Raw genomic sequence first — 57,671 nt, forward strand, 5'->3', positions numbered from 1 at the left:
ATATGTTGTGTTCATATTTATATTATACTATGGTTTATTAGTTAATACAATTACTATTTTGTCCATCTTCAATTACTTGCATAAATTCGATGGACGCGTCTTATATCCCCATAGCTGAAGCAAGGAGTTTTACGACGCATTGGATAAAACACTTTCTCGGATGCACGAATATCACGGATTCTCTCCAACAATTCCTTGAAATATCCACCGCCACCTAGATTTTTCAAACGATCATCATCTAAAGCAAAACCTTTTCTCATGTATTCTTTTAAAATCCCAGTTGCCCAAATTCTGAACTGTGTTCCCTGTTTTGATTTTACACGATAGCCAACAGAAATAATAACATCAAGATTGTAATAGTCTACATTGTAAACTTTTCCATCAGAAGCAGTTGTTGCAAATTTTGCAACAACTGAATCCCGCTGTAATTCACCTTCGATAAATATATTTTTAATATGTCTGGAAATGGTTGATTTATCTCTCTGAAACAATTCTGCCATCTGATCAATGGACAACCAGACGGTATCACCATCAAAAGTAGTTTCAACTTTCGTCAGACCATCCTCTGTCGTATAAATAATCATATCTGCTTTTTCTTTGTACATAAATTAATTTTCCTCCAAAATCAGATACATTATCAATGTGAACAATTTAAAAAATAGAAATTCAACACAGCCACTATGACAAAATCATTATTCTGCATCTTTACCATTTATAATACGGTAGTAATCATCCATATCCACGCTGAGTTTTACCGTGGTATCTGGTTTTCGGTTGCTCAAGAGGCACACGGTCTCAACATGAACGCCCTGGCAGAACTGATCCACTGCACAGGCGTGGGTCATCTCATATCCTGCCTCATAAAATGCCGGGAGGTCTCTCACAAGACTTGTAACTTTGCAGGAAATGTATACGATCTGGTCTACGCCGTAAGCCAGGATCTTTGGAAGGGCTTTGGGGTGAACGCCATCTCTGGGCGGATCAAGGATGATCATATCCGGTTTCTCCGGCACATCATCCAGAACCTTCAGCACATCCCCGGCAATAAAACGGCAGTTATCAATGCCGTTAAGTGCAGCGTTTTCTCTGGCGGCTTTTACCGCGTCTTCCACGATCTCCACGCCGATCACCTCACTGGCAACGGACGCCGCAAGCTGGGCAATGGTGCCGGTTCCACTGTAAAGATCAAACACCACCTTGTCTCTGGTATCTCCTACATATTCCCGCACCTTGGAATACAGGATCTCTGCAGCCAAGGAATTTGGCTGGAAAAAGGAAAAGGTGCTGATCTTAAATTTCAGTCCAAGAAGTTCTTCATAGAAATAATCCTTTCCATAAAGGATCTTCGTCTCGTCGCTCTGTACCACGTCGGATAAAGAATCATTTAAAATGTGCATGATCCCCACGATCTTCCCTTCCAGCGGAAGTGCAAGAAGCTGATCTTTCAGAGGCTCCAGATCATATTCTTCCTGGGTGGTGGTTACCACATGGACCAGGATCTCACCACTTGTGACGCCTCTTCGAAGAAGAAGATGTCGAAGATACCCCACATGTTGCAGCTTTTTATAGAAGCTGGCATTACGCTCCAGGAAAAACTCCCGCACACAGACCAGAATCTTCGTCATATCCGGATGGACCAGCTTACAATCATCCGTATTCAGGATATCGTAAGTGCTTCCCTTCTTGTGAAGTCCAAGGGACAGCGGCCCATCCTTATACTCATCCCCAAAGGAAAACTCCATCTTATTGCGGTACCCGAACTCAATAGGACTGCCATAAATCCCATCCCAGTGATATAAACGATCTGCAGCCTCAGCTTCTTCTGTCCCATCACCATTCTTCCCGATCTTAGCCAGGCTCTCTCTTACTGCCCCATCCAGAAGTTCCCTCACCTGACGCTCCTTCATCTCCTTCTGTGCCTCATAGCTCATGGTCTGGTACATGCAGCCGCCACATGCCGGAAACTCCTGACAGGCAGGTTCTCTTGTTTCCAGGGGAGATTTCTCCAGGACCTCCAGAAGACGTCCTTCCGCCCGGCCGGAACGTTTCTTATTGATCATAAACCGGACTTTCTGTCCCGGGATTCCGTTTTTTACAATTACTTTCTGGTCATCAACCCAAACAAAACCTTTGTTTGGAAATTCCACTTTTTCTATAATACCTTCGTAAATTTCACCTTTTTTCATAAATCCTCTTTCTGTTTTATAACTAGTGCAGCGTTTCACGGTCCGTCTTCAAAAATCAAGCCCCGGTATCGCGCCGGGGCTTCAATTATCCGCTTCTCATATTCATACATAACAGACAGCCATTCTGATCTGCTCAAAACAGCCTCTGCAGTGAAAGTTCTTACTCTTCCTCATCCTCGAAATAATCATCGAAGTCATCATCAAAATCTTCTTCAAAATCTTCCAGATAATCCGGAGCGAAGAAACGGTATACTGCAAACGCAATACCGGCAACAGCTGCAACAGCACCGATGATCGCCAGTACCCAAAGGACTGTGTTCTTATCTTTCTCTTCTTCTTTTTTCTTCAGTGTTGCGAGCAGTTCTTCAAGTTTTGTTGTATTTAAATTCATAACACTGCACCATCCTTTCTTTCTGTTCGGCTGTACTTTCTGTCAGTAAATCTGCAGCGCAGCGTTTTTTGAGGTCGCTGCACCCGAGCCTTTTTTTAATGTTCTTATTATACCACCATATGTCTGGTTTTACCAGAACTTACACAAATTTTCGCAGAAACATTCTGTAAAAAAATCGCCGTATTTCCGGCATTTCCGGAAAGATACGGCGGTTTTCTCTTATTCTTTATGGGTTCCTCGGATCACTTTGATCCCGCGTTCTTCTATCAGACCGCAGATCTGTGTTATCCGCGGACATTCCTTTTTTTCCTCATTCAGACGGCATACCCCGACATGGATGACGCTGATCTTTTCAATGACCAGCCGATCTGCCTTTTCCAAAATCCCCTCATCTTCAGCAGGTTCTTTTGCATTGGTTTCTTTGCATCCGTTGCATGTCATCACAGCTGCCAGAATCGTATCTTCCGGATAGCCGGAAAAAAAATCTCTTCTTTCCCGAAATGCAGACAGACATCCTGCCCTGGTACACACATCATTGGAATTAAGGCATGTCAAAATCCCGATCTTTTTCATCTTTTTCCCTCTATGCATCCCGCCTCACAGCCAGAATCATAAAAACAAAATATGCATCTTTCCGCGGCTGTCGTAAACGATCTCCGCTTCTACTTTATAGATCCTGCGGATCAGCTCCGGGGTCAGGACTTCTTCCGGCGTTCCGTAACCTTCCAGAACTCCGTCCTTCAGTACATAGATCTTATCACAGTATGCTGCTGCAATATTCAGATCGTGAATAGCGGAGATCACGGTTACATTAAGTTTTTTCACCAGCTCCATCAGCATGATCTGGTGGGTAATGTCCAGATGATTGGTAGGCTCATCCAGAATCAGTGCAGAGGTCTGCTGGGCAAGTGCTCTTGCCAGGATCACCCTCTGCTGCTCTCCTCCGGAAAGAGTGGAAAAGGTACGGTCTGCAAACGCCTCCATCTGTACGGTTTTCAGCGCTTCATCCACGATCTGGTAATCTTTTGCATTGTCCCGTTCCAGAGTCTTTTTATGAGGCGCACGCCCCATAAGAACCACCTCGCGAACCGTAAAATCAAAATTATAATAATTGTGCTGTGCCACCACGGCCATTTTTTTCGCAGAGCTTCGAACACTCATGGAATGAAGCTCCTCGCCGTCCAGATACACGGCTCCTGCGTCTGGTTTCAGAATACGGTAAATGCATTTCAGCAAAGTGGATTTTCCGCTTCCGTTTGGTCCGATGATTCCTACCAGTTCCTTATCCTGGGATTCCATGGAGATTCCCTTCAGGATCTGTCTGGCGTGAAAGCCAACCTGAATATTTTCTGTGGTGATCTTCATTACCGGGCACCTCCGAATCCATAGGATTTCCGCACAAGCAGATAAATAAAGCAGGGAGCACCGATAATGGATACCAGCACACCGATGGGCATCTCGGAATTTTTAAGGATCACACGACATGCCACATCGCACCAGATCAGAAACGATGCACCAAGAAGCGCACTTAAGGGGAGCAGTTTTCTGTGATCTGTTCCAAAAAGGATCCGGACCACATGAGGGATCACCAGTCCCACAAATCCGATTACACCGGCACAGTACACGGCAAATCCGATCATAACAGAAGCAACGATCAGATAAAAAGTCCGCAGTCTGTGCAGATCTGTTCCAAGGGTAATGGATACGTCATCTCCCAGAAGCATCAGATTCAGGTTCCGGTACTGCGTCCAGAAAACAGCCACGCACACCAGCGTGACCGGAAGCATTACACCCACTCTGGTCCAGCTTGCTCCGGCAAGACTTCCCATGCTCCACTTCATAACTTCTGTTGCCGCATTTTTGTCATTGGTAATATAAATGACAAAATTGGAAAAAGCAGAACAGACTGCGCTGACCGCCATTCCCGCAAGGATCAGTTTTGCGGAAGTTGCCTTTCCACCCATGTTTGCAATGGCGATCACCGCAAAAGAAGTGATCATCGCGCCAATGAAAGCTGTGATTCCCACAGAGTTTCCGCCAAGAAAGCTTCCGATTCCAAGCATGATGGCCAGTGTGGCACCCAGAGATGCACCAGATGAGATACCCAGCACATACGGGTCTGCCAGCGGGTTCTGCACGATAGCCTGCATCACCACGCCGCACACGGAAAGAGCCATTCCAACTGCCAGAGCCAGAAGGACTCTAGGCAGCCGGATCAGCCACACAACATCATGAACTGCGCCTTCCGCATAGGCGGACAGACTTTTTATATGAAACAATTTATAAGCGATAACGCTGTATACATCCTTCAGTGACAGATCCGCATTTCCAAAAGTGATGGCTGCAAGTATGGAAAAAATAAGGAATCCTGCAAGTCCGATGAGAACTGCCACATACATGGATGTTCTGAGCACCTTATCTTTTTTTCTCTGTGAAGCTGTTTCTTTCACTGCATTTTCTCCGATCAGTCAAGATTTACGTCCGGATATAATCCCTTTGCAAAAGTTTCGATTCCGTCCTGGGTACGTGTTGCACTTGCATACATCTCACTGAGCATGATCGGGTAAACACGTCCGTTCTTTACTGCGTCAAGGCTCTTCAGGGACTCATCATCCTGGATCACTGCAAGCTGGCTGTTCTTAACAGTTTCCGGATCATCTCCTGCATATGGCATGTAAACCACAAAGATCACGTCAGGGTTGGCTGCGATGATATCCTCTTTTCCAACGGTGGAAGCATCCGGGTTTGCAAGAGTTGCGCCTAACTGTGTTACCATATCTCCGCCAAGGCTCTTTACGCCATAGTTTGTGATGTCATCTCCAAGAGGCTCCAATACCATTACGCTTGGTTTGTCTTTTACATCTGCAGTTGCAGTAAGAGTTTTGTCGATCACTGCTTTTGCATCATCAACGATAGCCTGTGCTTTGTCCTGTACATCGAAGATCTTTCCGATATTTAAGATATCTGTGAATTCATTTTCCAGTGTTCTGTCGCCGTCCGGACGAGTATTGGTGTTGTAGTAGGTGTTGCAGCCTTTGTCGATCCAGTCTGTTACATTTCCCAGATTCTTATCAGAGAAAAGAGAGCTCCAGGATAAGATCATGTCCGGCTCCAGCATTGTTACAGTTTCAAGGGATGGGGTAAATTCGTCAAGATAATTTGTTTTTGAGAATGCTTCTTTGAGATCTTCCGGAACTTCATTATCAAGACCTGCGGTAGCTACCAGGTGGTCTTCCAGACCAAGTGCGAGCATAGTCTCAATGCTTCCCTGATATACAGCAAGGACTTTTTCCGGTGCTTTTTCATAAGTGGTTTCGATTTCGTTTCCATCGTAATCATAGGTTGTGATGGTCAGAGGATATTCTGTCTTGGTTGCCTCTGCGGAAGAATCTTCGGTGTCTGCAGACTCTGTACTGTCTTCTGCTGCCGGCTGGTTGTCTTCCTTGATGGTCTCGGAGTCTGCTCTCTCTGCGGCATAAACAGCCGGAGCTGCTGATACGGTCATTGCCGCTGCCATTACCATTGCCATGATTCTTGTGGATACATACTTGTTTTTCATTTCATTTCCTCTCTTTTCGCCTGTTTTATCTCCTGTTGCCTATGGGTAACCGAAAAGATGGGGCTTCATAAAATCTGCACGGAACACTTTGTACGGAAGCTCCCACTTACATACTGTCAAGCAGGTTTCCTGACTTACAGACTCAGAAAAAACTCTGCAAAATAAAAACTGATACACCATTCATCTTTTAGCCGATCATGAATGATGTATCAGAATTTTCTCCAGAATCTCTCTGACATCGGGATTTCGCCTTCTCACATGAGTTTCTGCAATGGCATGTGAAATCCCTTCTTCTGTATACAGTGGCCGCAACCGCTCAGGCTTTTTACCCGATTCCCTCTCACAGTATCCGGCAGCATATGTGCCGGTGATACTGTCCACTTCACAGCAATTCAATTACGCTGATACTGATTCTAACATACCGGTTTTCCAATTACAACCTTGAGGCCGGATTTTTACAGTTTTTTGCAGAAATAGTCTGCCCGGAGAGATCCCTCTCAGATCTTTTTCAGCTTGGCAAAACCGGCGAACATTTTTTTCACGCCGACTTTGTCAAAGTCTACCGTCACTTCGTAGTCTCTGCCGCCGTCTGCGATATTTTTTACGATACCGACTCCGAATTTCACATGACGGACCGTGTCTCCCTCACCATAGTCCAGGCTGTCCGCCTTCTTCACTGTGAAATCTTTTTTCTGCAGGGTGCTCTTTGCCTGGAAATTCATTTTCATCTGGGCATAGGCGCTTTTCGGAGATACGATATCATCTACCCTGGGCTTTTTCTCCTGAATGGTATGTCCAAGATCTACCAGTTCCCGTGGAACCTCCCTTACAAAACGTGACACACGGTTATACTGAGTCTCCCCACGGATCATCCGCTGTTTTGCACAGGTTAAAGTCAGTTCCTTCATGGCACGGGTGATCCCCACATAACAGAGCCTTCGCTCCTCCTCGATATCCGACGGATCACCGGACCAGATGGAAGCATACCCCGGAAAAACACCGTCCTCCATTCCCACGATAAATACATTTGGGAATTCCAGTCCCTTGGCACTGTGAAGAGTCATCAGCAGCACATAATCCTGATCCGGATCAACAGAATCGATATCTGCCACCAGTGCGATCTCCTCCAGAAATGCAGAAAGTGTTGCCGGCTGTCCGGCCTCCTCCATGGCTTCCTGGAAGGATTCTGTCTTGGAGATCAGCTCATCGATATTTTCGATCCTCGCCTGGGCCTCCTCCGTTTTCTCTGCCTCCAGTTCCTTCACATAACCGGTAAGCTCAATGACCTCTTCCAGGGTTTCACGGACTGTATAGGCCTCTGCCTTACTTTTCAGTCCCTGGATAAAGGATACAAAATCATTGATCTTTCCTGCTGCCCTGCCAATGGACGGTACTTCCTCCACCACGCGGAGCGCATCGTAAAAGCTCAGGTTCATCATATCCGCATAGTCCTGGACACGGCCGATGCTGGTGAGCCCGATCCCTCTTTTTGGCACATTTAAGATTCTGCGCACAGCCAGATCATCACTGGCATTGTCAATGGTCTTCAGATAGCTTAACAGATCCTTGATCTCTTTGCGGGCATAAAAATTCACACCGCCGACAATCTTATAAGGAACATTTGCCAGGAGAAATTTCTCCTCAAAGAGACGGGACTGGGCATTGGTCCGATAAAGTACTGCACAGTCCTTGTACTGGAATTTCCCGTTGCGGCGCCCCTGGATGATCTCTCCTGCAACATACTCCGCTTCCTCAAATCCGTTGTTGAACTGACGGAAATGTACTTTATCGCCCTCTTCGTTCTCTGTCCAGAGGCGTTTTTCCTTACGCTCTGTGTTGTTGACGATCACCTCATTGGCTGCATTGAGGATATTCTGGGTAGAACGGTAATTCTGTTCCAGGCGCACCACCTTAGCCTCAGGAAAAACCTTCTCAAAGCCTAAGATATTCCCGATATTTGCTCCACGAAAACGATAGATGGACTGATCATCATCACCAACCACACAGAGATTCTTGTATTTCTCAGCAAGAAGACTTACAAATTTAAACTGGGCAGTATTGGTATCCTGATACTCATCCACCATAATATATTTAAAACGTTCCTGATAATAGTCCAGGATATCCGGATTATGCTGAAAAAGCTCCACAGTCTTCACGATCAGGTCATCAAAATCCAGTGCATTGTTTCCCCGGAGGATAGACTGATATTCCTTATACATACCGGCAATCTTCCGTGCATCCGGATCACCGCCCGCATTCAGCTCCATCTCTTCCGGTGTGATCATTTCATCCTTGGCATGGGAAATCTCAGCAAGAACGCCTCGTTCCTTGTAAATCTTGGTATTGATATCAAATTTCCGGAAGATTTCCTTCATGACTGTTTTCTGGTCGTCGGCATCATAAATGGTAAAATTACTGCCAAAGCCCAGCACCTCAATATGTCTGCGCAGGATCCTCACGCAGGCGGAATGGAAGGTGGAGACCCATACGCTCTCCGCACCCATTCCCGCAATTTTATTCACACGTTCCCGCATCTCACTGGCGGCCTTGTTGGTAAAGGTGATCGCCAGGATATTCCATGGGTTTACACCCTTTTCTTCCATTAAATAGGCGATCCTGTGGGTCAGCACTCTTGTTTTTCCGGAACCGGCTCCTGCGAGGATCAGAAGTGGTCCCTCTGTATGTACGGCAGCTTCCCGCTGCATAGGATTCAATGTGTCCAAAGCATCATGTATACTCATTTTGATCTCCATTTCTTTTTCCATATGAACAGTATCTTTATATACTATCATGACTTTACTTTCCGGTAAACCCACCTCTCTGAAAAAAAGTTTCTTTACAAGTAGTATTTAAAACTATATAATAGGGAGCAGAGGTGATAATGCGATGACAGAAAACGAAAAAGAAATGATGAACAGCATTTTTGCAAAAATTGCTGAGCTTGATTATATAAAACCCGATGAAATTCCCAATATTGCTCTTTACATGGATCAGGTCACAACCTTTATGGAAGATAATCTCGCTTCCACCAAGCGTCATAATGATGACAAGATCCTGACCAAGACCATGATCAACAATTACGCAAAGAACAAGCTCCTTCCCCCGCCGGAAAAAAAGCGGTATTCCCGGGAGCATCTGCTGATGCTGATCTTTATCTACTATTTTAAGAATATCCTCTCTATCAGTGATATCCAGACCCTTCTGGGACCGATCACCGAGAAATACTTCAAGTCCGTTACAGAAAAGGACATGACTTACATCTACCAGGAGGTTTTCAGTATGGAGCAGTCACAGATCCGTTACCTGGAAAAGGATCTTATGCGCCGTTTCAAAAGTGCCGGAGAAATTTTTGAGGACGCCGACCCGGAGGATAAGGAATTCCTTCACCAGTTTTCCTTTATCTGTCTTCTTAGCTTCGACGTATACATGAAAAAAATGATCATCGAAAACATGATCGACCACATGAATTCCTCAAAAGATACGGATTCCTCAAAAAAAGACAAATAATATCCGGATCTCACATCCGGTCATAAACGTGCGTCGCCGGGCGCACCGAAAAAAAAGAGACAGACGCACGATCGCCTGTCTCTTTTTCGTTACAGCATTATCCGTTATCATCACGGTATGGACGTAAGCCTTATTCTGCTTCGCCGCCCTGCTCCCCGTTATCCTTCTTCATACGTGCAAATACCATCTCATAACCATCATTTCCATAGTTCAGGGAACGGTTCACACGGCTGATCGTAGCTGTGGAAGCTCCTGTTTTCTCGGAAATATCAAGGTATGTACGCTTATCAGTAAGCATCTTGGCTACCTCGAAGCGCTGAGATAAAGAAAGCAGCTCATTGATGGTGCACACATCCTCAAAAAATGTATAACACTCTTCCTTGTCCTTCAGGCACAGGATCGCTTCAAAAAGATGATCCACAGCCTCCGTCCTGATTTTTTTGCTCATTGTTACGCTCCTTTAAAATACATGAATTTCGTCTAATACAATACTGATATTTTAACACTCTAAATCGTGATAAGCAAGCCTTTTAGGAAAATTTAATAAACTATTTCTCTTTTTTGTCTTTCTATGGCGGACACATGATTTTCCCATTTCCACTGCCCCGGAAAACATTTGGGATTTGCTTTTTCTGCTGTGATTGGGTATACTTAAAGTAATATCCAAAAGAAAAGGAGACTTATCAAATGAATCGTTTTTTCAACATGGACAACAAATTCTTCGTGTTCATGGGACGCGTAGCAGACCTGCTTCTTCTGAATTTTCTGTGCATCCTCTGCTGCATTCCGGTTGTCACCGCAGGCGCCTCCATAACAGCTCTCTACTATGTCACACTAAAGATGGCAAGAGACGAGGAATCCTATATTGCCCGCAGCTTTTTCCACTCCTTCAAACAGAACTTCAAACAGGCGACCATCATCAATATCATCATGCTCCTCACCGCTGCTGTTCTGTTTATCGATCTTCGGATCGCCAGAGTCGGAAGCGGAGCTATGTACAAAGGACTTTTCAGTCTGTTCATTGCATTTGCACTGATCTATGCGATGATCCTTCTGTACATTTATCCGATCCTTTCCAAATTTTTTAATTCCGTCAAGAATACCTTTGTAAATGCATTCCTGATGTCCGTCCGCCATCTTCCGCTGACACTTTTGATGCTTGTGATCTCTGCGTCCCCACTCCTACTGATGTGGCTTTTTGCTTATGTGAGCTACGCACGGTTTACATCCATCCTGATCATGCTTTTTATTCTGATGGGATTTTCCACGCTGGCGTACTGGAAATCAAAGATCTTTGTAAAGATCTTCGATAACTATATACCGAAAGATGAAAACGAAGAAAACGGCGAAGAGAAAAACGAACCGAAAGAGGCATAATGAAGCGCTGGAACGACAAGCCTTATCACTCTCTGGACTATATGCTCCGGGAACGGTACGGCGAAAAGGTCTACCGGGTTGCATTAAACGGCGGCATGTCCTGTCCCAACCGTGACGGCACCCTGGGCAAAAAAGGCTGCATCTTCTGCAGCCAGGGCGGAAGCGGAGATTTTGCAGCAAACGCCGCTCTTTCCATTACAGAGCAGATCAACACACAGATCAAAAGTCTCTCTTCCAAACGCCCAATCCATAAATATATCGCCTATTTTCAGGCATATACAAACACATACGCTCCTGTGGAACACCTGCGTAAGATCTTCACAGAAGCCATCTCCCATCCGGATATCGTGGCACTGTCCATTGGTACCAGACCGGACTGTCTGGGAGATGATGTACTGGATCTTCTTTATTCCCTGAATCAGATCAAACCGGTGTGGGTGGAGCTGGGACTCCAGACTATCCATGAAGATACCGCCAGATATATACGGCGCGGCTATCCACTGTCCTGTTTTGATACTGCAGTGAAAAATCTCCGCGCAGGCGGCATCGAAGTAATCGTCCACACCATCCTGGGGCTTCCCGGCGAAAGCCGGAAGGATATCCTGGAAACAATGGCTTATCTGAACGCCATGGATATCCAGGGGATCAAGCTGCAGCTTCTTCATGTACTGCGTGGTACAGATCTTGCCGCTGATCATGAAGCCGGTCTTTTCCGCACTTATGAACGGGACGAGTATCTGAACCTTGTCATTGACTGTCTGGAACATCTCAGACCGGATATCGTGATCCACCGGGTCACCGGCGACGGACCGAAGGATCTGCTGATCGCACCTTTATGGGCCAGCCGCAAACGAGAAGTTTTAAACCTTCTTCATCACCGGATGAAAGAAAGAGCAAGTTTTCAGGGAAAAGCTCTCGAAGCCCTTTCCCGCAGCCAGTAAAAAGGAGGATTCTTATGGCATCACCTTTTACAACCTATAAGCTTATTATTTTATATATGCTGCAGAATTCCGATGGGGATCTCACAAATTCCCAGATCACCGATTTTATCCTGGACCGGAAATACACCAATTATTTTCAGCTCCAGCAGGCAGTTTCCGAACTTGTGGAGGCAGATCTGGTGGAAATGTCTTCACAGTCCAACCGCAGTTACTATCGACTGACCTCCGAGGGAAAAAACACTCTGAAATATTTTTCCAAAGAACTTTCCTCTGACATCAAGAAAGAAGTGGAAGAATATCTCAATTCCCTCCACTGCAAGATTGAAGAACATCTCCTGACTCCTGCAGATTACTATCCCACCAAAGAGGGCAGCTACTCGGTACGTCTGCGGATCATCGAAAGCGGCGTCAGCATCGTTGATCTCAGCATCAATGTGCCAAATCTTGCTGCTGCACAGTCTGTATGTGAAAGCTGGCCTTATAAATACCAGAATGTTTATGACAAAATAATGGAGGAGCTTCTCTGAGAGGCTCCTCCGTTTTACTTATATTCATTTATTTCGCTTCTTCGTGGATCTTCTTCATATGCTCTTTCAGTTTCTTTTCATATCCCATATCACTGAGCTCGTAAAAATGTTCTCCTTCGATTTCTGATGGCAGATACTGCTGTTTTACATAGTGGTTCGGATAATCATGGGCATATTTATATCCGATACCATGACCCAGACTTTCGTGGCCACCATAATGGGCATCCTGCAGATGCACCGGAACGGTTGTCTTCTTCGCCTTCACGCAGCGCATGGCTTCCTGTATGGCATTTACTGCAGAATTGCTCTTGGGTGCACAGGCCATATAGGTAACTGCCTGGGAAAGAATGATCTGGGACTCCGGCATTCCCACACGTTCCACTGCCTGTGCTGCTGCCGTTGCCACGCAGAGGGCCTGGGGATCTGCGTTTCCGATATCTTCGGAAGCAAGGATCATGATCCTTCTTGCGATAAATTTCACATCTTCTCCTGCATAGAGCATTTTTGCCAGATAATAGACTGCCGCATCCGGGTCGGAGCCTCGCATGCTCTTGATAAAGGCAGAAATGATATCATAATGATTGTCCCCGTTCTTATCGTAGCGCACCACCCGCTTCTGGATACACTCAGAAGCCACCTCAAGGGTCAGATGGATCTTACCGTCTGTATCACGGGGTGTGGTGAGGATTCCCAGTTCTATGGCGTTTAAGGCGCTTCTGGCGTCTCCTCCTGCCATATCTGCCAGAAACTCCAGAGCATCCTCCTCGATCACCGCCCCATAGTTTCCCATTCCACGTTCCGGATCGTTAACCGCACGCAAGATCAGTTCCTTTATCTCCGGTATCTCCAGGGACTTCAATTCAAAGATGATCGATCTTGAAAGAAGCGCTCCGTTTACCTCAAAATATGGATTCTCTGTTGTGGCCCCGATAAGAATGATGGTTCCGTCCTCCACAAAGGGAAGAAGGTAATCCTGCTGGCCTTTGTTGAAACGATGGATCTCATCGATGAACAGAATGGTCTTTTTCCCATACATGCCGAGATCGTCCTGTGCCTGCTTTACAACTGCTTCCATATCTTTCTTCCCTGCTACGGTTGCATTGATCTGGGTAAAGCTGGCGCTTGTGGTATTGGCGATGACTTTTGCCAGGGTGGTCTTTCCGGTTCCCGGAGGGCCGTAAAAGATAACAGATGTCAGCTTATCCGCCTTTATGGCACGATACAGCAATTTATCTTTTCCTACGATGTGCTGCTGTCCCACCACCTCATCCAGCGTTCGCGGACGCAGCCTGGATGCAAGAGGTGACTCCTGATCCAGCGTTTTTGACTTTGCGTATTCAAATAAATCCATGGCTTTCACTCCTGTATTTTCTGTAAAAAGCGGATATTCACGATCCGTATTCTTTTCATAGATTTGTATCCGGCAACGATCGTTTCATTTGTTTCCGGCATACGGACAGATTCCTTATTTTTATAATTTTACCTGTTTGCACATAAAAAAGCAATCGTTTCTGCCTTTTCGGCAAATCACAGTTACATCACCAGCAGCTGATCTGCAGTTACCAGGTCATATCCTTCTTCCGTAAGCATATCCGCGATCTCCAGGGCCGCTTCCACGGAGGTAGAAAAGCTGTCATGCATCAGGATAATGGAGCCATCCTTCACTTGTCTTTTTACGATATTTTCCACAGAACGGACATTTTTTGATTTCCAGTCCAGGGTATCCACATCCCAGAATACCGGCAGCATGGTCACACAGAGCTCCAGATCCTTCGGCCAGGCACCGTAGGGCGGGCGAAGATACATGGGATATTCTCCAGTGATCTCGTAGATCTCATTATTCGTCTTTATGATCTGCTGACATGCCTGATCACCGGGAAGCTTATCAAGCTGCACGTGATCATACGTGTGATTACCGATGAGATGACCGTCTCTCTGCATCTGCGTTACGATCTCCTCATTTCCTCGGATATTTTTTCCCATAAGAAAAAATGTGGCATGGATCCCACGCTTCCGCAGGCCATCCAAAAGCAGAGGTGTATATGTTGCATGCGGTCCATCATCAAAGGTAAGAGCCACACGTGGACGATCCTCTTTTTCGCTTCTGTCAGAGGCTGTCTCAGCCACCGGTTCTGCTGCTTTTTGTCCGTACTGCGCCGCCACCAGCCGGAACATCCCCTCACCGGCGATCATTCTGGTCACCCGCATCCGAAATGCACTGTCTGAGATTTTTCCATATCCGCTGAGCAGGATCAATACCATTGCCACTACACAGAAATATTTTTTTCGCTTATCCATATTTCCCGCCGGATCAAATATACTTTTCCACAATATATGAAAAAATCCCCGGGAAAAGACTTTTGGCTTTTCTTTCCCGGGGAATATTCTCTGATATATGTCTTATTTTTTCAGGATCTCAAGTGCACTCTCGATCTCCTCCACGCATTTCTCATAACCAAGGGTACCGTTATCCAGGCACAGATTATATTTCGTCATGTCTGCCCAGTCAACACCCATGAAACGTTTGCAGAAATCTTCTTTGCGTTTGTCATCTTTATGCATGAATTTCTCAATGTCCTTTGTGGTTCCGCTGAGCTTCTTGCTTGCCTCACGGATACGGAAATCCCAGTCTCCGTAAACAAACACACGAAGAACATTGGAATAATCCTTCAGGATCATATTTGCACAACGTCCGATGATCACACAGGACTCTGTTTCTGCCAGCTGCCGGATCACCTTTGCCTGATAATTAAACAGGTTCTCATCGGATGTAAAATCCTTGCTCTGAGGCGGGATCAGCTCACCCTTGTAGATTCCGGACTTTGCAAAAAATCTCTGCTTTGTGCTGACATTTTCATCTGCCCTTCCAAAAAGCTGCTCATGAATGCCGCTCTCCTCAGATGCCATGCGGATGATATCCTTGTCATAGTAAGAAATCCCTAATTTCTTTGCAAGCTCCTCTCCGATGGTACGTCCACCGCTTCCATACTGTCTTGCAATGGTAATTACGAAATTATCCATGTCTTTCCCCCTACTCTCCAAGATATGCCTTCTGAACGGCCTCGTCATTCAGAAGATCCTCTGCCTTTCCATCCATAGTAATGCTTCCTGTTTCCAGAACGTACGCTCTGTCCGCAATGGAAAGAGCCTTCTTCGCATTCTGCTCAACCAGAAGCACTGTAGTTCCGCTCTCACTTACCTCGCGGATAATGTCAAAAATCTCATTTACAAAAATCGGCGACAGACCCATGGACGGCTCATCCATCAAAATGATCCTTGGTCTGCTCATCAGTGCACGTCCCATGGCAAGCATCTGCTGCTCACCACCGGAAAGTGTTCCGGCACGCTGTCCTTTACGTTCTTCCAGACGCGGAAATCTCTTGTATACACTTGCAAGACTCTCTGCGATCTCTGCCTTGTCCTTTCTTGTATAGGCTCCAAGGAGCAGATTCTCATAAACGGACATATCCGCAAATACACGTCTTCCCTCCGGAACATGCGCCATACCCATCTCTACGATCTTATGCGCCGGTGTTCTTGTGAGGTCTTTTCCCTCAAACACAATGCTTCCGGACTTCGGAGAAAGAATTCCGGTAAGTGTCTGAAGTGTGGTTGTCTTTCCGGCGCCATTGGCACCGATCAGCGCAATAACCTCTCCCTGATTTACATGAAAAGAAATTCCCTTCAGAGCCTGGATCACACCATAATAGACCTGGAGGTCCTTTACTTCCAACATTGCCATTGTCTCGTTCCTCCTTATTCTCCCAGATATGCAGTGATAACCGTCGGGTCTTTCAGCACTGCAGATGTCTCACCCTGGATCAGTACCTGACCGAAGTTCAGAACTGTAAGTTCCTCACAGATACCGCCCACCAGTTTCATGTCGTGCTCGATCAGAAGAACAGTCATATCAAAATGCTCCCGCACAAAACGGATAGTATCCATCAGCTCCTGTGTCTCATTCGGGTTCATACCAGCCGCCGGCTCATCCAGGAGAAGAAGCTTCGGCTCTGTGGCAAGAGCTCTGGCGATCTCCAGCTTACGCTGTTTACCATAAGGCAGGTTACCTGCCAGAGTGTCTGCTTCCTTATCCAGATCAAACACCCTCAGTATCTCCATGGCACGTTCGTTCATCTCTTTTTCTACCTTGTAATACTTCGGCAGCCTTAAGATTCCGGTCAGTGTGGAGTATGGATGGTGATTGTGAAGTCCTACTTTTACATTGTCAAGAACCGGCATATCCTTGAAAAGACGGATATTCTGAAAGGTTCTTGCGATTCCGGCCTTGTTGATCTCAATGGTGCTTTTTCCTGTGATATCCTGGCCATCCAGTTTAATGATTCCCTCTGTAGGCTTGTACACGCCTGTGAGAAGATTGAATACTGTTGTCTTACCGGCACCGTTAGGTCCGATCAGTCCATAGAGCTGTCCCTTCTCAATGGTCATATTAAAGCCGTCAACAGCACGAAGACCGCCGAACTGGATAGACAGATTATTTACTTCCAGCATTGCCATGATCAGGCCACCTCCTTTTTCTCTTTTTTGCCTTTGAATTTCTCTACCATACGTGCTCTCCAGTCTCTTGCTGCAGGTGCCCAGTTAAAGAGCATCATGATGATCAGTACGATAGCATAGATCAGCATACGGTAGTTTGCGAATCCACGGAGAAGCTCAGGCAGTGCATAGAGGATAATTGTTGCAATGATAGATCCTCTGATATTTCCGATTCCTCCAAGTACTACATACACAAGTACCAGAATGGACATATTGTAATCGAATACAGAAACCTTAAGAAGAGAAAGGTTATGTGCATACAGCACACCTGCAACTCCTGCAAGGGCTGCAGAAATGGTAAATGCCAGCAGCTTATATCTGGTGATATTGATTCCTACAGACTCCGCTGCAATACGGTTGTCCCTGGTTGACATAATAGCACGTCCGCTTCTGGAGTTTACAAGGTTCTGTACAATAAACAATGTGAGAAGAAGCAGGATCACGCCGATCAGGAAAAAGTAATTCTTGATATCTTTATAAAGAGTTGCTGTTCCCGAAATACCAAGGGCACCTTTGAGAATCTGCTTTCCGCCGGCTTCCAGATGAAGACCGGCTGCACTTGTTGCAACGTGAAGTCCTTTGTCATCCACGCCAATGTAAAGTACATTGATCAGGTTCTTGATGATCTCACCAAAAGCCAGTGTAACAATAGCCAGGTAGTCACCGCGGAGACGAAGTACCGGAATACCGATGATCACACCGAACAGTGCTGCAACTGCCGCACCTACAAGGATTGCAAGGATAAAGCGAGGAACCTGCGGAATGGAGTCTGCAACAACCTGTGAAAACAGGGCACTGGAAAAAGCTCCCACGCACATGAAGCCCGCATGTCCAAGGCTCAGCTCACCGGAAAAACCGACTACCAGGTTCAGGGAAACTGATGCAATGGTATAAACACAAAGGGGAACAAGAAGTCCCATAAGAAGTCTGGAAAGATTTCCAGTTGAGGAAAGTGCCTGTACAATCACAAAAAGCACAATGACAATTCCATAGTTGATCATGTTATTTTTTGTTGTTTTGTTTTTCATATTCTTCATATCGGCCACCTTACACTTTCTCCTGGATGTTCTTGCCGAACAGTCCGGTAGGTTTTACAAGAAGCACGACGATCAGGACTGCAAATACGATCGCATCTGCAACCTGGGAAGAAATATAAGCTTTTCCGAAGATCTCGATGATTCCCAGAAGGATGCCGCCGACCATAGCTCCCGGAATCGAACCGATTCCACCGAATACAGCAGCTACGAAAGCTTTGATACCAGGCATGGCTCCTGTGTACGGAGTCAGTGTCGGATAAGTCTGACAGAGCAGAAGGCCTGCGATCGCTGCAAGTCCGGAACCAATGGCAAATGTGAGGGAAATTGTCGCATTGACGTTAACTCCCATCAGCTGTGCCGCATCTCTGTCCTCGGAAACCGCCTGCATGGCACGGCCAGGTTTTGTCTTTTTTACAAAGAGGGAAAGTCCCACCATGATAATGATACATGCAAGGATGGTTACGATGGTGATTCCCTTGATGGTAAGCTCACCGTCAAACAGTGTGATGGACGGAACTTTGATAACAGCTACGAAACTCTTGGCATCTGCGCCGAAGATCAGAAGTGCCAGGTTCTGAAGCAGATAACTGACACCGATAGCCGTGATAAGAACGGCCAGGTTTGAGGAAGCTTTTCTAAGTGGACTGTAAGCTACCTTCTCAATGACAACACCAAGCAGTGTACAGATCACAACGGAAAGGATCACAGCAAGGATCGGTGACATGCCGCCTCTTGTGATACAGGTAAGGATGATATAAGCTCCCACCATGATAACATCTCCGTGTGCGAAGTTCAGCATCTTGGCAATACCATAAACCATGGTATATCCAAGTGCGATGATCGCATAGATACTGCCAAGACTGATGCCGTCTTTTAAATAAGATATAAAACTCATAACGCACCTCTTTTAATTGTTTATTGATAAGGGAAAAAGGGGACGGTTCCCACTAAAGGTGACCGTCCCCTGACCCCTAACGTTAACAGAAATTCCTTATTTCATCTCTACATAAGCACCGTCTTTGATCTCGAATGCTTTCGGCTCTTTATCACACTCGCCATCCTCGGTCCATTTTGCTTTTCCGGTAAGTCCGTCAAGCTCGATGTTTGCCATGGATGCGCTCATTGCTGCACTGATGTCTGCATTTTCCATATCTGGTGTGATCTTTGCATCGTCAGCTGCAAGCTGCATTGCGTAAAGTACATCATATGTATCTGCCGCAAACTGGTTCGGGATCTCACCGTTGTGAGCATCGCCGTATGCTTTTACGAAGTTCTGGCTCTTCTCATCTGTAGCTGTTGCGGAGAATGGTGTCAGAAGCATAACACCCTCTGCAAGGGATTTATCGAAGTTCTCTACATTGAGGATACCATCCATGCCATCTACACCAAAGAATTTAATGTCAAGGCCTGCCTCAGATGCCTGCTGAAGGATCAGCGCATTGTCGGAATAGTAGTTCGGAAGGAAAAGAAGCTCAGCGCCGCTCTTCTTGATCTTTGCAAGCTGTACAGAATAGTCTGTGTTGCTGTCTGTTGTGTAAGCCTCATCTGCAACTACTTCAAGTCCGTCATCAGCAGCTGCTGCAACGAATGCGTCATGTACACCGGAGTTGTAGTCAGCAGCGGAATCATAAAGTACTGCTACTTTCGTTGCAAGTTTGTGCTCGGAAATGTACTGAGCAGATTTGGTTCCCTGTGCCGGGTCTGTGAAGCACATACGGAACTCGTTTGTTCCTGCTGTGATACAGTCAAGTGCTGTTGCAGATGGTGTGAAGAGGAATGTATCCTCAGCTGCCTCAGCTCCTACTGCGATACAGGAACCGGATGTTACAGTTCCACAGAGCATCTGCATTCCTTTATCGATCAGGTCATTGTATGCGTTAACAGCCTTCTCCGGATCTCCCTGGTCATCACCTGCGTCAAGAATCTCTACTTTATATCCGTTGAATCCACCGTTCTCGTTGATCTCATCAGCTGCGATCTTGGCTGCGTTGTATACGTTGGTACCGTACTGTGCGTAATCACCTGTCATCGGTCCGATCACACCGATCTTAAATGTCTCATCCTCTGCCGCAAAAACGGATGCAGGCATCATCATAGCTGCTGTCATCGCTGCTGCTGATGCAACGCCGATTACTTTCTTCCAATTCTTCATAATAATCTCTCCTCCTGCGCTTTGTCGCGTTACTAATGTTTAATGGTAAAATTATAGCATCGCATATTTTTTATTTCAAGGGCAAATTTAGTTATCTGCTGTTTTTCGTCTGATTGCACAACGCGGACACTTGTCCGCTGTACAGCTTGTGTCGTTTTTCGGCAAATTGTCTGAATTTTTTTACAAAAAAATCCAGGGAAAAATTCCCTGGACTCCTTCGTCTCTTAATACTTTACTTATGCGATTGCTTTCTTAGCGATCTCAGCAAGAGCTGTGAAGCCTGCTGCATCGTTAACAGCCATCTCTGCAAGCATCTTTCTGTTGATGTCGATGTTTGCAACCTTAAGGCCGTGCATCATTTTGCTGTAGGAAAGTCCGTTCATTCTTGCTGCTGCGTTGATACGAGCGATCCAGAGCTGTCTGAACTGACGTTTCTTCTGTTTTCTTCCTGCATAGGAGCTTGTAAGAGCTCTCATTACAGACTGTTTTGCTACTCTATACTGTTTGGAACGGGCTCCTCTGTAGCCTTTTGCCAGTTTTAATGTACGGTTATGTCTTTTCTTTGCGTTTAATCCGCCTTTAATTCTTGCCATTTCTTAATTCTCCTCCTGTTCGTCTTCTCTATCTTATAAATATGGTAATACTTTCTTCATGCTCTTTACATTAGTAGAATCAACAACAGTAGATTTTCTCAGATTTCTCTTTCTCTTCTGAGATTTCTTTGTAAGGATATGGCTCTTGTAGGCTTTATTTCTTACTAATTTTCCTGTACCTGTTTTTTTAAAGCGCTTTGCTGCTGCTCTGCAAGTTTTAATTTTTGGCATTATGAATTCCTCCTTGATTTGGTACTTCTAAATTTTATATAGCATCCCGTTCTGCCCGGCTGTTGCCGTGAAGACTGAGATATCTACCGTTTCTCAGTCAGAAACATAGTCATGCTTCTGCCTTCTACCTTCGGAGCCTTCTCTACAGTCGCTATATCGGACAGAAGATCTGCGAAGTCATCAAGCACATGCTTACTGCTGGACATATGTGCCATCTCTCTTCCGCGGAAACGAAGTGTAACCTTAACTCTGTCGCCCTTGCTAAGGAACTTTCTTGCTGCATTTACCTTCGTCTTCAAATCATTCGTATCAATGTTCGGGGAAAGACGCACTTCTTTGACATCGATGGTTTTCTGCTTTTTTCTGGCCTCTTTTTCTTTTCTTGCAAGCTCGTAACGGTATTTACCGTAATCGATGATCTTGCATACCGGCGGTTTCGCCTGTGGGGCAATCTTTACAAGGTCAAGTCCTGCCTCCTGCGCTTTCGCCATCGCTTCTCTGGCGGACACGATTCCAAGCTGAGCTCCGTCCGGACCAATCAAGCGTACCTCTCTGTCTCTGATCTGTTCGTTAATCATTAAACCGCTAATTGTTGTACACCTCCATGAACATGATAGAATTATTTTTTTCTTTCTCATTAATGTAGCTTAAGCCGCACAAAAAAAGCGCAGACAGATGTCCACACTTCAAATAATTACACCTGCGCACTGATGGTTGGTCCGTTCGCAGTACTGTGCAATATTGACCTGAGCCGCTTATCTTCAGCGCTGAGGTGAGAGTGAACTCTGCTTTCTTTTCGCTACGTACTTTAAGAGGATACCATGGTGTCTGCTATTTGTCAACTGTTTTTTATATTATTATGTATTTATTTTTTGAGTATAAATTTTTCTTCTTCCGGACATACTATGCAACATCGGAATCTGTCAAGCCTTACCGCAGTGCTGACGATCAGACAGGATGCGCATTCCGGCAGGCTGACGGTTTCCGGTAAAATCATAATTATCAGGAGGACACTTTTATGACAAGTCTTAAATGCTCCGCACACAACTGCTGCTATAACAAAAATTCTCTCTGCTCCAGGGGAGCCATCAATGTCGAAGGTGCAGATGCACGTTATGCAGATGATACCGCCTGTGAAAGCTTCCGTGACCAGGAAGAGTGTGCTGTAAAAAATTCCGCAGATTCCTGCTGTGGGTGTGAGACCGTTAACATCGACTGCAAAGCACACAACTGCACCTACAATGAGCACTGCAAATGCACCGCAGCTTCCATCAATGTATCCGGTGACAATGCACATCGCTGCTGTGATACAAAATGTGATACTTTCAGCTGCGAATGCTGATATCCTGAACAGAAATCCTGTTTCCATACAGAGCAGTCATTCCTGTTTCTTTTGATCAGAAAGTCAAAAAGATCCGGCAGCGTTCCAGATGGAGTCTCTGCCGGATCTTATCCTGTTCATTTATTATCTGTTCTTAAGAAAATCCGGGATCTGGATGTCCTTTTTCTGAACAGTGCTTGTAGGAGCCTTTGTTCCAAACTGTGTGGAATTCATAGTCGGCAGGCTGAAACTTGGCATGTTAAGGTTCATACCGCCTGGCTGTGACTGGCTTGTTTTTTTGGTGTTTCCGAATACAGAATTGGAAGCTCTGTTTCCAAATGGTGTGTTCTGAAGGTTATTGTCTGTAAGACCTGTAGCAATAACTGTAATTCTCGCATAATCTGCAACAGAATCATCATACATAGCACCAAAGATGATGTTTGCATCCTCACCTGTAAGCTCCTGTACATAACTTGCAGCATCGTTGGCATCCATAAGAGAAATATCTCCGGAAATGTTGATGATCACATGAGTAGCGCCCTTGATGGTTGTCTCAAGAAGCGGAGAAGATACCGCCTGCTGTACAGCCTCCATAGCCTTGTCATCACCTCTTGCCTCACCGATACCGATATGAGCGATTCCCTTGTCTGTCATGACTGTCTGCACATCTGCAAAGTCAAGGTTGATCAGAGCCGGCAGATTGATCAGGTCTGTAATACCCTGTACTGCCTGCTGAAGAACCTCATCAGCCTTACGCAGTGCTTCCGGCATGGTTGTTCTTCTGTCAACGATCTCAAGTAATTTGTCATTGGGGATGACAATCAAAGTGTCAACTGCTTTCTTCAGATTTTCGATTCCCGCAAGTGCATTGTTCATACGGGTCTTTGCTTCAAAACGGAAAGGCTTGGTAACAACACCGACAGTCAGGATACCCATCTCTTTTGCCGCACCGGCGATCACAGGAGCAGCTCCGGTTCCGGTTCCGCCTCCCATACCACAGGTAACGAAAACCATGTCCGCTCCCTCGATGATCTTCTTAACTTCCTCAATGCTCTCCTCAGCTGCCTTCTGTCCAACCTCCGGCTGTGCACCGGCGCCGAGACCTTTCGTAATTTTCTCACCAATCTGAAGTACAGTCGGAGCTTTACACAGTGTCAGAGCCTGTTTATCGGTATTAACACCTACAAACTCAACTCCGCCAATGGCCTCTTCCACCATTCTGTTTACCGCATTATTACCTGCGCCGCCTACTCCAATTACAATAATTTTCGCAGAAGACTCAGCCTCATTCGTCATTATCTCTAACAATGTACTTCCTCCTTTATTTCTACCTGATATCCGATTCAGTGTAATAATCTATTCCAAGCTACATATACACATAGTTATATCATATATTTTTTTCGGTAATTAATCAACCATTAATTTTGTTTTTTTATACTTTTTTCACTAAATTTCGGCACTGTTTCTATTAACCGAAACATTTACAAAACAATCTCTGGCAAAATGTCCAAATACTGGCACTATATATTAAGAAAGCTTTTTTATCTTTACTCATAATCGGACTCATCACTGTAATCGCTGTACGAATTTTCATCATAATCCTCAGCTCCTTCTTCCTGATCACTGCTGTAATCAGCCTCTTCCTCGGTGCTGTCCGTACTGCTGTCTGAAGAGTCTTCTTCATTTTCTGTATCTTCGGTATCCGTACTCTGAGCATCTGGATCTTCGGAGTCTGTTCCGTCTCCGGAGCTTTCTGCCGAAGCCTGATAATCCTCCAGAGTGCCTACATAATTGCCATCACGGTCATATTCACTGACTCCGTCATAGCCTCCGTCTTCCCGGTAACCGCCCTTCCAGTTTCCTTTTTCTGCCATGGTTTCTTCTGTGGGGGCTTCGCCTACATAGGTCATGTTGGCATCGTACTCACCACTGCCTGTGTAATCTCCCTCTTCATCATAGCCACCTACCCAGTTTTCCTGCGCATACTCCAGATCCGTCTGCGGTTTCGGTCCTACATAGTTGCCATTTTCGTCGTATTCGCCTTCTCCGGTGTAATTTCCTTCCTCATCATAGCCTCCGGTCCAGTTTTCTGCGGAAGTCTGGCTCTCATCCTGTTCCTGCTCCAGGGTAATGTTCTTGGAATTATCATTTACATTTTCTGCATGGAGAATTCCTTTTTTTTCGGAAATCATCGGAAGGATAGCCAGAACTCTGGTCATTTTGTCTTCCAGATATTCATCCTTTCCAAGTTTAACTGTGATATCCCCGTAAACAAGACTGATCTGTCCGTCGTCTTCAAATTCAATGTGATCCGGAACCTTATCATTTTTTGCAAAAATAGTAGAAAGAGCAACTGCCGTGTTCATCACCGTTTCATCCTTGATGGGGAGTTTCTCGTTCTGGATCACTTTTTTGACTTTGATCCCGTCAAAAAACGGGATTTTTTCGTTACGTTCCGTGGATCCTTCCACAAAAATACCGTTTCTGTCAAAATAAATATAACTGTCCAGATAAGGGATACAGCCAACGATATCCTTCTCCTTCACACTGACACAGATGGTGTGCCGGTTCAGCCTTGTTACGGTATAGCCTTCTATAAAGGGAACATCCTTTGTGTTCTGCTTAGTATAAAGAAGCGGTGCAAGAACAGAATTGGATGCCAGCGGCCCCCTAAGCACCATCTTCCTGATCTGTTTTTCAGAATAATGGTTGCTGCCCATCACCTGCACTTCATCTACCTGATAATACGTAAAAAAGAAAATAATTCCTGCCAGCAGCAGGACAAGAAGTCCGCCAACTGCTTTCAGTGGCTTTTTTTTTGATGTTTTCATAAAGTTCCTCTGTCCTTTATCAGCAGACCGCCCAGTGCGGTCAGATCCTCACAGATATGTTCATAGCCTCTTTCTATGAAACAACAGCCCCGGATCCTGGTAATCCCCTGCGCGGCAAGTGCTGCGATCACAAGTGCCGCACCACCGCGAAGTTCCTCTGCTTCCACAGTACAACCGGTCAGGGGCTGCCCTCCGTATATCACAGCAACTCCATCCCGGATCTGGATCTGTGCTCCCATTTTACATAGCCATGAAGCTGTTTTATATCTGTCTTCAAAAATCTTCTCGCGGATCCTGCTCACTCCCGGGATCGTGGCCAGTACCGCCATCGCAGGAGACTGCAGGTCTGTAGGAAATCCCGGATAAACTTCTGTTTCCAGAAGCTCCAGGGGAAAACCTGTATTTTTTCCGTTGACTATTAGTTTACCACCTACCCTGCGGCATTGTCCACCCATTTTCCGATATACATCCAGGATTCCATCCATTTCCTCCAGAGGCGGATTTTCCAGGATGATCTCTCCTCTGGTTGCCGCCGCTGCCATGAGATAGGTTCCGGCGACAATACGGTCTGGTGGAATGCAGCCATCGCCAGCTTCAAGCTTCTCCACCCCTTCAATACAGATACAGCCATTTTCACGAATCCGGATCTTTGCCCCCATTCCGGTAAGATAATGGCAAAGCCAATAAATTTCCGGTTCACAGGCGCAGCCGTTAAGGACTGTTTTCCCCTCTGCAAGGACCGCTGCCAGAATGCCCTGTTCTGTAGCGCCTACACTTCTTTTTTGAAAAAACATCTCTGCACCTCGGAGTTTTCCACAGGATGCCCGGATCATCCCGCCGTTTTCCACCACAGCTGCCCCAAGGCGGCGCAAAACCTGGATATGAAGATCCACCGGCCGTTTCCCGATCACACAGCCGCCGGGATATCCTGTCTGTGCCTTTTTGCTCCGCCCCAGCATTGCTCCCATTAAGATCACGGAAGAACGCATTTTTCCGGAATAACACTCCGGTATCATGGTGCCGTCCGCATGGCTGCAGTCCAGATAAAGATCTTGACCTTCCCACCAGGTTTCTGCCCCCAGATATTTCAGGATCTTTTCCATCAAATACACATCACTGATTCTCGGGCATCCCCGCAGTACACTGGTCCCGGTGCTTAAGAGTGCTGCTGCCATAACCGGAAGTGCCGCATTTTTTGACCCCTGGATCCGGACGCTTCCATGCAGCGGTCTGCCTCCGGTCACGATGATCTCATCGATCTCATTCAAGTATTCCACTCCTAAAAGGGCCTCTTACTTGTTATTCTATGTGATCCTTCCATGTCTGTGACTGCTGACACTTAAGGCCAGCCCCATTTCCCCCAGAAGAAAAACAACAGAAGTTCCGCCATAGCTTACAAAGGGCAGAGTGATCCCGGTGTTGGGAATCGTATTCGTTACTACTGCAACATTCAGGACTACCTGGATCGCCATATGTGCCATGATCCCGGCGCACAGCAGCGTTCCCTGCAGATCCCGGCAGTTTAATGCCAGAATACAAAGCCTCCAGATCAGAATACCAAACAGAAAAAGTGTCAGAAAGGCTCCCAGTATCCCCGTTTCCTCACACACAATAGAAAATATCATATCATTCTGGGCTTCCGGGACAAATCCCAGCTTCTGCAGACTGTTCCCGAACCCCTTGCCGAAGATTCCTCCGCTTCCGATTGCATACAGGCCCTGTATGGTCTGAAATCCTTTTTCATATTTTTCCGGATCCCGCCAGATTGCCAAGCGTTCCAGACGATAACTCTCCGCGGCAAGAAAAACCGCAATAAATCCTATCCCCGCACCTCCAAGTGCGAGAAACTGCAGATACCTGGGATTGGCCACAAAGATCAGCAGCACACCGATCCCCAGAATGATCACCGCTGTGCTTAAGTTATTGGAGCCCACCAGACCTGCTACCGGAAGCAAAGTCATCATAGTCCTGCAGATAAACCAGAATCCGGTTGTTTTGCTTTTTGTATTGCTGATCTGCCACACCAGAAACAATATCACTGCTACCTTGGAAAACTCCGACGGCTGAAAGGAAAGCGGCCCCAGGTTCAGCCACCTCTTCGATCCATTGATCTCCTGTCCGAAAAGCAGGACTGCAGCAGACAGAAAAAGCGAAAAAATATAGGCAGCCGGCGCCAGCTTTACAGACAGCCGGTAATCTACCCGTGATGCCAGATACATAACAAGCAGCCCCAGTGCCGTGGCAAAGAGCTGCTTCTTAAAATAATAGGCAGAGTCGTGGAAACGTACTCTGCCATTATATTCACTTGCCGAAAAAAGCGCCCCGAGTCCCAATACCACCAGAATCAGAACCAGTACCCAGAGAACGGTATCTGTCTTTCCGGTCTGTTTCTGTCCTGCCTTCATGCATGGCCTCCACAGTGGTCTTTATTTCAGCTTATGTATGTATTTTTCGGATTATTACAGTGCTTTCACGTATTCCTTGAACATGTCACCGCGCTGCTCATAATTATCAAACTGTCCCCAACTCGCACATGCCGGTGAAAGCAGAACTGCATCTCCGGGATTGGCTTTTTCCGCACAGACCTGGACAGCTTCCTTCAGATCCTCGCAGAGGATGATATCTGTAAATCCAAGACGTTCTGCTGCTGCTTTGATCTTCTCTTTCGTCTGACCGATGAGAACAAGATAACGGACTTTTCCGTCGAAGGATTCTATCCACTCATCATAGCTGGATTCCTTGTCATAGCCACCGCCGATCAGAAGAGTCGGACGGTTCATTGCCTGAATCCCCTTGATGGCCGCATCCGGATTGGTTCCCTTGGAATCGTTGTAATATGCAACACCGTTTTTCTCTGTCACATACTCGATCCTGTGTGGAACTGCCACAAACTCACAGACACTCTTGCGGATACTCTCCACAGAAACACCCGCATAATATGCCATGGCGGCTGCTGCCATTACATTCTCGTGATTATGACGTCCCAGGATCTTAAGCTCTTCGGTTTTTACGATCGGGATCTCTTCTTTTTCTGTTTTGAGCATGATCTGATCTCCGTCCAGATAGATTCCCTGATCCAGTTTGCGAAGACTTGAGAAATATACCACCTTCGGAACGATATTTTCACCGAATTTACGAAGGACTTCATCCTCGTAATTCAGAACACATACATCTTCCGGTCCCTGATTTTTGGTGATCAGCTCTTTTACACGGATGTATTCCTCCATGGTATGATGACGGTTCAGATGGTCCTCTGTGATGTTGAGGATCGCACTTACCTTCGGGCGGAACTGGTCAATAGTCTCCAGCTGAAAGCTGCTGATCTCCGCAACAGTTACGGAATCCTCCCTCATCTCCAATGATTTGGATGTATATGCAGTTCCGATATTTCCTACAACAAATACAGATTCACGGGCATCTCCCATGATCTTTCCGAGAAGTGCTGTTGTTGTTGTCTTACCGTTGGTTCCTGTGATCGCAAGAACCTCTCCCTTGCCTGTACGATAGGCAAGCTCCACCTCGCTCCATACCGGAAGGCCCTTTTCATAGAAGCTCTTTACCAGCGGCAGGTCTGTGGGAACTCCCGGACTTAGCACTACAAGATCAAGACTGTCCAGCGCTCTCTCCGGAAAATCTCCGGCCCAAATCTCCGGGGTGTATTTTCCGTTTGTTTTATGTAAAACTGCCTCTTTATCAAGATCTGCGTTTCCGTCATAGATCACCGGCTGTGCTCCTGCACTTCCAAGCAGATCAGCTGCTCCAATGCCGCTTTTTCCGGCTCCGAAAACGAGAACTTTTTTTTCTTTTAAATCCATTTTTCTGTTCCTCCTTATAATGCCAGGAGAGCGATCAGGCACATAATAGCAGTTACAACAGAGAACACTGCAACAACTCGTGTCTCAGACCACCCACAAAGCTCAAAATGATGGTGGATAGGCGCCATCTTGAAAATTCTTTTTCCGTGTGTTGCCTTGAAATAGGATACCTGGAGCATAACAGACAATACCTCCACAAGGTAGATCAGTCCGACCAGGATGATAAACAGCGGCATCTGCATGGCATAAGCCACACCAGCCACAAAGCCACCCAATGCCAGAGAACCGGTGTCTCCCATAAATACCTTGGCAGGATATACATTAAACAGAAGGAATCCCATCAGACTGCCCACAACTGCACAGGTGATCGGCTCCACACCACTGTTCATTCCAAGGGAAACCACCGTAAAGAATACTGCCACGATCAGGGTAACACTGGAAGCCAATCCATCAAGTCCATCCGTAAAATTGACTCCGTTTACTGTACCGATCACCGCAAAGAACAGTACCGGAACCGCAAACCATCCCAGGTTCAGATAATGTCCGCTCCAGAACGGGATCTTCATAGTCAGGGATACGTTGGAATAATTTACAAGATAAAAAGCAAATACAGCTGTCACAACGATCTGCAGTGCCATTTTCTGCCATGGCAGAAGTCCGTCAGAACGCTTCAGAACTACCTTCAGATAATCATCCAGAAATCCGATCAGTCCAAATCCCAGTGTCAGGAAAAGTACCGGGATGATCATCGGATAATCTCTGATATAAAACAGTGATGTTACAGTTGTTGCAATGAGAAAGATCACTCCACCCATAGTAGGGGTACCGTTCTTTTTCAGGTGGGACTGTACACCCAGCTCTCTCTCTGTCTGTCCCATTTTAAGTCTTCTTAAAAAAGGGATAACAATCGGTCCTAATACAAGGCTGATCGCAAATGAGATCAGCACAGGGATCACAACATGAAACTCCATCCTCACACCTCTAATTCTTTCGTTTTTTTATACTTCTTCAACAGTATAAGGCTTTTATCCTCATTAATCAACCCCATCTGCCCGGTTTTCCCCGAATGGAGTTTCCGTAACTGTCCTCTTGATCCCAAGATAGGGAAGTACATTTTCAAAAATACTGCGTACCACCGGTGCGGCAATGATCCCACCATAATACATACCCTGGGGTGCATAGATGATACAAAGAGCCAGGACCTTCGGGTCCTCTGCCGGGGCAAACCCCAGGAATGAAGAAATATATCTGCCGGAGCCTCTGGGCAGTGTCTGAGAGGTAGCTGTTTTTCCCCCAATGGAAACCCCCTGGATCCCGGCATTTTTTCCGGAGCCTTCTGAAACTACAGTTTCCAGGATCGTACGTACTGTCCGGGAAGTCTCACCGGACACAATCCCGCTTTCCACCGGATATTCCAGTGTCCGCACCTTTGTTCCGTCCGCACTTTCCACGCTGATCCCAAAATGAGGTGTGATCCGGTTTCCGCCATTGATGATCCCACTGACGGTTGTTGCAAGCTGGATCGGTGTGATCTGAAACGACTGGCCAAAGGATACCGTGGCAAGCTCCACCTCTCCCATATTTTTGGGGTTATGCATGATCGTTCCGGCCTCTCCCGGAAGATCTATTCCTGTTTTTTTCAAAAGTCCGAACTGTTTAAAATATTTGTAATAACGGTCTGCTCCAAGCCGCAGGCCCACCTCAATAAATACCGGGTTACAGGAGTTCTGGGCACCTTCTACAAAACTCTGCGCACCATGTCCTGTTCTCTTTGCACAGTGGATCCGCCGGTCCTCCACCACCTTATAGCCCGGACAGAAAAAGCGATCCTCTGTTGACACCACTCCTTCCTCCAGCCCTGCTGCCATAGTGATGATCTTAAAAGTCGAGCCAGGTTCATAGGTATCATTCAGGCAGGGGTTTCTCCACATCCGGTTCAGAAGATCCTGCTTCTTTTCTCCCTCTGCTGCTGTTTCTTCTGTATTCAGAGTAAACGGATCGTTCAGATCAAATTCAGGCACATTGACACAGGCATAGATTTCTCCGTTCTGAGGGTTCATAAGCAGTATGGAAACTCTCTCCGCCTGTTTTTCTTCCATGACTTTACCGGCTGCCTGCTGCACATATTCCTGGATATTAACATCCAGACTGGTACGCAGAGTATTTCCTGACACCGGTTCCTTCCTCCGTTCTCCGGTTCCGTCGATCTCCACACCACGTGCATCCGTAACTGTGAGGATCTTTCCGGGCTCTCCTTTCAGGATCTCATCGTATTTCACTTCAAGACCAATGATCCCCTGATTATCACCTCCGGTAAATCCCAGTACTTTTGAAGCGAGAGATCCATAAGGATAATATCTCCGATAATCCTCATCTACCTTCACTCCCTCAAGGTCATATTCCCGGATCCTGTCTCCAATGCTTTTTTCCACGTTTGTCTGTATTCTTTCAATAGAAGAAACTTTTTCAACTTTTTTCCGGATTTCCTCTTCTTTCACAGACAATGCTCCGGACAGTACACGGATCACTTTTTCAGGATCTTTGATCTGGCTGTGTATCACCGATACTGTGCAGACTGTCCGGTTATCTGCCAGAATATTTCCCCTGATGTCCAGGATCTTTCCCCTGGCTGCTTTTATGTCACGTTCCCTCTCATGAAGATCCTCCGCCTTTTTTGAATAATATTCTGCCCGGACGTTCATAAGATACCAGAGTCTTCCCACAAGTCCCAGAAGAAGCATTATGCAGATCAGAAAAACCACCCATATTTTTTTCCTGTGATAAACCATGGTCCGGATCATAAAAAAATCCCTCTCAGAGGTCGTCACTGTAATATATGACGTTCCCCTGAGAGGGTATTCTTTTTATCTATTCCAGACCGGCCTCCTCGTTGGTAAGACCTTCGCTCTGCATATCGTTATTATCTTCGGTATCACTGTCCTCCGACTCATCTTCCGGCGGACTTGGTACATTCTCATCGGAAATTGCCTCCTTCTGCCCGTCCGCGCCGGTTCCTGTTGCAGAATCGCTGATTCCCTTAAAAAGTTCCCACAGCTCTGTAGTCGGAACTTCTCCATCCTCTGCCTCATCCGGCTGTACATTCAGATACGGAAGTGCTTCGGAAAGGATTCCCTGTGCAATGTACTGTGCGTACGTACTGCTTGCCTGATCATCTACCTTCGGCTCATCCACAACTACATAGATCACAAGTGCCGGATCATCTACCGGTGCAAATCCGATAAAAGATACCAGATACTTGCCATTGCCTCGCGGAAACTTCTCGGCAGTACCGGTTTTACCACCGGAGCTGTAGCCCTGCACCTTGGAGGTACGGCTGGTACCATGGTCTACACTGGCTGCCATGTAGGAACGGATGTCTGCAGATATCTTCTCGGAAATCGTCTGCTTCATCAGTGTCGGAGAGATTGTTTTTACGATTCCGCCACTGCTGTCCTTGATCTTCGTCACCAGATGAGGCTGATAGTAGTATCCTCCATTGATCACAGAACACATTGCATTGATCTCCTGGATCATGGTCAGTGTATATCCCTGTCCGAAAGCAGAGCATGCAAGCTCCGTTTCTCCCATGGTATCGCTGGTATGGATCATACCGCTTCCCTCATTGGGAAGATCGATACCGGTTCTTGTTCCGAAATTGAAAACGCTTTGTGTCTTAAGGAAATTATCTTTTCCCATCTTTGCTGCGATCTGCATCATACCATCGTTGCAGGAATTGGCAATGACATCGGAAAGAGCTTCTGTCCCGTGAGCATCCGGCCATACCGCACATTTGATGAAAGTAGACGCACCTTCCGCTCCAAAAGACTGTCCGCCGTCACAGACAAAATTATCGCTCTCGGAAATCGCTCCCATTTCAAGTGCGGAGCCCATAACGATAGGCTTTACAACCGATCCAGGCTCGTAGGCAGCTGTCACGCAGAAATTACTCCACATTCCGTTCAGCGCTTCCACGGTTTCCTTATCGTTCATGGCAGCGATCTCACTCTGGGAATACACATTTGAAAGATCTCTCGGGTTATTCAGGTCATAACGGTCACCACCGTCCATTGCCAAGATCTCTCCTGTTTTCGGATCCTCGATGATCACGCCTACATTTTTGGCTCCCATCTTTTCTTCAAAGGTATTTACATATTTTTCCACGATCTGCTGAAGTCCCAGATCCAGCGAGGTCTCAATGCTTTTGCCATCCGTCGGTTCGATGATCGTCTGTTCTACGTCGGAATTGTTGTTGATGTATCCGTACTGTCTTCCATCCACGCCGGTAAGTGTCGCATTGTAATATCCTTCCAGTCCGGCATCCGCCACATCTCTGGAAAGTGTAAATCCAACGGTATCACAGGCAGTCTCATTAAACGGATAAGATCTGAGATAATCTTCTTCAAACCATACACCTGTGATCCTGGAACGTTCTTTCAGCTGCGTGGCAGTCAGTTCACTGTCGTCTCCCGGATCTTCGTATTTTTCGAAGGCTTTTTTGTCGTCCATGGAAATCTGTTTCTTTACGATCTGATACTGACTTTTTTTTGTACTGCTGTCGGTGAGAAGCTTCCGCATCTCATCTTCATCCAATCCCAGGACTTCCACAAGAGCCTTTATGGTAGGCTCCACGGAATCCTGATCCTTATTGACCTCCAGACAGTCAAGAACCACATTATAGACCTTGTTGCTGGTTGCCAGGATATTCCCGTTCCGGTCATAGATATCGCCTCTTTTTGCCGGAAGTGTCTGATTTTCATATTTCTGCTGAGCCTGACTCAGCACCTGCTTTCGATATTTGCTTCCGCTGGTGGCATTGATATAGGTAATTCTTGCCACCAAACCGACTAAAGCCAGCAACACTAAGGAAAATAGTACTGCCAGCTTTTTCTTCATACTGTAATTTATTTTTTTTACCGGCCTGCGCCTTCTTGTACTCAATCGATCACCTGCTTAAAAACTGTACTTCTGTTACTTGTGTGTGTCCACATCCTGATACTGTCTCACATAACTGTTTCCTTCCGTGGTATAGGTCTGTATCTGATCCTCCGAAGGATATTTCATTCCAAGCTCGCCGATAGCTTTTTTCTTGATCTCGCTGATATCCACTGCAGAAGTGACCTGACTGTAATATGCATCGTTATCTTCTTTCAGCTGTGCAAGCTCAGATTCCAGATTTGCAACATTTTTCATACTCGCCGTGATTTCGGATTTTACCTGAAGATAATTGATACAGGTAAAAAGTACCGCGATGGAAACTGCCGTAAGAAACAGAACGAACCCCTTGTTCATGGCCATTGCCTTTTCTCGGTTCCGCTGTGCCTGTCTGCTTACCACCTGCTTTGCCGGTGTCACAGGTACTGCGGATTTCTGTTTTCTTTTCTGAGCCAGCCGTCGCCTTTCCTGTATCTCGGGCAGATCAGTCCTCTGAGGAACTTCCTGCAGCCGTTTTACCGCATTTCCCTGAACATACATTTCTCTGCTGTTCCTGACGGTATTTCGATTTCTTCTGGCTGTAGTCCCTCTTCCTGTCTTCGCCATTTGCCTACCTTCCATCTCTCAACTACATTTTCCGTTCAAAAATACGAAGCTTCGCACTTTTGGATCTCGGATTCTCTTCCATTTCCTCTTTTCCCGGTAAGATCGGTTTCCTTGTGATCACCTTACCCTTGGATTTCTTTCCGCATACGCAGACCGGAAAATCCGGCGGGCAGGTACAGGGATTTTCATTTTTTCGGAAAATGGTCTTAACGATCCTGTCTTCCAGAGAATGGAATGTAATGATACAGATCCTTCCTCCGTCATCCAGGAGATCGATCATGCCGTCCAGGGAATCCCGAAGCACGTCAAGCTCCCGGTTGAGCTCAATACGTATTGCCTGGAAAGTCCTCTTGGCCGGATGTCCTCCTGTAGCTTGTATTTTCATGGGGATCGCACCCCGTATGATTTCTGTCAGTTCTCCGGTTGTCCGGATCGGTGCCTGCTCTCTGGCAGCCACAATGTGTTTCGCTATATTTTTGGCAAATTTATCTTCGCCGTAATCGCGGATAATCCGATACAGCTCCCGTTCCTCATAACCGTTGACTATATCACCGGCTGTACGGCTCTGTCTTCTGTCCATTCGCATGTCCAGAGGAGAATCGTACCGATAGGAAAAACCTCTCTCTTCATTATCCAGCTGATAAGATGACACTCCCAAATCCAGCAGGATCCCGTCCACCTTCTCAATGCCACGGGATCTCAGCTCATCTGCCATGTAACAATAATTGCTGCGAATGATTGTCACCTGATTAAAGGCTGACAGCCGTTCACTCGCAGCAATTATCGCATCCTGGTCTTGATCTATGCCAATAAATCTCCCCTTGGCAGAAAGTTTCTTACACACCTCTGTGGCGTGTCCCGCTCCTCCTAAAGTGCCATCCACATAGATTCCATCCGGCTTTACCCTTAAGCCGTCAATGGTCTCATTGAGTAATACAGATTTATGCTTAAATTCCATATCCGTCTCCTGTGGGATTTCTACCTGCGTTATGCTCAAATGACGATTCCTATGTTCTGCATGCTTTCCGCAATGCTGTCCATATCATCATAATTGCAGTTCTCGCTCCACTTCTCTTTGCTCCAAACCTCGATCCGGTTCAGATTACCCGTAAGCACCACATCCTTATCCAGACCAGCGAACTGGCGCAGCGTCTGCGGCACCAGGATTCTTCCCTGCTTATCCAGCTGACATGTTGTAGCTCCGGCTACAAAGAAACGTGAAAAGGTTCTTGCGTCTTTATTTGTAAGTGGTAATGCTCGGAGTTTCTCTTCAAAAGCAACCCATTCATCCATCGGATAAATAGAAAGGCAACCATCCAACCCTCTTGTCAGTACGAACTCTTCCCCTAAGAGTTCCCTGAACCTGGAAGGGATGATCAGACGCCCCTTCGCGTCGATCGTATGATTATACTCGCCCATGAACATGAAACCCACCTACTCTCGTGAAACACGATTCTCCCCTTCGTGCTTCCAGGGTGCAAATGGTGTATTCTGCCACTCATCCCCATTCGCTACCACTATTCACCACTTTCTACCACTTATGTAATCATTCTAAACTATTTACCATGAAAAAACAAGTGCATATCCAAGTTTTTTTTCATTTCATGAAATATCCACAGGTTTTTTTTCAACCTGTTTATTTTCTGTGCATTATTATGAAATGAAAAAGCTTCCGGACAGTCGCCGGAAGCTTTTTTCTGACTTTATGTTCTGTTATTTTATGACATTTTAAAGGCCTTTGAACGCAAAGGAAAATTTCATCTTTCCATTGGTATCCAGAAGGTATTCCGGATGGGTGCGGGCACCCCAGCTGTCATCTCCTCCAACACCCATCTGCGCCTTTGCGGCACGGACAACGGTATAATGGATTGCCGGAAGCTCATAGGGATGCATGGCATTTTCCATTTCATGAGGAGTATATGGAAGTGCCGAAAACATCATCGGGCCGTTTTCTTTATCCATCTCAAAGAGCATTCCTCTACCCTTTCTGTCTGTGATCTTTGCCCAGCGTACTTCCTCTTTGTTTCCGCATTCCTGCGGCACAAGATAGCGTGCCATATTGTCTGTCACGAGATTCTCATAAATGCCGAGCTTTGCGCCATGCTTCCGGTCTGCATAAGTCTCTGCCGGTCCCAGGCCGTACCACTGAACATGATCATAATCCGCATTGAATTTAAAGAGTACTCCGAACTCCGGCATATCGCCCAGCTCTTTTACAGGATCATAGGTCAGCGTTGTCTTTACTCTTCCATCTCCGGTTACCTCATAGGCAAGACGGCATTCACTGGCAGGCGTAGTTGGCAGGATGTAGGTAAAAGCAACCTCCACGCTGTTTTCGTGAACCGTTGTCTCCGGAGCATTGGCCGGACCATACATGCCTTTTCGGTAATCCTTATGACTTGCGTACATGCTGGCGATCTTCCACTGTGCATAGCGCATCTGCATCAGACTTCCGCAATCATTATCTGTAGGTGCTCTCCAGAAGTTGGGCTTCGGAATCGCTTCGATCATTTCTCTTCCTGCATATTTATACGAAACCAGACCACCATTGAGAACGGAGAACAGCACTTCGAAATTTTCCCCACGGACACCGATGTTATGAAGGCTTCTCACAAGCTCCACGCCACACGCAGGAGCTTCCGGTGATCCTTCCACCTGATAAACATACTGGCCGAAAGCAACCTCATGTCCTGCCTCTGCCCAAAGTGTTTTTTCTCTGAGAAGGAAGGCTACGGTTACCGTATATTCGCCCGGGCGCTGCTGTTTTCCAAATGGAAGTCTGTAGGTCTGTTGGCTTAAAGGCTTCACCGCTGTATCCAGTGTCTCTGTGCGGAGAACATGACCGTTCTTTGCAAGAGTTACTTCACATCGGAATGTGTCCGTATTTACAAAAAGATTTTTGTTGATGATCTTAACAGAATCCTCACTTACCTGCGCAGTGATATTCTGGTAGTTGAATTTTACCTCCTGCATCTTTGGTGAAGCATCTCTGTCTCCGCCGTATGCGATACCGTTTCCACTGAAATTATAATCTGTAGGACGTTCACCGAAGTCTCCGCCGTATGCCTGGAATTCTTTACCGTAACGGTCTTTTTTGTAAATAGACTGATCAATGTAATCCCAGATAAAGCCACCCTGATATTTCGGTTCTGTATCTGTAAGATCTGTATATTTATGCATTGCACCGCAGGAATTTCCCATTGCATGGGTATACTCACAGCAAATAAACGGCTTGCTGTCATCCTTTGCAAGGAACTCCCGGATTGCTTCTACGGAAGGATACATCTGGCTTTCCATGTCACTGGTGGCATTGTAGCTGCGGTCATGGAAAACTCCCTCATAATGTACCAGTCTTGTAGGATCATTCTTGTGGTAGAACTCAGACATCTCAAAGATATCTTTTCCACCAAAGGATTCATTTCCACAGGACCAGATCAGGATCGCCGGGTGGTTCTTGTCACGCTGATACATGGAATTTACACGGTCCAGCATCATGCCCAGCCATTCCGGTTTGTTGTGCGGAACGATATCCGTGTGATCTCCGGTAAATTCTGCTATATCCCAGGTTCCGTGAGATTCCAGATTGTTTTCTGCGATCATGTAAATACCATATTCATCACAGAGACGGTAGATCTGAGATGCATCCGGATAATGACAGGTACGGATCGCATTGATGTTGTTCTGTTTCATGGTCACGATGTCTTTGAGCAGTTCCTCCCGGGACACATGTCTTCCTGTGACAGAGCTGAACTCATGGCGGTTCACACCCTTGAATACGATACGTTTTCCGTTAAGGGTCATGATACCATCCTTCATTTCAAAACGGCGGAAACCGACTTTCTCCGGGATGATCTCCTGGAGCTTTCCGCTTTCATCACTGATCTCCAGCTCCAGATCATAGAGATTCGGCTCTTCTGCACTCCAGAGAAGGGGATCCTGAATCTCCCAGGTACAGGTATCCTCTCCGTTCAGAGATCTTTCCTCCTGCAAAAGGATCTCTCCCTTTCCGGAAAGTGTAAGCTTCATTTTTCCTTTTCCCCAGGTACTGGTCACGATCTCAAGCTCGGCTTTTTTGAGAGTTTCATCCGGAATGGCACGGATCCTGAGATCATATACATGGACATCCGGTACCGTAAACAGATAAACATCTCTGTAAATTCCGGAAAAACGGTAAAAATCCTGATCCTCGCACCAGCTGCTGGCTGTCCATTTAAACACCTGTGCCGCCAGCTTGTTCTCGCCGTCCTTCAGATATTCCGTAAGCTCGAATTCTGACGGAGTAAAAGAATCTTCACTGTATCCCACAAATTTTCCATTGAGCCACAGAGCCAGGCCGCTCTCTGCTCCCTGGAATGAAACAAATACTCTTTTTCCTTTCATGCTCTCCGGCACATGGAAATATCTCACATAGCTTGCCACCGGGTTAAAACGTTCCGGGATCTGTCCCGGATGAAGTTCTTCATGGCCTTCCCACGGATACTGGACATTGGCATACTGCGGTGCATCATATCCTTCCATCTGGATATGTGCCGGCACATAAATGTCCTCCCAGTCCTTACAGGAATATGCTTCTTCCTCAAAGCCTGGGATAGCAGATGCATAATTCCGTGCATAATGGAACTTCCAGAGACCATTCAGACTGTGACGGAAAGAAGTTTTCCCATCTTCTCTCTCTTCCTCACAACGATAATATGTATGATCTGAGTGGGCATCCATTCTTCCGTCGCTGAAATACCGGGGATCTTTTAACAGAGAATGATCAAATTTTTTCATTTTTTCCTCCTGCCCGGCAGATTCTGTTTTTTCTGCCGGATCCTTCGTTTTTTATGCTATGATCATTATAGTATAATCCACCGGATTATGGTATAATATGTTTCGCCAAAATATATAACATTTAGAAACAGGTGAATATCATGTCGATCTATTTCAGAAACACTCCGGTCAGTGCTCCCTTCATGTTTGAATCTCTTGGGAACCACTGGAATCAGGTTAATATCTTCCGTCCGGACGGATATCCGTATTATCATTACCTCCAGACTGAAAAGGGTACCGGACGCATTGAAGTCCGTGGAAAATTTTATACTCTCGGAGCCAACGAGGGCATCCTCATCGCCCCCGGTGTCCCTCATTCCTATCACAGGGAGTCTACTTCCTGGACCACGATGTTTGCCACCTTCACAGGAACACTGGCAGGCAGCATTCCTTCCATGACAGACAACCAGGAAGTGATCCTTATCGAAAAGGAACAAGGAGCCAGTATCCGGAAAATGATTTCTTCTACCTTGCGTAAATATCATCAGCCCACACCGGATATGAAATCTCTTTCTTCCGACTGCTATAATTTTCTTATGAATTTTACAGACTGTGCAGCTTCTCCGAAGATACAGGATAATCCTCTCTACCAGAGATATGTGATCCCGGTAATAAAAGAAATCGAAACCGGTTATCAGCAGGATATCACTGCAGCGCAACTGAGCCGGAGCGTTTTTGTCTCTCCGCAGTATCTTTCCCGTCTGTTCCGCCGTTTTATGGGCTGCTCGGTTTACGAGTACGTTACCATGTACCGCATCAGCCGCGCACGTGAGCTTCTGCTTTCCAGACCGGATATGAAGATCCAGGATGTTGCCGGCGCTTCCGGATTTTCCGATGCCAGCCACTTTATCGCCATGTTCCGTAAAGTCACAGGCACAACTCCTCTGGATTTCCGAAAGATGTACTGATATATTTCTACTGCACAGCACAAAAACTGCCCTGCCGGAAACGTCGTAGAAGACGTTTTCTTGCAGGGCAGTTTTCTGCTGCTCTTATCAGCCAAATGCCGGTATCCTATCCTATATTCTGATCCATCAGACAAAAGCATCTGTATCCTATATCTGTTTGATCTCAGTTTCCGTAATATAATTCCAGAATACGGTCAACTCTTTGGCTGGCCTCCAGATTCTTCAGAAGATCGCTCCTGCTCCTGATCTGGCTGTCCAGCTTCTTCCGTTCCTCCTGCAGCTGCTGCAAAAGTGACGCTTTCCGAAGAGCTTCCTCTTTCTTCTGTATCTCGTTCTGATCCATTTTTTTCTCCCTGTACAGTCTCTGTTTCCAGATTCTCTGCTACATTTTCCCGTTGCTGTTCCGCTTCTTTCTCTGCCTGCTGATCTTTCTCGATCCTTCTCATCCGTACTTTTGCCCGCTTTCTGGACATCACGCGTTTCACTGCAACTACCACGGTGCAAAGAACAAAAAGTATTACCGAGATCACCAATGAAACATCCACGCCGGTTCCCGGAAACAGTATTTTATCTGTGCGGAACCACTGGAGCACTGCTCTTCCAAGACCATAGCCTGCCAGATATCTCAGAAAGATCTCTCCCTGAAATACTTTTTTGCGAAGCAGCATCATAAGCACCAAAAGCACAAGCAGACACCAGAGACTTTCATAGAAAAACAAGGGCTGTACCAAAATCCAGGTACCACCGTCCACGGTTTGAAGCTTTTCACGCATAGCCATGGTGACCTCTCCTGCCCGTACCGCAGTCAGCGGCAGCTGCATGGAAAAAATGTTGTCTGCATATTCCCCGAAAGATTCTCTGTTAAAAAAGCTTCCCCACTTTCCTATTATCTGCCCGATCAGAAGTCCCATGCAGGCAAGATCTGCCATCTGCCAGAAGGATTTCTTTCGGATCCTGCAGTAGACTGCACCACCCAGCACACCGCCCAGAAGTCCGCCATAAAACATAAGTCCTCCGGACCGTATATTCAGAAGCTGTCCCGGATCATTTTTATAAAGGCTCCAGGAAAAAGCCGCATAAAGCAGCCTTGCCCCTGCCACACCGGAAAGTAGCGTTATGATGGCCAGATCCAGATATGCATCCGGATCTTCATGATTTCTTCTGGCTTCCAGTACCACAAAAAAGATTCCCAGAAGCATTCCTATCGCGATCAGGACGCCATAGATCGTGATCTCAAAGCCAAAAATCTCAAAGGATCTCGGCACATGATCCAAAACCAGATTTAATCCGGGAAACCGAATTGACATATCCATAAAATCACCTGTTATAATTTTTCAGCTTACAGCCGGTATTTCACAGACGTTGGTGATCACACGTTAAATCTGAATAAGATCACATCTCCGTCCTGTACAACGTACTCTTTTCCTTCCATACGTACAAGGCCCTTCTCTCTGGCACCTGCATAGGAACCGCAATCCAGAAGATCCTGATAATTCACAACCTCTGCTTTGATAAATCCACGTTCAAAGTCTGTGTGGATCTTACCTGCTGCCTGCGGTGCCTTGGTTCCGATCTTGATGGTCCATGCTCTTGTCTCATCCTCTCCTGCTGTCAGGAAACTCATAAGTCCAAGAAGGTGATAGCTTGCGCGCACCAGCTTCTCCAGGCCGGATTCTGTCAGTCCCAGATCCTCAAGGAACATCTTTCTCTCATCCTCGTCCAGCTCGGAGATTTCCTCCTCGATCTGCGCACAGATCACAAATACCTCGCTGTTCTGTTTGGCAGCGTATTCACGTACTGCCTGTACATACTGATTGTTCGCCCCATCATCTGCGATATCATCCTCTGCAACGTTAGCCGCATAGATCACCGGTTTTGCAGTAAGAAGATTATAGGTTGCAAGCCATGCATCCTCATCTTCGTTCTCTGTTTCCAGAGTAATGGCAAGCTGTCCCTCTTCCAGATGCGCCTTTACTTTTTCAAGGAATGCAAGCTCTTTGGCAGCTTCCTTATCCATACGTGCAGTCTTGGTAACCTTGGCAATTCTTCTCTCGAGGATCTCAAGATCAGAGAAAACAAGCTCCAGATTAATAGTCTCGATATCGCGGAGCGGATCAATGCTTCCATCTACATGAACAACATTAGAATCCTCAAAGCAGCGTACCACGTGAACGATAGCATCTACCTCACGAATATTTGCAAGGAACTGGTTTCCAAGTCCCTCTCCCTTAGATGCGCCTTTTACAAGACCTGCAATATCGACGAATTCGATCACTGCCGGTGTTACTTTTTTTGATTTATAAAAATCTCCGAGAAGATTCAGTCTCTCATCCGGAACGGTTACAACACCCACATTGGGGTCGATAGTACAGAACGGATAGTTTGCGGATTCTGCTCCGGCTTTTGTCAGTGAATTGAATAATGTACTTTTTCCTACGTTAGGAAGACCTACGATTCCTAATTTCATCTCTCTATATACGTCCTTTCGATATATTTATTTACAGTATTTTTCAGATACTCTTTAAACAGGCCTTTCCGTTTTTCAGGCCATTCCTGTCCCATATTACCATACACAGCCTGAAATCGCAACTGTGAGGCAATTATTGTTACTGTCAGTCCCTGGACATGATCATCAGAAGCTGCCCGCTTTCATACAGGATCTCTGCGGTTTCTTCCGAAATCTCATTGCTGACGGTCAGGCCACTGTCTTCTACTGTCAGATGATATCCGTTCAGCGGATACTTAAACCCCCTCAGAGTGAGGCCTGTCACATCACCTCCCACAGTAAAGAATGAAACATATTTTCCAAACTGCTCCTCTCTGTGCAGTATGGTTCCACTTTCTGCAAGTGTGATATAATTCCACTGATCTGCGATCGCAATACGAACGCCCTGTTCCTTACCCATGGAAAGCAGTCCCAGATTCGCCAGCACATGATCCAGCCTTGTGCCGGTAGCTCCCAGGATCAGGATATCCTTTGCACCCTTGCGAATCATCTGGTTTACCGCAGACTGTGTATCCGAATCATCCTTCTCTGGCTTCAGCCTGATGATCTCCGGTCCCTTCAGGCTTTCCATATATTTTTGGCCTTCTTCGGAAAGACTGTCAAAATCCCCAATTGCAAGATCCGGAATAAATTCCCGGTTTTTCATAAACCATTCCATCCCCTTATCTGCAGCAACAAGAGTGATTTTCTCTCCTCGGCTTTCTTCTATTCTTTTTTTTAAAAAATCGAGGGCAAAACCATTCTGGATATTGCCCCCGCTGATTATTATTGTATCGATCATTTTCAGTCCAGCTCTTTTTTGATATTGTGGATTTTTTCTGTAATGTGTCTTACATTGGCTGCCACATCGCCCTTAAATACCCAGGAACCTGCGACCATGAGGTTTGCACCGGCACGCATAACAGTCTCCAGTGTATCATCATTGATACCACCATCTACCTGAATGTCAACATCCAGCTCTTCTTCATCAATAAGCTCACGAAGCTCCTGGATCTTCTCCGTGCATTCGTCCATGTATTTCTGTCCGCCAAATCCTGGCTGAACAGTCATTATCAGCACCATATCTACATCTTCAAGAAGATGGCTGATGTCATTTACCGGTGTGGATGGCTTGATCGAAACTGCCGCCTTTACCCCTGCTGCCCTGATCTGCTCCAGTGTACGCTCCAGATCCTCACATGCCTCCGCATGTACAGTAATGGAATTTGCTCCGCATTCTACAAAATCGCGGATATATCTTTCCGGTTCTGTTACCATCAAATGTACGTCGAAAAACATGTTGGATTCTTTCCGGATCGATTTGATCACCGGCATTCCAAAAGAAATGCTGGGAACAAAATCTCCATCCATAACATCAATATGCAGATATTCAACGCCTTCCTTTTCCAGAATTTTGATCTGTTCTCCCAGTCTGTTAAAATCTGCTGATAAGATCGACGGGCACAATCGGTATTCCATGACTCAGTATCTCCTTTTCTCTTTTAATTCCTGGTGCAGCTCCAGATAATCTTCATATCGGAGTCTGCTGATCTCATTGTTCTCAAGGGCTTCCTTAACAGCGCAGCCCGGTTCATGTATGTGACGGCACCCCTGAAAGCGGCACTGTCCTTCATATCTTCGGAACTCCGGAAAGTAATCCTTCAGTTCCTGCTCCTCCATATTTTCAATATATAAGGAGGAAAATCCCGGCGTATCCACAAGGAATGTATCCTGTGCCACCGGTATGATCTGTGCATGGCGCGTGGTATGTTTTCCCCGTTTCAGCTTACGGCTGATCTCACCGGTTTCCATCTCCACTTCTTCCTGAAGGGAATTCGTAAGAGAAGATTTTCCCACGCCGGATGGGCCGGCAACCACAGTTGTCCTGCCCTGAAGCACTTCTTCGATCTCGTCGAGTCCTTCTCCCTTCAGGGCACTTGACAGGATCACCTGATAGCCGCAGCTCTGGTATGTTTCATAGAGAAATTCCAGTTCTTCCGTTGTTGCCAGATCTTTTTTGTTAAAACAGATGACTGCCGGAACACCTTCCCTCTCCATCATAATGAGGAAACGATCCAGAAGCATGAAGTTCGGCTTCGGATTATCCATGGCAAAGATCACCAGTGCCTGATCTACATTGGCCACAGCCGGACGGATCAGAGAATTCTTCCGCTTGTGGATCTCCGTCACACTTCCCTCCAGTTCCTTTTCATCCAGAACTGTAATGTCCACATTGTCACCTACCAGAGGCTTGAATTTATCCTTACGGAAAATTCCCTTGGCTCTGCATTCATATGTATTACCGTCTTCTGCATATACGTAGTAGAATCCGGCAATACCTTTGATTATCTTTCCCTGCATGATCACTCAGCTTTCTTGAATGTAACCGTGTAGGTTCCAAGCTGCTGATAATCCCCGTCTACCTCTTCATAGAGATAGATGGTTCCTGAGGTAACGCCCTCAGCACCTGAGATATCAAGCTGATACGGGAAGCTGATATTCTGTCCATCAATGATGGTGGATGCCTTAGGCTCACCGTTTACGTCCTGGATCAGTTCCAGACGGATCGCGCCTCCATTGTAGCCGGACGGGGTATCCAGTGTCTGTGTACATTTCCAGCCTGTGTTTGCATTGACATCTGCTGTAGATGTAGTTGTGGATACTGTGCTGTCCGCAGATGCTGTGCTGTCTGTGGATGCTGTACTGTCTGTAGATGCTGTACTATCTGCAGATGCTGTGCTGTCTGTGGATGGAGCCTTGTCACCGGAGCTGATGGTAATGCTGATCGGCTGATCCGGGTCTGCTGCCGCATAGGCTTCCGGATCCTGTGCGATAACTGTACCTGCAGCTTCTGTACTCTGCTGTTCTGTTATCTGGATATCAATAAATTTCCCTAAAGTAGTAAGTGCATCATCCTTGGTCATTCCTACAACACTCGGAACCTCAGCATTATCGCCATAATCAACCCCTCGACTGACTGTCAGTGTTACAGAAGAGCTTGCCTGCACAGAAGTACCTGCTGCCGGTTCGACATTGTAAACATATCCCGGATCTACCAGTGCATATCCGTTGTCATCTGTGTCGCTGTATTCTTTCTGGACATTTACCTGAAGTCCAAGATCTTCCAGAGTCTGCTGTGCATCGATTCCTGTACGTCCATCCAGATCTGGGATCGTAACCTGTGCTGTTCCGGTGCTTACCCAGTATTTCACAGTTGTATTGGCTTCAACCTGTGTTCCCGCAGCTGTCTCCTGACGGGAGATCCTGCCTTTTTCCTGATCGGATGCCTCCTCACCGGCCATCTGGACACCCAGATGTGCATCGTTTGCAAGTGTTTTAGCCTCTTCCTCTGTCTTGCCTACAAGATCAGGAACGGTTGCCAGACCGTCAGCTGCTGATTCCTGCTTCGCTTCTGCCTTGCTGCTGTCTGCAGCTCCGCTGCTGCCGGTTCCAAACAGTCCTGCGGCACGTCCAAGCACTACCACAAGAACGATCAGAAGGACTGCACCTCCGATCAGTGCCGCAATCGTCAGGCCTCTTCCGGAACCATGATGCTTCTTTTTCTTTCCGGATCTATGCTCGGATCTCGGTCTGTATTCTTCCTCTGCATCATCGTAATCGTTATCGTCGTATTTTTCTTCCTCAAGTGCGGTGATCTCCGGTTTTGTGATCTGCTTCGGTGTATGTTTGATCTCACCAAGCTCTTCTTCTGAGATCACAACCGTCTTGGCATCGTTGTCAACTGTAGTAAGCCTTACAAAATCACCCTGGGGATCGATCAGAGAATGCTTCAGGTCTGCGATCACATCCTCCATACGGCTGTAACGACGATCTACACTTTTCTGTGTACATTTCAGAATGATCTGCTCCAGACTGTACGGAAGGTCCGGTGTATACACACTTGGCGGGACCATCTCTTCCTGCAGATGCTTGATAGCGATCGCCACAGTGGTATCTCCGTCAAAAGGAACTCTTCCTGTGACCATCTCATACAGTGTGATTCCAAGAGAATAGATATCGCTCTTCTCATCGCTGTATCCGCCTCTCACCTGCTCAGGTGAGCTGTAATGTACAGATCCCATTACATTGGAGCTGATCGTATTGGAAGATGCAGCTCTGGCAATTCCAAAGTCTGTCACCTTTACTTTACCATCTGTGGAGATAATGATATTCTGGGGTTTCACATCTCTGTGAACGATACCATGGCTGTGTGCCGCCTCCAGACCCATAGAAACCTGGATTGCGATACTTGTAGCCTCTTTAATGGAAAGCTTTCCCTTCTTGGAGATGTATTCCTTTAGAGTGATACCCTCGATCAGTTCCATAACAATGTAATAAACACCGCCGTCATCTCCTACGTCAAATACATTGACGATATTCGGATGTGTAAGACCAGCTGCCGCCTGGGCCTCACTTCTGAATTTCTTTATAAACGTGGTGTCTTCCCGAAACTCCGGTTTCAGGACCTTCACTGCAACAAAACGGTTCAGCTTATGGTCCATAGCCTTATAGACATCTGCCATTCCGCCAGTTCCGATTTTTCCTACGATCTCATAGCGCTCGGCTATGATCATTCCCGTCTTCAACATGCTTCCACCTCATTCGTGAATGGCTCTACCAGTACGACTGCAATATTATCCTTACCACCATTCTGATTTGCTTCCCGAAGGAGCGCACTGCCCTTCTGATCAATATCTGCTTCCGGATCGGATATGATCTCCTGGATCTTCTCATCTTCAACCATATTGCTGAGACCGTCTGAACACATCAGGATCGTACATCCTTTTTCAAGTTTCAGATCAAAGAAATCCACATCCACCGTTTTCTCCGCGCCAAGTGCCCTTGTAATGATGTTCTTATCCGGATGATTCCGTGCTTCCGCTTCGCTGATCTCGCCCATTCTCACCATTTCCTGTACCAGGGAATGATCTCTGGTGACCTGGCGGATCCCGTCCTGGATCACATATAAACGGCTGTCACCCACATTGGCTACATAGGCATACTGATCTACAATAGTCGCCACCACCATAGTGGTTCCCATGCCCCGGAGGTTTTCGTCTTCCTGCGCACGGTTTCTGATCTCCGTGTTCGCAGCTTCGATCGCATGACGAATAACCTTCACAGGATTGTAATCCGCATCTTCACGGATTTCATCCACAAGGATCCGTACTGCATGTGAGGATGCATAGTCACCGGCGTTATGTCCGCCCATTCCGTCCGCGACTGTGAAAAGATTAGGCAGATTTCCAACCGGACCTTCAGATGCAAACACGTAATCCTGATTCATCTTCCGCTTCTGCCCTACATCAGTAGCTGAGTATATCCTCATGTCACTTCTCGCTTTCTGTTTTTTCCATGTAACTTTTTCTTAGCTGTCCACAGGCACCGTCGATATCGCTGCCCATTTCCCTTCTAATAGTAACATTAATTCCGTATTTTTCAAGTTTTATTTTGAAATTCTCCACAGCCTGTCGAGTAGACCTCACATAGGAGCGTTCCTTGATGGGGTTGACCGGAATCAGATTTACATGGCAATTGATGCCTTTTATACGGCCGGCCAGCTGTCTCGCATCTTCTTCACTGTCGTTGACACCGGCTACAAGACTGTACTCAAAGGTGATCCTTCGGCCTGTTTTATCAAAATAATTTCTGCAGGCATCCAGAACCTCATCCATGGAATACTTATTCGCGATCGGCATCAGTTCCTGTCGTTTTTCATCATTTGGAGCATGAAGGGAAAGTGCCAGAGTGATCTGAAGCTTTTCTTCAGCCAGATCATACATCTTCGGCACGATCCCGCAGGTAGAAACCGTCACATTTCTCTGACTGATCCCAAGACCGTTTTCGTCGGTAAGGATCCGGACAAAACGGACAAGATTGTCATAATTATCCATCGGCTCACCGGTTCCCATCACAACTACATTGGCCACACGTTCACCGGTATCTGCCTGGATACGGTAGATCTGATCCAGCATCTCGGACGGCTTCAGGCATCTGGTCAGTCCTCCGATGGTAGATGCACAGAATCTGCATCCCATACGGCAGCCCACCTGAGAAGAAATGCACACAGAATTTCCGTGGTGATACCGCATGAGAACACTCTCGATCACATTTCCATCTTCCAGCCGAAACAGATATTTTCTGGTTCCGTCAATTTTTGAGATTCTTACATCTGCCTGGGTCAGCGCTGTGATCGGATAAGCCGAAAGCTTTTCCCTGAGGCTTTTGGAAAGATTTGTCATTTCATCCCAGGAGGTAACCAGCCGCTGGTGAAGCCATGCATAGATCTGTTTCGCCCTGAAAGGCTTTTCACCGATCTTTGTCATGAATTCCTTCAATTCCTCCATGGTCATGGATTTTACATCTGTCATTTTCTGTTATTTCCTTCTGAATCTGGCAATAAAGAATCCATCCGTCTTATGTATTCCCGGCAGAAGCTGCAGATAGCCAAGCTTCGTGGATTTACAGTGCAGTTCCTCCGGAATATACGGATCCAGGCTTTCCAGCCGGTACGGATAGTTCTTTAAAAACCATAATACATTTTCTTCGTTTTCTTCCCGGGCAATGGTACATGTGCTGAAGATCAGCGTTCCATCCGGTTTCACATACTTTGCAGCCTTATCCAGGATCATTCTCTGGAGCATTACGATCTCTTCCTGTTTCTGCGGAGTTGCCCGGTATTTGATTTCCGGTTTCTTGCCGATAACACCATAACCGGAGCACGGTACATCCGCGATCACAATATCCGCAGCCTGTTCGGAATCCGGATCATATACCGTTGCATCTTGAACTCTGGCTTCCACGTTGATCACTCCGGTCCTGTGGATGTTTTCTTCGATAAGATCTGCCTTATACTGACTTACATCTCTGGCATCCACATTTCCGTAATCCCCCATTTTGTCTGCCGCATGGATGCTTTTTCCACCTGGCGCAGCGCACATGTCGATGATATGGTCGCCTTTTTTCGGACTTGCAGCTTCCGCTACAAGCATAGAGCTTACATCCTGCACCAGGATCTTTCCCTGAAGGAATGTCTCTAGTGTCAGAATATGATTGTAATCGGAAATCTTCAGTGCATAGGGAAGATAAGGAGCCTGTTCTACTGTCACTCCCTGAGACTTCAGACTGGTGACGATTTCTCTCAGAGACGCCTTATGAGTACGGCACCGTACTGTGATCGGTCTTTCTGTCAGAAAATCCTCCAGGATCTTCTCCGCGGTCTTCACTCCGTAGGCTGCTTTCCATTTTTCTACCAGATATTCCGGCATGGAATATTTCACGGAAAGATAACGGACTTCGTTTTCTTCCCTGGAAGGAAGCTCCAGATCACTGATCTCTCTTGCAATCGTACGGAGCACCCCGTTGACAAAGGGCTTTAGATTATAAAAGCCTTTTCGCTGTGCCAGCTTTACCGCTTCATTGCATACTGCACTGTCCGGAACACTGTCCATAAATTTCAGCTGATATACCGCACTTCTCAGGATCTCACGGATCTGCGGTTTCATCTTGTTTACAGAAACCTTTGAAAAAGAATCGATGACATAATCAATATAGATCCGGTATTCCAGGGTTCCCTCACATACTCTTGTAATAAAGCTACGTTCCTGTTTCGGAAGAAACTGATATTTGGAAAGCGCATTCCGGATCGCAATATGGCTGTGCTCACCCTCCTCCTCGATCTGTAACAGGATCTCAAGGATCAGTTCTCTGGTATTTACTCCGCTGCTAATCACGATCTCTACCTCCTGCAAGGATAATCAGTCTCAGAAGCTGCAGAATAGATGCCGCCAGAGCTGCTACATAGGTAAGCGCTGCCGCTGTAAGTACTTTTCTTGCACCCTTTTTTTCATCTGCACCTAAGATACCTGTACTTTCCAGCATTTTAAGCGCTCTGGAAGACGCATTGATCTCAACCGGAAGTGTCACCAGCTGAAACAGTACTGCCAGTGAAAACAAAACAATTCCCAGAGTTACCAGCGGATCAATGGAAAAGATCAGTCCTGCGATAAACAGCGGCCATGAAAGCTGGGAACCAATATTTGCGGCAGGTACAATGGCTGAACGGATATTCAGTGGTGCATAATTGATCGCATCCTGGATCGCATGGCCACATTCATGTGCTGCCACCCCCACAGCCGCCAGAGAATTTCTTCCATAAATATCTTCTGAAAGGGAAACCGTTTTCGTTCTCGGATCATAGTGATCCGTAAGACTTCCGCGGATCGGAACCACCTGTACGTCTGTGATCCCAGCCGCTCTCAGGATCCTCTGTGCAGCTTCCGCACCGGTGATACCTGAATGACTCCGGACCTTTTTATAGACTGCAAAGGTACTGCGCAGCTTCGCGGATGCCGCAAGAGAAAGAAGCATTCCGATCACGAGCAAAAGAATCGTGGGGTCCATTCCCCATCCGTAATAACCATATCCGTACATAACTCATCACTCCCTGGAATCTCTGAACATGTCTCCTGGTTTCAACTGATATCCCCGAAGGAACGCATCCGCTTCCATGCGTTTTTTGCCTTCCAGCTGCACTTCATGAAGCACGAGTACCTTCTGGCCGCATGCTACCTGGATTCCTCCTTTGTCAGCGGCTATCACAGTTCCCGGTGCTTCCTGTGCCTGTTTTTCCAGAACAGAGCTCTTCCAGACCTTCAATGTTTTTCCATTGATAAAGGTAAAAGCGCTTGGCCATGGATCAAGGCCTCTTACCAGACGCTCCAGTTCTTCCGCATTTTTGCTGAAATCCAGAAGCCCCATTTTTTTGGAGATCATGGCAGCATATGGTGTTGGACTCTCCTCCGGCTGTTTCTCGCGGGTTGCAGTTCCGCCAAAAATGGACGGTAAAGTCTGTACCAGAAGCTCTGCACCTGCCTGTGCGAGCTTATCAAACAAGCTTCCACCTGTCTCATCTTTGGCAAGCGGAACCACGATCCTGGAAATCATATCACCGGTATCCAGACCGGTTCCCATCTGCATAATAGTAACGCCGGATTCTTTTTCACCGTCGATCACCGCCTGCTGGATCGGTGCAGCTCCACGATATTTAGGAAGCAGAGACGCATGGATATTGATACATCCGAATCTCGGCATATCCAGGATGCTCTTTGGAATGATCTGCCCGAATGCCGCAACAATGATGATGTCCGGTGCAAGATTTTTCAGTTCTTCCACAAATTCAGGATCTCTTACCTTCACCGGCTGCAGTACCGGGATCCCGTGTTTCAGTGCTTCTTCTTTTACAGGAGTAGGCATCATAGTTTTGCCTCTGCCCTTCGGTTTGTCCGGCTGTGTGATCACAGCCTCCACTTCATATCCGTTCTCTGCCAGTGCTGCAAGAGGCGCCACCGCAAAGTCCGGAGTTCCCATATAAATAATCTTCATAGTATCCCGCCTTTAGTCTTCTTCATCATAAGTTACCTTGTGAAGTTCTCCCTCCACAAGTTCTGTATACATTTTTCCATCCAGATGGTCAATCTCATGACAGAATGCTCTTGCCAGAAGGCCCTCTCCCTCGTAGATCTGTTCGTTCATATTTACATCAAGTGCTTTTACCTTCACATAGTTCGGACGTGTTACCTGTCCTGCCATTCCCGGAACGCTCAGACATCCCTCGTCACCGGTCTGCTCGCCGCTTGTCTCAAGGATCTCCGGATTGATCAGCACGATCGGGCCCTCACCTACGTCGATGACAACGATACGTTTCAGGATTCCTACCTGTGGTGCAGCGAGGCCAACACCCATTGCATCATACATGGTATCCAGCATATCTGTGATCAGTTCCCCGATCCTCGGTGTCATTTTGTCTACTGTCCGGGATTTTTTTGTCAGTACAGAATCCCCCTGTACACGGATTGTTCTAAGTGCCATTTTTCTTCTCCTTTAATTCATATCAAATTGAATGTATATTTTCCGGAATCCGGAATTTATCTCTATATATTTCTCCAGCTTCTCTCTGACTGCTGTGAGAAAGCAGATATCCCTGTGCTTCAGATGGATCACCTGACGATAAACATCCTTTACCTTACCTACCGATGCAGCTGCAGGTCCGATCATGTGAAGCTCTTCCTTCGGACTTACCCTGCGGATAAAAACTTCTATATAATACATGGCATTTTTCAGAAGTTCTTCATCCTGGCAGGCGCCAAAAACAGTCATCATATGGGCTGCCGGCGGATAGTCCAGAAGCATCCGATACCCCATTTCTTCTTTATAAAATTTCTTATAATCCTGAATAGCCGCAGCCTGGATACTGTAATGCTCCGGCTGATATGTCTGGATCACCGCCTGCCCCGGCCGATTCCCTCTGCCGGAACGTCCAACTGCCTGAGTCAGAAGCTGGAATGTACGCTCCCCGCAGTGATAGTCATCCATATTCAGCGAAAGATCTGCTGCAATCACTCCTACCAGAGTCACATTCGGAAAATCATGTCCCTTGACGATCATCTGGGTCCCCACCAGAATATCTGCCTCATGCTTTGCAAAAGAAGCCAGGATCTTCTCATAGCTGTCCTTGGTCCTTGTAGTATCAAAATCCATTCGAAGTACCCTGGCTTTCGGGAAGTCTTTTTCAATGACCTTCTCGATCTGCTGGGTTCCTGCCTTAAATCCACCAATGTGCGGTGAACCACAGGACGGACAGATTTCCGGTTTCACAGTCTCATAGCCGCAATAATGACAGATCAGACGATTGCCATTGTGTTCACTTAGAGATACATCACAGTGGGGACATTTCATAACGTGACCGCAGGCTCTGCAGGAAACAAAGCCCGCATATCCTCTCCGGTTCAGAAACAGCATGGCCTGTTCTCTTCTTTCAAGGACCTGCTCCAGATCCCTCTTCAGCTCCAGACTCAGTACCGAGCGGTTTCCTTTCTTTAATTCTTCCCGAAGATCCACGATTGATACCTGTGGAAGAGGCCTTTCCTCATAACGTGCGTTTAACTTTACCAGAAGATATTCTCCGTCACAGGCATGACTGTAGGCTTCCAATGACGGAGTGGCTGATCCCATGACCACACGGGCATGTTCCATTCGTGCCCTCTCAATGGCAGTCTCACGTGCATGGTACCTTGGCGTATTCTCACTTTTGTAGGTGGGTTCATGCTCTTCGTCGATAACGATCAGTCCCAGATCTGAAAACGGTGTGAACAGTGCGGATCTGGGTCCTACCATCACCTGGATCTCACCACGTTTTGCTCTTTTGAACTGATCATAACGTTCTCCCTGGGAAAGTCTGGAGTTCAGAACCGAAACCTTATCTCCGAACATGGCATAAAAGCGCCTAACTGTCTGATAAGTAAGCGCGATCTCAGGGATCAGCACGATCGCCTGTTTTCCCTCCTCCAGTACCTTCTGGATCAGGCGCATATAAACCTGGGTCTTTCCGCTTCCGGTCACTCCGAAAAGAAGTGCAGGCCTTGGGTCCGGCTCCTGCCATTCCCGAAAGATCTGCTCTGCCGCCAAAAGCTGTTCCTGGTTCAGACTCAGTTCCATGTTCTCCTTCACCAAGCCGAGCCCCTCGGGAATGCGATACATTTCCTGACTTTCAATAGTTATCAGACCTTTTTTCTCAAAAAAATCAAGAACGGAAATGCCGGCTCCAAGCTCTTTGGAGGCATAGGTATAATCTAGGCTCCCGGCCTCCAGGATTGCCCGAAGGAACCGCTCACGTGCTTTAAAGCGGCTGCCTTCCAGCTTGCCAAGAAGTGCCTGCCCCTCTTCCTTTTTCCCTGTAAAAAGGATCAGTCTTTTCTCTTTTGCACGGACCTTGTCTTTTACAGGCAGAACTGTTTTCAGTGCCTGGATCATGGTGGAGCCATAGGTCTCCTTCATCCAGGCCGCAAGTGCGATCAGCCGGGATTCTGTTGTCTCACTGTCTGTGGACACTCCCCGAATCTCCTTGAGCTTTGACGCATCATATTTCGCCGTTCCGGAGATTCCGGTCACATAGCCTTTCCGAAGGGTATTTCCCTTTCCGAAGGGCACTGTGACCACAACTCCAGGTTTTATTGCCTGCACTAGTTCCTCAGGTACACGATACTGAAAATCCCGGTCCAGCTTTTCATGAGAAATATCAATGATCACATCTGCATAGATCATCCATTTACGCTTTCTGATCTTCTTCCAGGATCTCCCGGATCAGTACACGCTCATCCATGGGATATTTCTTACCCTTGATCTCCTGATAATCCTCATGGCCCTTTCCGGCAAGGACGATGATATCTCCCGGCTCACCGTGATGGATCGCGTAGGCGATCGCCTCTTTACGATCCGGGATCTCTACATATTTTCCATCTGTTTTTGCCATTCCGATCTTGATATCATCGATGATGGCCTGTGGATCCTCATCTCGCGGATTATCTGAAGTAATGATGGTCAGATCTGCCATCTTTCCTGAAACCTCACCCATTTCATAACGGCGCAGCTTGGAACGGTTTCCGCCACAGCCAAACAGGCATACCAGTCTGTGCGGATCATATTCCTTCAGTGTTCCAAGAAGGCTCTCCAGCGCCATGGCATTATGTGCGTAATCGATCATCAGTGTGAATTCGTCAGATACCTTGATCATCTCAATACGGCCTTTGACCCTGGCCACCTTCAGAGCTTTGATGATATTCTCCTCGGATACCTTAAAATGACGGCAGATGGCAATGGCAGTCAGAGAATTGTAAATGCTGAACTTACCTGGAATATCGATCTCCACAGGAAAATCCATAAGTCCCTTAACATGATAGGAAATTCCCAGATAGCCCTTTCTTCCAACGAGTCTGGCGTCCTCTGCACGGAGATCTGCTTTTTCGGAAAATCCATAGGTTTCAAGTTTACAGGTGTGGCCTTCGATAATGCGGTCAAAGTGTTCATCGTCACGATTTACGATACCAACCTTACACTGTCTGAGAAGCATGGATTTGCAGTGCAGATAATCATCAAAGTCCTTGTGCTCATTCGGTCCGATATGATCTGGTTCAATATTTGTGAAAATTCCAAAATCAAACACAAATCCCTGGGTCCTGTGAAGCATCAGTCCCTGTGAGGAAACCTCCATAACGACCGCATCGCAGCCTGCTTCTACCATATCGTGAAAATATTTCTGTACCATATAGGATTCCGGTGTCGTGTTGGCTGCCGGGATATGCTTCTCCCCGATAACAGCCTCGATGGTGCCGATCAGACCAACCTTATATCCGGCATTCTCAAGGATCGATTTCACCATATAGGTTGTAGTTGTTTTTCCTTTGGTTCCAGTGATACCGATGGTTTTGAGCTTTTCTGCCGGATGTCCGAACCATGCTGCTGAAATAAAGGCCATGGCGTAACGGGTATCCTCTACCTGGATCACTGTCACATCCTCCGGTGCCTCCACCGTTTCTTCCACGATGAGTGTCTTCGCACCCTTTGCCACAACATCAGGTATAAATTTATGTCCATCCACGACCGCACCTCTGATGCAGATAAAAAGGCTCCCTTCTTCTACTTTGCGGGAATCATATACAACAGAAGAAACCTCCTGCTCTGTACTTCCCTGAAGGCATTTGTATTCAAGATGTTCCAATAAGGATAAAAGATTCATTTTTCTCCTCCATCTTCCCTTTTTCCGGTCTGACGGGCAGCACACCGGAGGCGGGAAATATACTGTTCTTATTTTCTGTACATACCATATAGAATAGCACACCTCCCCCCTGTTTTCAACGTTTCTTTGAGGTACGGCCGCCTTGTAAAATATCAGCTTGTTACTGTTCACTCCGTTCTCAGTAACATCAGCTTTTTCCATAAATATCCGCATATTTTTTCCGGAGCCAGATGCCGCCCAGCACAGTCACTAAAGCTGTCACTGCCAGAAGCGTCCACAAATCCCTCCTGGTATCATCTCCGGTCTTCGGATGTGTGGACGCAGTTCTTGCCATCTGTATCTGACCGGAAGCCGGACCCTGGTCATCTCCCCGCAAAGGCAGCCCTTCTTCCGGCGTAATAGCCACCTCTCCTTTTACCATGACAGAAGCGGAGGCCTCCATCAATCGCTCTCCGGTTTCCTGACTTGTGACCGTCACCTGATTAAAAAGCTTCTGATCCGCTGTTTTTCCCGGGATCTTCACCGCAGCCTGAAGAGAAACTGCCTCTCCCGGCGGGATCTGTTGGATCATTGCCTTTGTACGGCTGCTGTTGAGCGTTACACCTTCCTGCTCCAGAAACTGTGCATGGATCCCTGCTGCCTGAAAGCGCTCCGTTCCCACAACCGAATGAAGCGTTTTTTCACCGGTATTCACGATACAGATCTGATAGGTCACAGTCTCACCCGGTGCAGCGGTTTCTTTGTCTGCAGTTTTCTTTACAGAAAGATCCGCCTTCAGTGCCTCCAGACCATTTATAGTGGAGGCGTTCTTCCTGATCACCTCCTCCGGTCTGTCCTTCACCCTGGCCTCTGCTTCCACCTGGTGCTCCAGATCTTTTTCCTGTTCATCCAGAAGGGGCGCCTGTACATAAAAGCTCCTGCTCTCTCCGGCTTTTAATTCTGCAAATTCCGCCACGGTCCCTTCTGCCAGAAGGCCTTCCGCGTCTTCCCACAGCTGCCGGATCTTAGGGCAGGAAAAGCTGCTGGTCAGACGGATATCTGCAAGATCCAGCTTTCCGGTATTGGCTATCTCCACCTGATAACGGATGGTCTGCCCTGCTTTCATTTTTTCATTCTGTGCAATTACCGACAGCTCCATATCAGCCTCAGCAGCCTCCACGTCCAGCATAGGCGATATCCCCTCTGCGATCACCAGCTCTTCCCCGTTTTCTTCTGTCATGAGAAAGGTTCCCGCACCGGTACAGTCCTTCTGAAGCGGTTCCTCCTGAGTCACAGGATAACTGCTTTTCTCTGCCGGAAAACGGTATTCCTGCCGCAGGATCAGCGGGATACG

52 protein-coding genes, 1 pseudogene and 1 riboswitch (1 of these 54 running past the window's edge) are annotated in these 57,671 nt (G+C 46.7%); of the genes and pseudogenes, 6 read left to right on the forward strand and 47 right to left on the reverse strand.

Annotated elements, in window-relative coordinates; translation table 11 throughout:
- Nucleotides 1–143: 143 nt before the first annotated feature.
- The 8 genes and pseudogenes from DMI82_RS06980 to pcrA form a co-directional block, all read right to left on the reverse strand.
- Nucleotides 144–605, reverse strand: a pseudogene (locus DMI82_RS06980) (virulence RhuM family protein); the annotation flags it as partial.
- A gap of 87 nt (nucleotides 606–692) precedes the next feature.
- A complete protein-coding gene (gene rlmD, locus DMI82_RS06985) occupies nucleotides 693–2,186 on the reverse strand; it encodes a 23S rRNA (uracil(1939)-C(5))-methyltransferase RlmD (RefSeq protein ID WP_110102926.1) in 1,494 nt (497 codons plus the stop codon).
- A gap of 160 nt (nucleotides 2,187–2,346) precedes the next feature.
- A complete protein-coding gene (locus tag DMI82_RS06990; protein WP_015526073.1) occupies nucleotides 2,347–2,577 on the reverse strand; it encodes a hypothetical protein in 231 nt (76 codons plus the stop codon).
- 219 nt (nucleotides 2,578–2,796) lie between these two features.
- Nucleotides 2,797–3,150, reverse strand: coding sequence for a CGGC domain-containing protein (locus tag DMI82_RS06995; protein ID WP_110102927.1), 354 nt, complete (start codon nucleotides 3,148–3,150; stop codon nucleotides 2,797–2,799).
- A 36-nt stretch (nucleotides 3,151–3,186) separates the two neighbouring features.
- On the reverse strand, nucleotides 3,187–3,942 hold the full coding sequence (locus DMI82_RS07000; RefSeq protein ID WP_021651662.1) for an ABC transporter ATP-binding protein: 756 nt from the start codon (nucleotides 3,940–3,942) through the stop codon (nucleotides 3,187–3,189).
- Nucleotides 3,942–5,027 carry a FecCD family ABC transporter permease gene (locus tag DMI82_RS07005; protein WP_227574163.1) on the reverse strand — a complete coding sequence of 362 codons (1,086 nt, stop codon included), beginning with the start codon at nucleotides 5,025–5,027 and terminating at the stop codon, nucleotides 3,942–3,944. The genes DMI82_RS07000 and DMI82_RS07005 overlap by 1 nt, the downstream gene beginning before the upstream one ends.
- 14 nt (nucleotides 5,028–5,041) lie before the next feature.
- Nucleotides 5,042–6,136 carry an ABC transporter substrate-binding protein gene (locus DMI82_RS07010; RefSeq protein ID WP_021651660.1) on the reverse strand — a complete coding sequence of 365 codons (1,095 nt, stop codon included), beginning with the start codon at nucleotides 6,134–6,136 and terminating at the stop codon, nucleotides 5,042–5,044.
- A 103-nt stretch (nucleotides 6,137–6,239) separates the two neighbouring features.
- A riboswitch (cobalamin riboswitch) is annotated at nucleotides 6,240–6,535 on the reverse strand.
- Nucleotides 6,536–6,633: 98 nt separating this feature from the next.
- On the reverse strand, nucleotides 6,634–8,877 hold the full coding sequence (gene pcrA / locus DMI82_RS07015) for a DNA helicase PcrA (RefSeq protein ID WP_110102975.1): 2,244 nt from the start codon (nucleotides 8,875–8,877) through the stop codon (nucleotides 6,634–6,636).
- 145 nt (nucleotides 8,878–9,022) lie between these two features.
- On the opposite strand from pcrA, the gene DMI82_RS07020 reads away from it, so the two are divergent.
- Nucleotides 9,023–9,643: a DUF1836 domain-containing protein gene (locus DMI82_RS07020; RefSeq protein ID WP_110102928.1), complete on the forward strand. Its 621-nt coding sequence runs from the start codon at nucleotides 9,023–9,025 to the stop codon at nucleotides 9,641–9,643.
- A gap of 130 nt (nucleotides 9,644–9,773) precedes the next feature.
- Here DMI82_RS07020 and DMI82_RS07025 read toward each other — a convergent pair whose 3' ends face one another.
- A complete protein-coding gene (locus tag DMI82_RS07025; RefSeq protein ID WP_015526079.1) occupies nucleotides 9,774–10,091 on the reverse strand; it encodes a YerC/YecD family TrpR-related protein in 318 nt (105 codons plus the stop codon).
- 239 nt (nucleotides 10,092–10,330) lie between these two features.
- On the opposite strand from DMI82_RS07025, the gene DMI82_RS07030 reads away from it, so the two are divergent.
- Genes DMI82_RS07030 through DMI82_RS07040 form a run of 3 tightly spaced genes read left to right on the forward strand, consistent with a single transcriptional unit; the run spans nucleotide 10,331 to nucleotide 12,488 of the window.
- Nucleotides 10,331–11,020, forward strand: a complete 690-nt coding sequence (locus DMI82_RS07030; protein ID WP_110102929.1) for a YesL family protein — start codon at nucleotides 10,331–10,333, stop codon at nucleotides 11,018–11,020.
- On the forward strand, nucleotides 11,020–11,961 hold the full coding sequence (locus DMI82_RS07035; RefSeq protein WP_015526081.1) for a TIGR01212 family radical SAM protein: 942 nt from the start codon (nucleotides 11,020–11,022) through the stop codon (nucleotides 11,959–11,961). The genes DMI82_RS07030 and DMI82_RS07035 overlap by 1 nt, the downstream gene beginning before the upstream one ends.
- A gap of 14 nt (nucleotides 11,962–11,975) precedes the next feature.
- Nucleotides 11,976–12,488, forward strand: coding sequence for a DUF4364 family protein (locus DMI82_RS07040; RefSeq protein WP_059086750.1), 513 nt, complete (start codon nucleotides 11,976–11,978; stop codon nucleotides 12,486–12,488).
- A gap of 28 nt (nucleotides 12,489–12,516) precedes the next feature.
- Here the strand turns inward: DMI82_RS07040 and DMI82_RS07045 are convergent, their stop codons facing one another.
- The 11 genes from DMI82_RS07045 to infC form a co-directional block, all read right to left on the reverse strand.
- On the reverse strand, nucleotides 12,517–13,839 hold the full coding sequence (locus DMI82_RS07045; protein ID WP_110102930.1) for a replication-associated recombination protein A: 1,323 nt from the start codon (nucleotides 13,837–13,839) through the stop codon (nucleotides 12,517–12,519).
- 182 nt (nucleotides 13,840–14,021) lie between these two features.
- Nucleotides 14,022–14,786 carry a polysaccharide deacetylase family protein gene (locus DMI82_RS07050; RefSeq protein WP_110102976.1) on the reverse strand — a complete coding sequence of 255 codons (765 nt, stop codon included), beginning with the start codon at nucleotides 14,784–14,786 and terminating at the stop codon, nucleotides 14,022–14,024.
- 102 nt (nucleotides 14,787–14,888) lie between these two features.
- Nucleotides 14,889–15,509, reverse strand: coding sequence for a cytidylate kinase-like family protein (locus DMI82_RS07055; RefSeq protein WP_110102931.1), 621 nt, complete (start codon nucleotides 15,507–15,509; stop codon nucleotides 14,889–14,891).
- A gap of 10 nt (nucleotides 15,510–15,519) precedes the next feature.
- Nucleotides 15,520–16,230 carry an ABC transporter ATP-binding protein gene (locus DMI82_RS07060; RefSeq protein WP_092071187.1) on the reverse strand — a complete coding sequence of 237 codons (711 nt, stop codon included), beginning with the start codon at nucleotides 16,228–16,230 and terminating at the stop codon, nucleotides 15,520–15,522.
- Nucleotides 16,231–16,244: 14 nt separating this feature from the next.
- Nucleotides 16,245–17,003 (reverse strand): ABC transporter ATP-binding protein, encoded by a 759-nt coding sequence (locus DMI82_RS07065; RefSeq protein WP_021651650.1) that lies wholly within the window; start codon nucleotides 17,001–17,003, stop codon nucleotides 16,245–16,247.
- Nucleotides 17,004–17,005: 2 nt separating this feature from the next.
- Complete coding sequence (locus DMI82_RS07070) at nucleotides 17,006–18,079, reverse strand: branched-chain amino acid ABC transporter permease (RefSeq protein ID WP_021651649.1); 1,074 nt, start codon at nucleotides 18,077–18,079, stop codon at nucleotides 17,006–17,008.
- A 10-nt stretch (nucleotides 18,080–18,089) separates the two neighbouring features.
- Nucleotides 18,090–18,974: a branched-chain amino acid ABC transporter permease gene (locus DMI82_RS07075; RefSeq protein WP_015526088.1), complete on the reverse strand. Its 885-nt coding sequence runs from the start codon at nucleotides 18,972–18,974 to the stop codon at nucleotides 18,090–18,092.
- A gap of 96 nt (nucleotides 18,975–19,070) precedes the next feature.
- Nucleotides 19,071–20,231: an ABC transporter substrate-binding protein gene (locus tag DMI82_RS07080; RefSeq protein WP_021651647.1), complete on the reverse strand. Its 1,161-nt coding sequence runs from the start codon at nucleotides 20,229–20,231 to the stop codon at nucleotides 19,071–19,073.
- 236 nt (nucleotides 20,232–20,467) lie between these two features.
- On the reverse strand, nucleotides 20,468–20,824 hold the full coding sequence (rplT, locus tag DMI82_RS07085; protein WP_015526090.1) for a 50S ribosomal protein L20: 357 nt from the start codon (nucleotides 20,822–20,824) through the stop codon (nucleotides 20,468–20,470).
- Nucleotides 20,825–20,857: 33 nt separating this feature from the next.
- Nucleotides 20,858–21,055 (reverse strand): 50S ribosomal protein L35, encoded by a 198-nt coding sequence (gene rpmI / locus DMI82_RS07090; RefSeq protein WP_021651646.1) that lies wholly within the window; start codon nucleotides 21,053–21,055, stop codon nucleotides 20,858–20,860.
- An 83-nt stretch (nucleotides 21,056–21,138) separates the two neighbouring features.
- Nucleotides 21,139–21,633 (reverse strand): translation initiation factor IF-3, encoded by a 495-nt coding sequence (infC, locus tag DMI82_RS07095; RefSeq protein ID WP_021977873.1) that lies wholly within the window; start codon nucleotides 21,631–21,633, stop codon nucleotides 21,139–21,141.
- 440 nt (nucleotides 21,634–22,073) lie between these two features.
- Between infC and DMI82_RS07100 the strand changes: the two genes are divergently transcribed.
- A complete protein-coding gene (locus tag DMI82_RS07100; protein WP_110102933.1) occupies nucleotides 22,074–22,397 on the forward strand; it encodes a DUF1540 domain-containing protein in 324 nt (107 codons plus the stop codon).
- 123 nt (nucleotides 22,398–22,520) lie between these two features.
- Here DMI82_RS07100 and ftsZ read toward each other — a convergent pair whose 3' ends face one another.
- The 12 genes from ftsZ to DMI82_RS07160 all read right to left on the reverse strand — a co-directional run bounded on the left by ftsZ (nucleotide 22,521) and on the right by DMI82_RS07160 (nucleotide 39,333).
- The gene (gene ftsZ, locus DMI82_RS07105; RefSeq protein WP_015526094.1) at nucleotides 22,521–23,672 is read right to left on the reverse strand and encodes a cell division protein FtsZ; all 1,152 of its coding nucleotides are present in this window, start codon (nucleotides 23,670–23,672) and stop codon (nucleotides 22,521–22,523) included.
- A gap of 251 nt (nucleotides 23,673–23,923) precedes the next feature.
- Entirely contained in the window at nucleotides 23,924–25,207 is a 1,284-nt protein-coding gene (locus DMI82_RS07110; protein ID WP_110102934.1) for a cell division protein FtsQ/DivIB, read from the reverse strand.
- Nucleotides 25,204–26,484: a UDP-N-acetylglucosamine 1-carboxyvinyltransferase gene (gene murA, locus DMI82_RS07115; protein WP_237972222.1), complete on the reverse strand. Its 1,281-nt coding sequence runs from the start codon at nucleotides 26,482–26,484 to the stop codon at nucleotides 25,204–25,206. The genes DMI82_RS07110 and murA overlap by 4 nt, the downstream gene beginning before the upstream one ends.
- Nucleotides 26,485–26,511: 27 nt before the next feature.
- Entirely contained in the window at nucleotides 26,512–27,612 is a 1,101-nt protein-coding gene (locus DMI82_RS07120) for an FtsW/RodA/SpoVE family cell cycle protein (RefSeq protein ID WP_015526098.1), read from the reverse strand.
- Nucleotides 27,613–27,666: 54 nt separating this feature from the next.
- Nucleotides 27,667–29,022: a UDP-N-acetylmuramoyl-L-alanine--D-glutamate ligase gene (murD, locus tag DMI82_RS07125; protein ID WP_110102936.1), complete on the reverse strand. Its 1,356-nt coding sequence runs from the start codon at nucleotides 29,020–29,022 to the stop codon at nucleotides 27,667–27,669.
- 14 nt (nucleotides 29,023–29,036) lie between these two features.
- Nucleotides 29,037–29,993, reverse strand: a complete 957-nt coding sequence (gene mraY, locus DMI82_RS07130; protein WP_015526100.1) for a phospho-N-acetylmuramoyl-pentapeptide-transferase — start codon at nucleotides 29,991–29,993, stop codon at nucleotides 29,037–29,039.
- A gap of 63 nt (nucleotides 29,994–30,056) precedes the next feature.
- Nucleotides 30,057–31,823 (reverse strand): peptidoglycan D,D-transpeptidase FtsI family protein, encoded by a 1,767-nt coding sequence (locus DMI82_RS07135; RefSeq protein ID WP_110102937.1) that lies wholly within the window; start codon nucleotides 31,821–31,823, stop codon nucleotides 30,057–30,059.
- 67 nt (nucleotides 31,824–31,890) lie between these two features.
- On the reverse strand, nucleotides 31,891–33,960 hold the full coding sequence (locus DMI82_RS07140) for a peptidoglycan D,D-transpeptidase FtsI family protein (protein WP_242981821.1): 2,070 nt from the start codon (nucleotides 33,958–33,960) through the stop codon (nucleotides 31,891–31,893).
- A gap of 30 nt (nucleotides 33,961–33,990) precedes the next feature.
- Entirely contained in the window at nucleotides 33,991–34,560 is a 570-nt protein-coding gene (locus DMI82_RS07145) for a hypothetical protein (protein WP_015526105.1), read from the reverse strand.
- A 22-nt stretch (nucleotides 34,561–34,582) separates the two neighbouring features.
- A complete protein-coding gene (rsmH, locus tag DMI82_RS07150; protein ID WP_015526106.1) occupies nucleotides 34,583–35,518 on the reverse strand; it encodes a 16S rRNA (cytosine(1402)-N(4))-methyltransferase RsmH in 936 nt (311 codons plus the stop codon).
- 35 nt (nucleotides 35,519–35,553) lie between these two features.
- A complete protein-coding gene (mraZ, locus tag DMI82_RS07155; RefSeq protein ID WP_021651636.1) occupies nucleotides 35,554–35,985 on the reverse strand; it encodes a division/cell wall cluster transcriptional repressor MraZ in 432 nt (143 codons plus the stop codon).
- Nucleotides 35,986–36,288: 303 nt separating this feature from the next.
- Nucleotides 36,289–39,333: a glycoside hydrolase family 2 TIM barrel-domain containing protein gene (locus DMI82_RS07160; RefSeq protein WP_110102938.1), complete on the reverse strand. Its 3,045-nt coding sequence runs from the start codon at nucleotides 39,331–39,333 to the stop codon at nucleotides 36,289–36,291.
- A gap of 140 nt (nucleotides 39,334–39,473) precedes the next feature.
- Here DMI82_RS07160 and DMI82_RS07165 point away from each other — a divergent pair, with 140 nt between their 5' ends.
- On the forward strand, nucleotides 39,474–40,280 hold the full coding sequence (locus tag DMI82_RS07165) for a helix-turn-helix domain-containing protein (RefSeq protein ID WP_015526109.1): 807 nt from the start codon (nucleotides 39,474–39,476) through the stop codon (nucleotides 40,278–40,280).
- Between the two features lie 194 nt (nucleotides 40,281–40,474).
- Here the strand turns inward: DMI82_RS07165 and lgt are convergent, their stop codons facing one another.
- From lgt to DMI82_RS07240, 15 genes are all read right to left on the reverse strand, one after another.
- On the reverse strand, nucleotides 40,475–41,593 hold the full coding sequence (lgt, locus tag DMI82_RS07170; protein ID WP_110102939.1) for a prolipoprotein diacylglyceryl transferase: 1,119 nt from the start codon (nucleotides 41,591–41,593) through the stop codon (nucleotides 40,475–40,477).
- Nucleotides 41,594–41,649: 56 nt separating this feature from the next.
- Nucleotides 41,650–42,747: a redox-regulated ATPase YchF gene (ychF, locus tag DMI82_RS07175; RefSeq protein WP_044961563.1), complete on the reverse strand. Its 1,098-nt coding sequence runs from the start codon at nucleotides 42,745–42,747 to the stop codon at nucleotides 41,650–41,652.
- A gap of 145 nt (nucleotides 42,748–42,892) precedes the next feature.
- Entirely contained in the window at nucleotides 42,893–43,567 is a 675-nt protein-coding gene (locus DMI82_RS07180) for a thiamine diphosphokinase (RefSeq protein WP_021651620.1), read from the reverse strand.
- 2 nt (nucleotides 43,568–43,569) lie between these two features.
- A complete protein-coding gene (gene rpe / locus DMI82_RS07185; RefSeq protein ID WP_110102940.1) occupies nucleotides 43,570–44,244 on the reverse strand; it encodes a ribulose-phosphate 3-epimerase in 675 nt (224 codons plus the stop codon).
- A gap of 3 nt (nucleotides 44,245–44,247) precedes the next feature.
- Nucleotides 44,248–45,126, reverse strand: a complete 879-nt coding sequence (gene rsgA / locus DMI82_RS07190; protein ID WP_021651619.1) for a ribosome small subunit-dependent GTPase A — start codon at nucleotides 45,124–45,126, stop codon at nucleotides 44,248–44,250.
- Between the two features lie 2 nt (nucleotides 45,127–45,128).
- Nucleotides 45,129–47,354, reverse strand: coding sequence for a Stk1 family PASTA domain-containing Ser/Thr kinase (pknB, locus tag DMI82_RS07195; RefSeq protein ID WP_110102941.1), 2,226 nt, complete (start codon nucleotides 47,352–47,354; stop codon nucleotides 45,129–45,131).
- Nucleotides 47,348–48,094, reverse strand: a complete 747-nt coding sequence (locus tag DMI82_RS07200; RefSeq protein WP_021651617.1) for a Stp1/IreP family PP2C-type Ser/Thr phosphatase — start codon at nucleotides 48,092–48,094, stop codon at nucleotides 47,348–47,350. The genes pknB and DMI82_RS07200 overlap by 7 nt, the downstream gene beginning before the upstream one ends.
- Nucleotide 48,095: 1 nt before the next feature.
- Nucleotides 48,096–49,136 (reverse strand): 23S rRNA (adenine(2503)-C(2))-methyltransferase RlmN, encoded by a 1,041-nt coding sequence (rlmN, locus tag DMI82_RS07205; RefSeq protein ID WP_110102942.1) that lies wholly within the window; start codon nucleotides 49,134–49,136, stop codon nucleotides 48,096–48,098.
- A gap of 6 nt (nucleotides 49,137–49,142) precedes the next feature.
- Nucleotides 49,143–50,495, reverse strand: coding sequence for a 16S rRNA (cytosine(967)-C(5))-methyltransferase RsmB (gene rsmB, locus DMI82_RS07210; RefSeq protein ID WP_110102978.1), 1,353 nt, complete (start codon nucleotides 50,493–50,495; stop codon nucleotides 49,143–49,145).
- Nucleotides 50,491–51,198 carry a zinc metallopeptidase gene (locus DMI82_RS07215; RefSeq protein ID WP_015526118.1) on the reverse strand — a complete coding sequence of 236 codons (708 nt, stop codon included), beginning with the start codon at nucleotides 51,196–51,198 and terminating at the stop codon, nucleotides 50,491–50,493. The genes rsmB and DMI82_RS07215 overlap by 5 nt, the downstream gene beginning before the upstream one ends.
- A gap of 6 nt (nucleotides 51,199–51,204) precedes the next feature.
- Nucleotides 51,205–52,149 (reverse strand): methionyl-tRNA formyltransferase, encoded by a 945-nt coding sequence (gene fmt / locus DMI82_RS07220; RefSeq protein ID WP_110102943.1) that lies wholly within the window; start codon nucleotides 52,147–52,149, stop codon nucleotides 51,205–51,207.
- Between the two features lie 12 nt (nucleotides 52,150–52,161).
- On the reverse strand, nucleotides 52,162–52,635 hold the full coding sequence (gene def / locus DMI82_RS07225) for a peptide deformylase (protein ID WP_021651614.1): 474 nt from the start codon (nucleotides 52,633–52,635) through the stop codon (nucleotides 52,162–52,164).
- A 12-nt stretch (nucleotides 52,636–52,647) separates the two neighbouring features.
- Nucleotides 52,648–54,867, reverse strand: coding sequence for a replication restart helicase PriA (priA, locus tag DMI82_RS07230; RefSeq protein WP_110102944.1), 2,220 nt, complete (start codon nucleotides 54,865–54,867; stop codon nucleotides 52,648–52,650).
- 4 nt (nucleotides 54,868–54,871) lie between these two features.
- On the reverse strand, nucleotides 54,872–56,338 hold the full coding sequence (locus DMI82_RS07235) for a UDP-N-acetylmuramoyl-L-alanyl-D-glutamate--2,6-diaminopimelate ligase (protein ID WP_110102979.1): 1,467 nt from the start codon (nucleotides 56,336–56,338) through the stop codon (nucleotides 54,872–54,874).
- A gap of 187 nt (nucleotides 56,339–56,525) precedes the next feature.
- Nucleotides 56,526–57,671, reverse strand: the 3' portion of a protein-coding gene (locus DMI82_RS07240) for a DUF11 domain-containing protein (RefSeq protein WP_110102945.1). The gene runs 888 nt beyond the window's last position; 1,146 of the gene's 2,034 nt are visible here — the last part of the coding sequence; its start codon lies off the right edge, out of view; the stop codon is at nucleotides 56,526–56,528.

This window comes from Blautia sp. BCRC 81119, assembly GCF_003184505.1.
Taxonomy (GTDB): Bacteria; Bacillota; Clostridia; order Lachnospirales; family Lachnospiraceae; genus Blautia_A; species Blautia_A fusiformis.

What these genes read in the sequence shown, in the direction of transcription:
- DMI82_RS06995 (WP_110102927.1), bottom strand. Translation starts at nt 3,150, where the DNA reads ATGAAAAAGATCGGGATTTTGACATGCCTTAATTCCAATGATGTGTGT.
- rsgA (WP_021651619.1), bottom strand. Translation starts at nt 45,126, where the DNA reads ATGCAGGGAAAGATAATCAAAGGTATTGCCGGATTCTACTACGTATAT.
- DMI82_RS07010 (WP_021651660.1), bottom strand. Translation starts at nt 6,136, where the DNA reads ATGAAAAACAAGTATGTATCCACAAGAATCATGGCAATGGTAATGGCA.
- lgt (WP_110102939.1), bottom strand. Translation starts at nt 41,593, where the DNA reads ATGGATATGTCAATTCGGTTTCCCGGATTAAATCTGGTTTTGGATCAT.
- DMI82_RS07180 (WP_021651620.1), bottom strand. Translation starts at nt 43,567, where the DNA reads ATGATCGATACAATAATAATCAGCGGGGGCAATATCCAGAATGGTTTT.
- DMI82_RS07075 (WP_015526088.1), bottom strand. Translation starts at nt 18,974, where the DNA reads ATGAGTTTTATATCTTATTTAAAAGACGGCATCAGTCTTGGCAGTATC.
- DMI82_RS07110 (WP_110102934.1), bottom strand. Translation starts at nt 25,207, where the DNA reads ATGAAAACATCAAAAAAAAAGCCACTGAAAGCAGTTGGCGGACTTCTT.
- murD (WP_110102936.1), bottom strand. Translation starts at nt 29,022, where the DNA reads ATGGATTTAAAAGAAAAAAAAGTTCTCGTTTTCGGAGCCGGAAAAAGC.
- DMI82_RS07030 (WP_110102929.1), top strand. Translation starts at nt 10,331, where the DNA reads ATGAATCGTTTTTTCAACATGGACAACAAATTCTTCGTGTTCATGGGA.
- DMI82_RS06990 (WP_015526073.1), bottom strand. Translation starts at nt 2,577, where the DNA reads ATGAATTTAAATACAACAAAACTTGAAGAACTGCTCGCAACACTGAAG.
- fmt (WP_110102943.1), bottom strand. Translation starts at nt 52,149, where the DNA reads ATGAAGATTATTTATATGGGAACTCCGGACTTTGCGGTGGCGCCTCTT.
- rpe (WP_110102940.1), bottom strand. Translation starts at nt 44,244, where the DNA reads ATGGAATACCGATTGTGCCCGTCGATCTTATCAGCAGATTTTAACAGA.
- ftsZ (WP_015526094.1), bottom strand. Translation starts at nt 23,672, where the DNA reads ATGACGAATGAGGCTGAGTCTTCTGCGAAAATTATTGTAATTGGAGTA.
- DMI82_RS07055 (WP_110102931.1), bottom strand. Translation starts at nt 15,509, where the DNA reads ATGGATAATTTCGTAATTACCATTGCAAGACAGTATGGAAGCGGTGGA.
- DMI82_RS07050 (WP_110102976.1), bottom strand. Translation starts at nt 14,786, where the DNA reads ATGGATAAGCGAAAAAAATATTTCTGTGTAGTGGCAATGGTATTGATC.
- rlmN (WP_110102942.1), bottom strand. Translation starts at nt 49,136, where the DNA reads ATGACAGATGTAAAATCCATGACCATGGAGGAATTGAAGGAATTCATG.
- priA (WP_110102944.1), bottom strand. Translation starts at nt 54,867, where the DNA reads ATGATCTATGCAGATGTGATCATTGATATTTCTCATGAAAAGCTGGAC.
- DMI82_RS07080 (WP_021651647.1), bottom strand. Translation starts at nt 20,231, where the DNA reads ATGAAGAATTGGAAGAAAGTAATCGGCGTTGCATCAGCAGCAGCGATG.
- rsmH (WP_015526106.1), bottom strand. Translation starts at nt 35,518, where the DNA reads ATGGAATTTAAGCATAAATCTGTATTACTCAATGAGACCATTGACGGC.
- DMI82_RS07120 (WP_015526098.1), bottom strand. Translation starts at nt 27,612, where the DNA reads ATGAAGGCAGGACAGAAACAGACCGGAAAGACAGATACCGTTCTCTGG.
- DMI82_RS07070 (WP_021651649.1), bottom strand. Translation starts at nt 18,079, where the DNA reads ATGAAGAATATGAAAAACAAAACAACAAAAAATAACATGATCAACTAT.
- mraY (WP_015526100.1), bottom strand. Translation starts at nt 29,993, where the DNA reads ATGGAGTTTCATGTTGTGATCCCTGTGCTGATCTCATTTGCGATCAGC.
- DMI82_RS07060 (WP_092071187.1), bottom strand. Translation starts at nt 16,230, where the DNA reads ATGGCAATGTTGGAAGTAAAGGACCTCCAGGTCTATTATGGTGTGATC.
- DMI82_RS07045 (WP_110102930.1), bottom strand. Translation starts at nt 13,839, where the DNA reads ATGGATTTATTTGAATACGCAAAGTCAAAAACGCTGGATCAGGAGTCA.
- infC (WP_021977873.1), bottom strand. Translation starts at nt 21,633, where the DNA reads ATGATTAACGAACAGATCAGAGACAGAGAGGTACGCTTGATTGGTCCG.
- DMI82_RS07200 (WP_021651617.1), bottom strand. Translation starts at nt 48,094, where the DNA reads ATGAGGATATACTCAGCTACTGATGTAGGGCAGAAGCGGAAGATGAAT.
- DMI82_RS07020 (WP_110102928.1), top strand. Translation starts at nt 9,023, where the DNA reads ATGACAGAAAACGAAAAAGAAATGATGAACAGCATTTTTGCAAAAATT.
- DMI82_RS07160 (WP_110102938.1), bottom strand. Translation starts at nt 39,333, where the DNA reads ATGAAAAAATTTGATCATTCTCTGTTAAAAGATCCCCGGTATTTCAGC.
- mraZ (WP_021651636.1), bottom strand. Translation starts at nt 35,985, where the DNA reads ATGTTCATGGGCGAGTATAATCATACGATCGACGCGAAGGGGCGTCTG.
- def (WP_021651614.1), bottom strand. Translation starts at nt 52,635, where the DNA reads ATGGCACTTAGAACAATCCGTGTACAGGGGGATTCTGTACTGACAAAA.
- DMI82_RS07215 (WP_015526118.1), bottom strand. Translation starts at nt 51,198, where the DNA reads ATGTACGGATATGGTTATTACGGATGGGGAATGGACCCCACGATTCTT.
- DMI82_RS07000 (WP_021651662.1), bottom strand. Translation starts at nt 3,942, where the DNA reads ATGAAGATCACCACAGAAAATATTCAGGTTGGCTTTCACGCCAGACAG.
- DMI82_RS07165 (WP_015526109.1), top strand. Translation starts at nt 39,474, where the DNA reads ATGTCGATCTATTTCAGAAACACTCCGGTCAGTGCTCCCTTCATGTTT.
- DMI82_RS07145 (WP_015526105.1), bottom strand. Translation starts at nt 34,560, where the DNA reads ATGGCGAAGACAGGAAGAGGGACTACAGCCAGAAGAAATCGAAATACC.
- ychF (WP_044961563.1), bottom strand. Translation starts at nt 42,747, where the DNA reads ATGAAATTAGGAATCGTAGGTCTTCCTAACGTAGGAAAAAGTACATTA.
- rplT (WP_015526090.1), bottom strand. Translation starts at nt 20,824, where the DNA reads ATGGCAAGAATTAAAGGCGGATTAAACGCAAAGAAAAGACATAACCGT.
- DMI82_RS07135 (WP_110102937.1), bottom strand. Translation starts at nt 31,823, where the DNA reads ATGATCCGGACCATGGTTTATCACAGGAAAAAAATATGGGTGGTTTTT.
- DMI82_RS07100 (WP_110102933.1), top strand. Translation starts at nt 22,074, where the DNA reads ATGACAAGTCTTAAATGCTCCGCACACAACTGCTGCTATAACAAAAAT.
- rpmI (WP_021651646.1), bottom strand. Translation starts at nt 21,055, where the DNA reads ATGCCAAAAATTAAAACTTGCAGAGCAGCAGCAAAGCGCTTTAAAAAA.
- DMI82_RS07040 (WP_059086750.1), top strand. Translation starts at nt 11,976, where the DNA reads ATGGCATCACCTTTTACAACCTATAAGCTTATTATTTTATATATGCTG.
- pknB (WP_110102941.1), bottom strand. Translation starts at nt 47,354, where the DNA reads ATGTTGAAGACGGGAATGATCATAGCCGAGCGCTATGAGATCGTAGGA.
- DMI82_RS07235 (WP_110102979.1), bottom strand. Translation starts at nt 56,338, where the DNA reads ATGAATCTTTTATCCTTATTGGAACATCTTGAATACAAATGCCTTCAG.
- DMI82_RS07025 (WP_015526079.1), bottom strand. Translation starts at nt 10,091, where the DNA reads ATGAGCAAAAAAATCAGGACGGAGGCTGTGGATCATCTTTTTGAAGCG.
- rlmD (WP_110102926.1), bottom strand. Translation starts at nt 2,186, where the DNA reads ATGAAAAAAGGTGAAATTTACGAAGGTATTATAGAAAAAGTGGAATTT.
- DMI82_RS07065 (WP_021651650.1), bottom strand. Translation starts at nt 17,003, where the DNA reads ATGGCAATGCTGGAAGTAAATAATCTGTCTATCCAGTTCGGCGGTCTT.
- pcrA (WP_110102975.1), bottom strand. Translation starts at nt 8,877, where the DNA reads ATGAGTATACATGATGCTTTGGACACATTGAATCCTATGCAGCGGGAA.
- DMI82_RS07035 (WP_015526081.1), top strand. Translation starts at nt 11,020, where the DNA reads ATGAAGCGCTGGAACGACAAGCCTTATCACTCTCTGGACTATATGCTC.